At 69.3% G+C, this 57,671-nt stretch carries 51 protein-coding genes (2 of these 51 cut by a window edge); 35 read left to right on the plus strand and 16 right to left on the minus strand.

Features of this window, described 5'->3' with window-relative positions; all coding sequences use genetic code 11:
* From FV560_RS11480 to FV560_RS11510, 7 genes are all read right to left on the minus strand, one after another.
* Positions 1 to 264: the beginning of a hypothetical protein gene (locus tag FV560_RS11480; RefSeq protein ID WP_159621674.1), read on the minus strand. 447 nt of this gene lie to the left of the window's left edge; 264 of the gene's 711 nt are visible here — the first part of the coding sequence; it begins with the start codon at positions 262 to 264; the stop codon falls past the left edge of the window.
* Entirely contained in the window at positions 261 to 1,091 is an 831-nt protein-coding gene (locus tag FV560_RS11485; RefSeq protein WP_159621675.1) for a transglutaminase-like domain-containing protein, read from the minus strand. The genes FV560_RS11480 and FV560_RS11485 overlap by 4 nt, the downstream gene beginning before the upstream one ends.
* 40 nt (positions 1,092 to 1,131) lie before the next feature.
* Positions 1,132 to 2,472 carry a D-arabinono-1,4-lactone oxidase gene (locus FV560_RS11490; RefSeq protein WP_159621676.1) on the minus strand — a complete coding sequence of 447 codons (1,341 nt, stop codon included), beginning with the start codon at positions 2,470 to 2,472 and terminating at the stop codon, positions 1,132 to 1,134.
* A gap of 86 nt (positions 2,473 to 2,558) precedes the next feature.
* Complete coding sequence (locus FV560_RS11495; protein ID WP_159621677.1) at positions 2,559 to 3,905, minus strand: sulfate adenylyltransferase subunit 1; 1,347 nt, start codon at positions 3,903 to 3,905, stop codon at positions 2,559 to 2,561.
* Positions 3,905 to 4,879, minus strand: a complete 975-nt coding sequence (cysD, locus tag FV560_RS11500) for a sulfate adenylyltransferase subunit CysD (protein WP_159621678.1) — start codon at positions 4,877 to 4,879, stop codon at positions 3,905 to 3,907. Before cysD ends, FV560_RS11495 begins: the two co-directional genes overlap by 1 nt.
* Positions 4,876 to 5,646 carry a phosphoadenylyl-sulfate reductase gene (locus tag FV560_RS11505; RefSeq protein WP_159621754.1) on the minus strand — a complete coding sequence of 257 codons (771 nt, stop codon included), beginning with the start codon at positions 5,644 to 5,646 and terminating at the stop codon, positions 4,876 to 4,878. Before FV560_RS11505 ends, cysD begins: the two co-directional genes overlap by 4 nt.
* Positions 5,647 to 5,794: 148 nt before the next feature.
* Positions 5,795 to 7,642 (minus strand): nitrite/sulfite reductase, encoded by a 1,848-nt coding sequence (locus FV560_RS11510; RefSeq protein ID WP_159621679.1) that lies wholly within the window; start codon positions 7,640 to 7,642, stop codon positions 5,795 to 5,797.
* Between the two features lie 307 nt (positions 7,643 to 7,949).
* Between FV560_RS11510 and FV560_RS11515 the strand changes: the two genes are divergently transcribed.
* The 9 genes from FV560_RS11515 to pstB all read left to right on the plus strand — a co-directional run bounded on the left by FV560_RS11515 (position 7,950) and on the right by pstB (position 18,446).
* The gene (locus FV560_RS11515) at positions 7,950 to 9,176 is read left to right on the plus strand and encodes an alanine racemase (protein ID WP_420853368.1); all 1,227 of its coding nucleotides are present in this window, start codon (positions 7,950 to 7,952) and stop codon (positions 9,174 to 9,176) included.
* Between the two features lie 37 nt (positions 9,177 to 9,213).
* Positions 9,214 to 9,867, plus strand: a complete 654-nt coding sequence (locus tag FV560_RS11520; protein WP_338049702.1) for a hypothetical protein — start codon at positions 9,214 to 9,216, stop codon at positions 9,865 to 9,867.
* A 4-nt stretch (positions 9,868 to 9,871) separates the two neighbouring features.
* On the plus strand, positions 9,872 to 10,765 hold the full coding sequence (gene mshD / locus FV560_RS11525) for a mycothiol synthase (protein ID WP_235020074.1): 894 nt from the start codon (positions 9,872 to 9,874) through the stop codon (positions 10,763 to 10,765).
* A 163-nt stretch (positions 10,766 to 10,928) separates the two neighbouring features.
* On the plus strand, positions 10,929 to 13,181 hold the full coding sequence (locus FV560_RS11530; protein ID WP_159621757.1) for an RNA degradosome polyphosphate kinase: 2,253 nt from the start codon (positions 10,929 to 10,931) through the stop codon (positions 13,179 to 13,181).
* A gap of 3 nt (positions 13,182 to 13,184) precedes the next feature.
* Positions 13,185 to 14,162 carry an NUDIX hydrolase gene (locus FV560_RS11535; RefSeq protein WP_200837632.1) on the plus strand — a complete coding sequence of 326 codons (978 nt, stop codon included), beginning with the start codon at positions 13,185 to 13,187 and terminating at the stop codon, positions 14,160 to 14,162.
* Positions 14,163 to 14,326: 164 nt separating this feature from the next.
* Positions 14,327 to 15,475, plus strand: a complete 1,149-nt coding sequence (locus tag FV560_RS11540; RefSeq protein ID WP_235020075.1) for a phosphate ABC transporter substrate-binding protein PstS — start codon at positions 14,327 to 14,329, stop codon at positions 15,473 to 15,475.
* Positions 15,476 to 15,570: 95 nt separating this feature from the next.
* The gene (gene pstC, locus FV560_RS11545; RefSeq protein WP_420853366.1) at positions 15,571 to 16,542 is read left to right on the plus strand and encodes a phosphate ABC transporter permease subunit PstC; all 972 of its coding nucleotides are present in this window, start codon (positions 15,571 to 15,573) and stop codon (positions 16,540 to 16,542) included.
* A complete protein-coding gene (pstA, locus tag FV560_RS11550; RefSeq protein ID WP_159621681.1) occupies positions 16,542 to 17,591 on the plus strand; it encodes a phosphate ABC transporter permease PstA in 1,050 nt (349 codons plus the stop codon). The genes pstC and pstA overlap by 1 nt, the downstream gene beginning before the upstream one ends.
* A gap of 75 nt (positions 17,592 to 17,666) precedes the next feature.
* Positions 17,667 to 18,446 carry a phosphate ABC transporter ATP-binding protein PstB gene (gene pstB, locus FV560_RS11555; RefSeq protein ID WP_159621682.1) on the plus strand — a complete coding sequence of 260 codons (780 nt, stop codon included), beginning with the start codon at positions 17,667 to 17,669 and terminating at the stop codon, positions 18,444 to 18,446.
* A gap of 151 nt (positions 18,447 to 18,597) precedes the next feature.
* Here pstB and FV560_RS11560 read toward each other — a convergent pair whose 3' ends face one another.
* The 4 genes from FV560_RS11560 to FV560_RS11575 form a co-directional block, all read right to left on the minus strand.
* Complete coding sequence (locus tag FV560_RS11560) at positions 18,598 to 19,053, minus strand: septum formation family protein (protein WP_159621683.1); 456 nt, start codon at positions 19,051 to 19,053, stop codon at positions 18,598 to 18,600.
* A gap of 125 nt (positions 19,054 to 19,178) precedes the next feature.
* Complete coding sequence (locus tag FV560_RS11565) at positions 19,179 to 20,171, minus strand: inorganic phosphate transporter (protein ID WP_159621684.1); 993 nt, start codon at positions 20,169 to 20,171, stop codon at positions 19,179 to 19,181.
* A complete protein-coding gene (locus tag FV560_RS11570) occupies positions 20,172 to 20,816 on the minus strand; it encodes a DUF47 domain-containing protein (protein ID WP_476748640.1) in 645 nt (214 codons plus the stop codon). It abuts the gene before it with no gap.
* Positions 20,817 to 21,111: 295 nt separating this feature from the next.
* A complete protein-coding gene (locus FV560_RS11575) occupies positions 21,112 to 21,825 on the minus strand; it encodes a winged helix-turn-helix transcriptional regulator (RefSeq protein ID WP_159621685.1) in 714 nt (237 codons plus the stop codon).
* A gap of 130 nt (positions 21,826 to 21,955) precedes the next feature.
* On the opposite strand from FV560_RS11575, the gene FV560_RS11580 reads away from it, so the two are divergent.
* The 9 genes from FV560_RS11580 to FV560_RS11620 all read left to right on the plus strand — a co-directional run bounded on the left by FV560_RS11580 (position 21,956) and on the right by FV560_RS11620 (position 29,758).
* The gene (locus FV560_RS11580; protein WP_159621686.1) at positions 21,956 to 22,684 is read left to right on the plus strand and encodes a hypothetical protein; all 729 of its coding nucleotides are present in this window, start codon (positions 21,956 to 21,958) and stop codon (positions 22,682 to 22,684) included.
* Between the two features lie 43 nt (positions 22,685 to 22,727).
* Positions 22,728 to 23,294, plus strand: a complete 567-nt coding sequence (locus FV560_RS11585) for a heme-binding beta-barrel domain-containing protein (RefSeq protein WP_159621687.1) — start codon at positions 22,728 to 22,730, stop codon at positions 23,292 to 23,294.
* A 115-nt stretch (positions 23,295 to 23,409) separates the two neighbouring features.
* Positions 23,410 to 24,519, plus strand: a complete 1,110-nt coding sequence (ygfZ, locus tag FV560_RS11590) for a CAF17-like 4Fe-4S cluster assembly/insertion protein YgfZ (RefSeq protein ID WP_159621688.1) — start codon at positions 23,410 to 23,412, stop codon at positions 24,517 to 24,519.
* 127 nt (positions 24,520 to 24,646) lie between these two features.
* Complete coding sequence (locus tag FV560_RS11595; RefSeq protein WP_159621689.1) at positions 24,647 to 25,711, plus strand: FUSC family protein; 1,065 nt, start codon at positions 24,647 to 24,649, stop codon at positions 25,709 to 25,711.
* The gene (locus FV560_RS11600) at positions 25,708 to 26,745 is read left to right on the plus strand and encodes a threonine aldolase family protein (RefSeq protein ID WP_159621690.1); all 1,038 of its coding nucleotides are present in this window, start codon (positions 25,708 to 25,710) and stop codon (positions 26,743 to 26,745) included. Before FV560_RS11595 ends, FV560_RS11600 begins: the two co-directional genes overlap by 4 nt.
* Positions 26,746 to 26,755: 10 nt before the next feature.
* Positions 26,756 to 27,064, plus strand: coding sequence for a DUF2516 family protein (locus FV560_RS11605; protein ID WP_235020076.1), 309 nt, complete (start codon positions 26,756 to 26,758; stop codon positions 27,062 to 27,064).
* A complete protein-coding gene (locus tag FV560_RS11610; RefSeq protein WP_235020077.1) occupies positions 27,061 to 28,047 on the plus strand; it encodes an asparaginase in 987 nt (328 codons plus the stop codon). Before FV560_RS11605 ends, FV560_RS11610 begins: the two co-directional genes overlap by 4 nt.
* The gene (dtd, locus tag FV560_RS11615; protein WP_159621692.1) at positions 28,044 to 28,466 is read left to right on the plus strand and encodes a D-aminoacyl-tRNA deacylase; all 423 of its coding nucleotides are present in this window, start codon (positions 28,044 to 28,046) and stop codon (positions 28,464 to 28,466) included. The genes FV560_RS11610 and dtd overlap by 4 nt, the downstream gene beginning before the upstream one ends.
* Positions 28,467 to 28,606: 140 nt before the next feature.
* A complete protein-coding gene (locus FV560_RS11620) occupies positions 28,607 to 29,758 on the plus strand; it encodes an ATP-binding protein (RefSeq protein ID WP_159621693.1) in 1,152 nt (383 codons plus the stop codon).
* A 137-nt stretch (positions 29,759 to 29,895) separates the two neighbouring features.
* Here FV560_RS11620 and FV560_RS11625 read toward each other — a convergent pair whose 3' ends face one another.
* Both FV560_RS11625 and FV560_RS11630 read right to left on the minus strand, forming a co-directional pair.
* Positions 29,896 to 31,203, minus strand: a complete 1,308-nt coding sequence (locus FV560_RS11625) for an MFS transporter (protein WP_159621694.1) — start codon at positions 31,201 to 31,203, stop codon at positions 29,896 to 29,898.
* A 100-nt stretch (positions 31,204 to 31,303) separates the two neighbouring features.
* The gene (locus tag FV560_RS11630) at positions 31,304 to 31,966 is read right to left on the minus strand and encodes an IMPACT family protein (RefSeq protein ID WP_159621695.1); all 663 of its coding nucleotides are present in this window, start codon (positions 31,964 to 31,966) and stop codon (positions 31,304 to 31,306) included.
* 160 nt (positions 31,967 to 32,126) lie between these two features.
* Between FV560_RS11630 and FV560_RS11635 the strand changes: the two genes are divergently transcribed.
* Complete coding sequence (locus FV560_RS11635; RefSeq protein WP_159621696.1) at positions 32,127 to 34,652, plus strand: ATP-dependent Clp protease ATP-binding subunit; 2,526 nt, start codon at positions 32,127 to 32,129, stop codon at positions 34,650 to 34,652.
* A gap of 235 nt (positions 34,653 to 34,887) precedes the next feature.
* Here the strand turns inward: FV560_RS11635 and pbp4b are convergent, their stop codons facing one another.
* From pbp4b to FV560_RS11650, 3 genes are all read right to left on the minus strand, one after another.
* Entirely contained in the window at positions 34,888 to 37,548 is a 2,661-nt protein-coding gene (gene pbp4b / locus FV560_RS11640) for a penicillin binding protein PBP4B (RefSeq protein WP_159621763.1), read from the minus strand.
* A gap of 152 nt (positions 37,549 to 37,700) precedes the next feature.
* The gene (locus FV560_RS11645) at positions 37,701 to 38,576 is read right to left on the minus strand and encodes a MurR/RpiR family transcriptional regulator (RefSeq protein WP_159621697.1); all 876 of its coding nucleotides are present in this window, start codon (positions 38,574 to 38,576) and stop codon (positions 37,701 to 37,703) included.
* Between the two features lie 126 nt (positions 38,577 to 38,702).
* Entirely contained in the window at positions 38,703 to 39,290 is a 588-nt protein-coding gene (locus tag FV560_RS11650) for an SGNH/GDSL hydrolase family protein (RefSeq protein WP_235020078.1), read from the minus strand.
* A gap of 132 nt (positions 39,291 to 39,422) precedes the next feature.
* Between FV560_RS11650 and FV560_RS11655 the strand changes: the two genes are divergently transcribed.
* From FV560_RS11655 to FV560_RS11730, 16 genes are all read left to right on the plus strand, one after another.
* Entirely contained in the window at positions 39,423 to 39,959 is a 537-nt protein-coding gene (locus FV560_RS11655) for a MarR family winged helix-turn-helix transcriptional regulator (protein WP_159621699.1), read from the plus strand.
* Between the two features lie 102 nt (positions 39,960 to 40,061).
* On the plus strand, positions 40,062 to 41,615 hold the full coding sequence (locus FV560_RS11660) for an MFS transporter (RefSeq protein WP_235020079.1): 1,554 nt from the start codon (positions 40,062 to 40,064) through the stop codon (positions 41,613 to 41,615).
* A gap of 307 nt (positions 41,616 to 41,922) precedes the next feature.
* Positions 41,923 to 43,500 carry a DEAD/DEAH box helicase gene (locus tag FV560_RS11665; RefSeq protein WP_159621700.1) on the plus strand — a complete coding sequence of 526 codons (1,578 nt, stop codon included), beginning with the start codon at positions 41,923 to 41,925 and terminating at the stop codon, positions 43,498 to 43,500.
* A gap of 242 nt (positions 43,501 to 43,742) precedes the next feature.
* Positions 43,743 to 44,123 (plus strand): ArsR/SmtB family transcription factor, encoded by a 381-nt coding sequence (locus tag FV560_RS11670; protein ID WP_159621701.1) that lies wholly within the window; start codon positions 43,743 to 43,745, stop codon positions 44,121 to 44,123.
* 2 nt (positions 44,124 to 44,125) lie between these two features.
* A complete protein-coding gene (locus FV560_RS11675; protein WP_159621702.1) occupies positions 44,126 to 44,614 on the plus strand; it encodes an SRPBCC family protein in 489 nt (162 codons plus the stop codon).
* Between the two features lie 153 nt (positions 44,615 to 44,767).
* A complete protein-coding gene (locus FV560_RS11680) occupies positions 44,768 to 45,205 on the plus strand; it encodes a glutaredoxin domain-containing protein (RefSeq protein WP_235020080.1) in 438 nt (145 codons plus the stop codon).
* A 125-nt stretch (positions 45,206 to 45,330) separates the two neighbouring features.
* On the plus strand, positions 45,331 to 46,368 hold the full coding sequence (locus FV560_RS11685; protein WP_235020081.1) for a LacI family DNA-binding transcriptional regulator: 1,038 nt from the start codon (positions 45,331 to 45,333) through the stop codon (positions 46,366 to 46,368).
* A gap of 142 nt (positions 46,369 to 46,510) precedes the next feature.
* The gene (gene araB, locus FV560_RS11690; protein WP_159621704.1) at positions 46,511 to 48,238 is read left to right on the plus strand and encodes a ribulokinase; all 1,728 of its coding nucleotides are present in this window, start codon (positions 46,511 to 46,513) and stop codon (positions 48,236 to 48,238) included.
* Positions 48,235 to 48,987, plus strand: a complete 753-nt coding sequence (locus tag FV560_RS11695; RefSeq protein ID WP_159621705.1) for an L-ribulose-5-phosphate 4-epimerase — start codon at positions 48,235 to 48,237, stop codon at positions 48,985 to 48,987. The genes araB and FV560_RS11695 overlap by 4 nt, the downstream gene beginning before the upstream one ends.
* Positions 48,988 to 48,991: 4 nt before the next feature.
* Entirely contained in the window at positions 48,992 to 50,500 is a 1,509-nt protein-coding gene (gene araA / locus FV560_RS11700; RefSeq protein WP_159621706.1) for an L-arabinose isomerase, read from the plus strand.
* A gap of 152 nt (positions 50,501 to 50,652) precedes the next feature.
* Positions 50,653 to 51,714: a LacI family DNA-binding transcriptional regulator gene (locus FV560_RS11705; protein WP_159621707.1), complete on the plus strand. Its 1,062-nt coding sequence runs from the start codon at positions 50,653 to 50,655 to the stop codon at positions 51,712 to 51,714.
* A 100-nt stretch (positions 51,715 to 51,814) separates the two neighbouring features.
* Positions 51,815 to 53,425 (plus strand): arylsulfatase, encoded by a 1,611-nt coding sequence (locus FV560_RS11710; RefSeq protein WP_159621708.1) that lies wholly within the window; start codon positions 51,815 to 51,817, stop codon positions 53,423 to 53,425.
* Between the two features lie 70 nt (positions 53,426 to 53,495).
* On the plus strand, positions 53,496 to 54,809 hold the full coding sequence (locus tag FV560_RS11715) for an ABC transporter substrate-binding protein (RefSeq protein WP_159621709.1): 1,314 nt from the start codon (positions 53,496 to 53,498) through the stop codon (positions 54,807 to 54,809).
* Positions 54,810 to 54,873: 64 nt separating this feature from the next.
* On the plus strand, positions 54,874 to 55,833 hold the full coding sequence (locus FV560_RS11720; protein ID WP_159621710.1) for a carbohydrate ABC transporter permease: 960 nt from the start codon (positions 54,874 to 54,876) through the stop codon (positions 55,831 to 55,833).
* A 5-nt stretch (positions 55,834 to 55,838) separates the two neighbouring features.
* Complete coding sequence (locus FV560_RS11725) at positions 55,839 to 56,735, plus strand: carbohydrate ABC transporter permease (RefSeq protein ID WP_159621711.1); 897 nt, start codon at positions 55,839 to 55,841, stop codon at positions 56,733 to 56,735.
* 147 nt (positions 56,736 to 56,882) lie between these two features.
* A protein-coding gene (locus FV560_RS11730; protein WP_159621712.1) for a family 1 glycosylhydrolase crosses the window boundary here: on the plus strand, positions 56,883 to 57,671 show its 5' portion. 480 nt of this gene lie beyond the right edge of the window; only the first 789 of its 1,269 coding nucleotides appear in the window; the start codon lies at positions 56,883 to 56,885; the stop codon falls past the right edge of the window.

Raw genomic sequence — 57,671 nt, forward strand, 5'->3', positions numbered from 1 at the left:
GATGAGCACGGTGAGCAGCACCAGCCACCACTGCCGTCGCAGCCAGGCGCGCTTGTCCGCCGAGACGGCGAACAACACCAGCGTCTCGGCGGTGAGCACGCCCCCCGAGAGCACGTTCACCACCAGCCCGGCCGTCAGCCATGGGTCCGGAAGTAACGTCAGGAACAGCGCAGGCACGGCGGCCAGTGCCGCGACCAGCACGGGCACAGTGAAGCGGCGGGCCCACTTCTCCTGCGACGTCTCCGGGAGAGCCGGGTCGGTCACGGCATCTGCACCGCCGCGTCGGCACTCTCCGCCGGGAGATTGCCGTCGACCGTCGCAGTCACCGTCTGCGGCCCCATCTGGATCCCGGCACCATAGGCAGAAAGGAATGCGGTATCGGCAGCATCACGGCCGGTGCTGATCCGCGCCATGGTGCCGCGCGGCGCCATTCGGGTGGCGTCGACCGCATACCACTGACCCTGCACCCACGCCTCGGCGACGGCGTGGAAATCCATCGGCCGCAGCCCTGGCGCGTAGACCGCGGCCAGCCGCGCCGGCACGTCGAGCGCACGCAGCAGTGCCACCACCAGGTGCGCATAGTCGCGGCACACGCCCTGCCCCTGCAGCAGCGTCGCCACCGCTCCATCAGTCACGCGACTCGACCCGGGAACGTATCGCACCCGAGCGGCCACCCAGTCCCCGACCGCGTGCACCAGCGCCAACCCATGCCGCCCGCCGAGCTCACGCCGCGCTGTCACGAACAGCTCATCCGACTGGGCGTAGCGGCTGGGGCGCCGGTAGGCCATCAGGTCCGCTGTGGTGGTCGGTACCTCCGCGACGGTGCCGGTCGCCTCATCCTCCACACTCGCGTCGTAGCGCACGCTCACCTCGCCTGGCTGCTCGGCGGCCCGGTCGAGGGTGACCAGGTGCATCCGGCCGCCGTGCCCGGTGGGTTCCTCGACCGGCTCGAGGAGCCGCCCGTCCTGACGGATCTCCAGCGACTCGCTCACCCGCAGCCCAGGCGCGCGGGCCAGCGCCACCTGCAGGGCGATCTCGGTGGTGCCGATCCCGGCAGTGACGTGCAGTTCCGCGGACACGGTGCGTCGCATCCGGGCTCCCATCGACGTGGTGTCGTCCGACGCCGCGATGTTACCTGGCCGTGGTCGGCTCGGTGCGGGCGCCCAGCACCTGGTCGACGTAGGAGTTCGCGAACACACCGCTCGGGTCGACCCTGTCCCGCACTGCGGCAGCATCGGCGAATCGTGGGTAGGCAGGCGCCAGGTCAGCAGCCCGACGGCGGTGCAACTTTCCCCAGTGCGGTCGCCCGTCGTAGCCGCGCATGATGGCCTCCACTGCACGGAAGTACCGGGCGTAGGGCAGACGGTGATACTGGTGCACGGCCACGTACGCGGTGGGCCGGCCATACGCCGTCGAGAGCCACACCTCGTCGCCTGCAGCGAAGCGCACCTCGACCGGGAACGGGACGTTCTCGCGGCTGCAGCGCAACCAGGCGTCGACCTCGCCGAGCGCGTCCACGAGTGCCTCGGCAGGCAGGGCGTACTCCATCTCGGCGAAACGCACCCGGCGCGGGGAGGTGAACACGTCGTGGGAGGCGGCGGTGTAGGTGCGGGCGCCGAGGGCGCGGGCGGCGAGGCGGTTCAGGCGCGGGGTCAGGGCGGGCACGGCGGTGGCGAGCCGGTTGGTCACCTCGAAGACACCGTTGGCCAGGGCCTCGTCTTCGAGTAGCCGGCGAGCGGCGGCCAGTGGGGGAGCGGCGCCGTCGCGGGTGTTCGTTTTCGTCAGCGCCACATCGGTGCCCGGGAACCAGTAGAACTCGAAGTGGTCGGCGGCAGCCAGATCGACGATCGATTCCAGGACGTGACGTAGGGGCAAGGGCGCCTCGGTGGCGGTGAGCATGAACGCGGGCACGCAGCGCAGGGTGATCGCGGTCAGGATCCCAGCGGTGCCCAGACCGAGGCGGGCCAGCTCGAACAGGTGGGCTCCGCCGTCGGGGGAATCTGGTCCGACGTCATGGACGCGGGCGTCGGCGGTGACCACCCGCACCCCGTGCACCTGGGTGGCCAGCCCGCCCAGCCGCGCGCCGGTGCCGTGGGTGCCGGTGGAGATGGCGCCGGCGAGGGACTGGCGGTCGATATCGCCCATGTTCTCCAGCGCCAGGCCGTGGGCGGCGAGTACCCGGCAGAGGGCGTGCAGCCGGATTCCGGCGCCGACGGTCACCAGGTGGGAGCAGTCCGGGGCGGCTGGGCCGATGTGCTCGAGGCGGTCGAGGGCGTCCAGCTGAACCAGAGTGCCCTCGGTCGCCGCAGCCGGGGTGAAGGAGTGCCCAGCGCCGACCGCCCGGATCGTGTCGCCGGTCTCGACGGAGGCCCGCACCAGGTCCACCACCTCGCCCTCGTCGTGAGGCCGGGCGATGCGGCTGGGGTGGGCGGAGGCCGTACCGGACCAGTTCCGCCAGGTGTGCGCCGTCATCGGCTTATTCTGCCGCGAACACCCGACGGCCCTCAGCCGATCCGTGCCACATCTGGCACAGGTGGGCTGAGGGCCGTCATTGGTGTTCAGGGAGTGCCGGTCATCCCCGCCGCGAGGGTGTTGCCGTCGTGGGCGTCGATCAGCAGGAAGGCGCCGGTGCGGCGGGATGTGGCGTAGTCCTCGGCCACGATCGGTTCGGCCAGGCGCACCCGGACCGTGCCGATGTCGTTGAGCTCGAGCACATCGGCCGGGCTGGGCTGCCCGCTGTCCAGATCGAGCCGGCCGGTCACCTCGGCCACGATCGCCCGCACCGTGCGGGTGGTGTGCTTGAGCAGCACCCGGGCGCCGGGGCGCAGCGGCTGGTCGCTGAGCCAGCTGACCGTGCCGGTGAGTTCCTTCACCGGCTCCGGGGCGTCGGTGGCCGCGGCGATCAGGTCCCCGCGCGCCACGTCGATGTCGTCACTGAGGCGGACGACCACCGACTGCGGGGCGAACGCCTCCACCAACTCCCCATCGGGGGTGTCGATGCCCTCGACGGTGGTGCGCAGGCCGCTGGGGAGGATGACCACCGGGTCACCGACGCGCACCACCCCGGCCGCGACCTGCCCGGCGTAGCCGCGGTACTCGGCATACTCAGGCGACACTGCCGCGCCCTGCGGGCGCAGCACCGACTGCACCGGCATCCGGAACGCCTCACCGGCCGGATCGTCGGCCACCGGCAGGGCCTCCAGCAGCTCCAGCAGGCTCGGCCCTTCGTACCAGGGCATCGTTTGCTCGGCCCGGGTGACGACGTTGTCGCCCACCAGGGCCGAGACCGGGATCGGGTGCACATGCGGCACCCCGAGCGAGACGGCCGCGGCACGGATCTCCTCGGCAAGCTCGGTGAAGCGGTCGCGCGAGTAGTCCACCAGGTCGATCTTGTTCACCGCGACCACGACGTGCGGCACGCGCAGCAGGCCCACGACGGCGAGGTGCCGCCTGGTCTGCTCCAGTAACCCCTTGCGGGCGTCCACCAGCAGCACCACCGCGTCCGCGGTGGAGGCACCGGTGACGGTGTTGCGGGTGTACTGCACGTGCCCGGGGCAGTCGGCCAGGATGAACGAGCGGGTCTGGGTCGCGAAGTAGCGGTAGGCCACATCGATGGTGATGCCCTGCTCCCGCTCGGCGCGCAGGCCGTCGGTGAGCAGCGCCAGGTCCGCTGACTCCTGGCCGCGACCGGCGGAGACGCGCTCGATCGCGTCCCACTGGTCGGCCAGCACCGACTTGGAGTCGTACAGCAGACGGCCCACGAGTGTGGACTTGCCGTCGTCGACGGAGCCGGCCGTGGCCAGGCGCAGCAGCGTGCCGGGTGCCGTCGGGTCGACGGCGGTCGGGTCGGCGATCGTCGGATCGACTGCCGTGGGATCGACCGTGGCATCAGTGAGCGTGCCCATCAGAAGTAGCCCTCCTTCTTGCGGTCCTCCATGGCGGCCTCGGAGAGCCTGTCGTCGGCGCGGGTGGCGCCCCGTTCGGTGATGCGGGTGGCGGCCACTTCGTCCACGACGGCGGCCGGATCGCTCGCGTCGGAGAGCACCGCCCCGGTGCAGCTCATGTCGCCGATGGTGCGATAGCGCACCTGCTCGGTCCGCACGCTCGCCAGCTCGGCGTCGGTGCGGGGGCGAGCGTGCTCGCCCACCGCCAGCAGCATCCCGTCCCGGTCGAAGACCTCCCGCTCGTGCGCGTAGTACAGGTGCGGCAGTTCGATGCCCTCGGCCGCGATGTAGCTCCACACGTCCAGCTCGGTCCAATTGGACAGCGGGAAGGCACGCACGTGCTCACCGGGGCGGTGCCGTCCGTTGTACAGGTTCCACAGCTCGGGCCGCTGGTTGCGGGGGTCCCACTGCCCGAACTCGTCGCGCAGGGAGATCACCCGTTCCTTGGCGCGGGCCTTCTCCTCGTCCCGGCGTCCGCCGCCGAAGACCGCGTCGAACTTGTTCCCGGTGATGGCGTCCAGCAGCGGGAGGGTCTGCAGCGGGTTGCGGGTGCCGTCCGGGCGTTCGCGCAGGCGGCCGTCGTCGATGTAGTCCTGCACGCTCGCCACGTGCAGGTGCGCGCCCAGGCGCTCCACGGTGCGGTCGCGATAGGCCAGCACTTCCGGAAAGTTGTGCCCGGTGTCCACGTGCAGCACGCCGAACGGCACCTTCGCGGGCCAGAACGCCTTCGCTGCCAGGTGCAGCATCACCACCGAGTCCTTACCGCCGGAGAACAGCAGCACCGGGCGCTCGAACTCGGCTACCACCTCCCGGATCAGGTGGATGCTCTCGCTCTCCAGCGCCTCGGCGCGGGTGAGGCGGTAGTGGTGCGGGGCGTCGGTGAGGCCGGCCGGGGCCGTATCGGTGGTCGGGGGAGTCGTCACGTCAATGCTCATGTGTGCAGTCCGCATTCGGTCTTGTCCAGCCCGGCCCAACGGCCGGATCGGGGGTCGGCTCCGGGGGCGACGCGTGCCGTGCACGGGGCGCACCCGATCGAGGGATACCCGTCATTCAGCAGGGGATTGACGATCACGCCGTGCTCCTCGGCGTAGCCCGTGAGGTCGGCGTCGGTCCAGGCGGCCACCGGATTGATCTTCACCAGGCCGTTCTTCTCGTCCCAGGTCACCAACGGGGTGTTCGCGCGGGTCGGTGCCTCCTCGCGGCGCACCCCGGTCACCCACGCCTCGTAGGTGCCGAGCGTGCGGTGCAGCGGCTCGACTTTGCGCATCGCGCAGCATGCGGCGGCGTCGCGGGCGAACAGGTCCTTGCCGTGGGCCGCATCCTGCTCGGCCACAGTCAGCTCGGGCCGGACGTCCACCACGGTCACGTCCATCTCCAGCTCCACCCGGTTCCGGGTGCCGAGCGTCTCGGCGAAGTGGTACCCGGTATCGAGGAAGAGCACATCCACCCAGGGGGCGTGCTGGGAGATCAGATGTGGCAGCGCCGCGTCGGCCATCGAGCATGCCACCGCCAGGTGCACGCCGAACTCCTGCGCAGCCCAGGCTGCCACCTGCGCTGGGCTCGCCTCGTCGGCGGCACCGATCCCGCTACCACCCAGTAGTGCCTGACCACGGGCAGCCACCTCCTGCAACTCGGCCGCCGACCGCTTCGGCCGGGCGGCAGCTCGTCGTTCCTGATGGGCGGCACGCGCGGTGGCGCGCACCTGCTGACGCTCCTGGGCGGCACGCCGCAGCGTGGCCAGGGGGCTCGCTTCGCCGATACTCACTTCAGTTCGCCTCCCTCTGAATGCTGCGGTGCCTCGCTCCGGCGGCCTTCGTTCCTCACGCCACCTGCGCGGGGGCTCCTCGCACTCATCGCAATGCCTCCTCGTCCGCGCGATGGGCCCAGGAGGCGAAGGACTCGCGTGCGCCGACCGAACTCTCAGTGCCGTCAGTGCCGTCACTGCCGTCAGTGCCGTCACTGCCCTCGTCACTGGTCTCGCTCAGGTAGCGCCGCGTGAGGCGTTCCACGTACTCCGGCAGATCGTCGGCCGTGACCTTCAGCCCGCGGACTGTACGACCCAGCCCTGCCTCGTCCCGGGTCTCCGAGGCCAGCCCCCCGCCCAGGTGCACCTGGAAACCTGGCACCTGCTCGCCGTCGTCGTTCATCACCAGCTGCCCCTTGAGACCGATATCGGCGGTCTGGATCCGGGCGCAGGAGTTCGGGCACCCGTTCAGGTGCAACGTCAGTGGCCGCAGATCGGGCACGTCGGCCAGGCGCCGCTCCAGCTCGTCGATCGTGTCGGTGGCGGTCTGCTTGGTCTCGACGATCGCGAGCTTGCAGTACTCGATGCCGGTGCAGGCGATGGTGCTGCGCCGGAACGGGCTCGGGTCGGTCTCCAGGCCCAGCGCCCGCAACCCCTCGGTCACCTGCTCGACGGCGGCCTCGGGCACGTCCAGCACCAGCAGCTTCTGGTGCGGGGTCAGCCGGATCCGCTGCGAGCCCACCGACTCTGCGAGTTCCGCGACGGCGGTCAGCACCTGGCCGCTGACCCGGCCCACGTACGGGGCGGCCCCGATGTAGTACCTGCCGTCTTTCTGCGTGTGCACACCGACGTGGTCGCCGGGGACGCGTGGCTGCGGAGCGGGCGGGCCGTCGGGCAGCTCGTAGCCGAGGTATTCCTCCTGCAGCACCTGGCGGAACTTCTCCGGGCCCCAGTCGGCAAGCAGGAACTTCAGGCGCGCCTTGTTGCGCAGCCGCCGGTAGCCGTAGTCGCGGAAGATCTGCGCCACCCCGTGCCACACGTCCGGCACCTGCTCCTCGGTGGCGAAGGCACCGAGCCGCTCGCCCAGGCGCGGGTTGGCGGACAAGCCGCCGCCGACCCAGACGTCGAAGCCGGCACCCAACTCAGGGTGCTCCAGGCCGACGAAGGCGACGTCGTTGATCTCGTGCACCACGTCCTGACCGGGGTGACCAGTGACGGCCGTCTTGAACTTGCGGGGGAGGTTGGCCAGCTCGGGCACCCCGAGATAGCGCCGGTTGATCTCCTCGATCGCGGGACTCGGGTCGAGGATCTCGTCCGCCGCGATGCCAGCGACCGGGCTGCCGAGCACCACGCGCGGGACGTCCCCGCACGCCTCGGTCGTGCCCAGCCCCACGGCCTCCAGACGGCGCCAGATCTCCGGCACGTCCTCCACCTGCACCCAGTGCAGCTGGATGTTCTGCCGATCGGTGATGTCGGCGGAGTCGCGGGCCAGTTCCGTGGAGATCCCGGCGATCACGCGTAGCTGCTCAGTGGTGAGGGCGCCACCGTCGATGCGCACCCGCAGCATGAAGTACTCGTCCTCGAGCTCGTGGGGTTCGAGGGTGGCGGTGCGGCCTCCGTCGATCCCAGGTTTGCGCTGGGTGTACAGACCCCACCAGCGGAACCGGCCGTGCAGATCGTCACCGGAGATCGAGGCGAATCCTTCCTTGGAGTACACCTGCTCGATGCGCTCGCGGACGTTGAGGCCGTTGTCCTCCTGCTTGAACGCCTCGTTGTGGTTGAGCGGCTCGGTGCCGTCGACCTTCCACTGGCCGTTGGGTCGCTTCGGGCGGGCAGGACGGGCGGCGTTCGTGCTCGCGGCGGTACCCGTGCTGGCCGTGCTGGCCGTGCTGGTCTTGCTGGTCTTGCTGGTCGCGGGTTCGGCCGTGGCGGCTTCGGTGGTCTGGCCGGTCATGGGTGCTCCTCGGCGGGCCGGTGTGAATCGGGCCGGTCTGGTTCGGTCTGGGGCGGTGCAGCGCCGATAGGGCGGCAGGTGCGGGGCGTCAGTGGCACCGACACCGGCAGCCGGGCATTCGTGACCCGCTCACCACGACGGTGGAGTGCGGGGACGCCAGGTGCCGGAACATGGTTCGACGGTAGTTCGGCGTCCTCGCCGTCAGGAGAGCGGCCCTGGAACGTCCGCATCGTGGACCGGCAGCGGAATGAGCGACAATGGCCAGGTGAGAACGTCGCAGGGGGTGCCCGGGGCGGGGTACCAGAGGGTGTCACCGGTCGCGCAGGGGCGCGCCGGCAGGCGGGCGGCGCCGTGGGGACGCGCCGTGCGAGGGCTGGCCGGACCACTGGCCGTGGTTGATCTGGATGCGTTCGAGGCCAATGCCGCCGATCTGCTCGCACGGGCCGGTGGCCTGCCGCTGCGGTTGGCCTCGAAGTCGGTGCGCGTGCGTGCGCTCCTCGACCGCGCGCTCGCGGCGGGCTTCCGGTCAGTCATGGCCTACTCGCTGGCGGAGGCGTTGTGGCTCGCCGACCAGGGAGTCGAGGACGTCCTCGTCGGGTATCCCACGGTGGACAGGCCCGCTCTGGCCCGTCTGGCCGCCGACCCCGACGCGCGCCAGGCGATCACGGTGATGATCGACGACGTCTCGCACGTGGCGCTGCTCGAACGGGCCTTCATGCGCTCCGGTGTGGCCGGAGGCCCGCCGATCCAGGTGTGCATCGACGTCGACGCCTCCCTGCGCCTCGGAGTGGGGTCGCTCAGCGCGCACCTGGGTGTGCGGCGCTCTGGCCTTCGGCACCCGGAGGAGGTGGTGCGGCTCGCGCGCGCCACCGAACGCACCGGGCGGCTGCGGGTGCGGGGCGTGATGTTCTACGAGGCACAGGTCGCCGGGGTCCCCGACGCGGGCCCGCGCGGGGCGCGCAGCCCACTGGTGCAGGTGATGAAGGGCCTGTCGCTACGCGAGCTCTCCCGCCGCCGGCCAGCCGTGGTGGCCGCACTCGAGGAGCACCTCGGCCGGGATGTGCTGGTTAACGGCGGCGGCACGGGATCGCTGCAGCAGACCGCCACGGACCCCACGATCACCGAGCTGACCGCGGGGTCCGGGCTGCTGTGCCCGACGTTATTCGACCGCTACGAGGCCTTCACCTCCCGCCCGGCCGCCTTCTTCGGCCTGGATGTGGTGCGCCGCCCCACCCCGCGCCTGGCCACCGTCTTCGGTGGCGGATACATCGCCTCCGGTCCTCCCGGCACCGACCGTCTCCCGCGGCCGGTGGATGGTTCGCGCCTGCTCGGATCTGAAGGAGCGGGGGAGGTGCAGACCCCACTTCGCTACCCGCCGCGGCGTACCGGCCCGGCGGTCGGGTCCCGCGTGTGGATGCGCCACGCGAAGGCCGGCGAGCTGATGGAGCGGTTCGACCATGTCCACCTGGTGCGGGACGATCGTGTGATCGAGACTGTGCCGACGTATCGTGGTGAGGGTCAGAACTTCGGCTGACGAGAGGCGCCGAGAGCCGACCCCAGACCAAGGAGAGGTGTTGACCAGACCCACCTTCCGCCGTCCCGCGATGCTCTCGCCGGAGACGGCCGAGGCCATCCCCGGTGAACCGGACCCGGCCGAACGCAACGAACTGGCGCACACCACGGCCCTGGCCCTCGTGCATGGGGCCCGCACCACCGAGCCGGCCGCGAGCCCGGAAGCGGACGCGGCCATGGTGCGCAGGCTCGTGGAGTTGGTCGACACCGAGGGGCTGGACCTGCTGGTGCAGCTGTGGTCGCGCAGCCCGGCCGACACGCTCCCCGGGGCGTTGTGGCGGCTGTACCTGCTGCGGGAGTGGACCAGACGTGATCCGCGCACCATCGCCGACCGGTACCACCTGGGGCTGCACCAGGCAGAGGTCGCCGGCGTGGTCGCCGGGGTCGCCGGACCCACGGGGCCGGAGGAGATCCAGTCGGTCGCCGATGCGGTGCTGCACGGGGTATTCCGCGGTGACTTGGCCGTCGCACTCGACCGCGCCGGGGCGTTCCTGCGGGTGCTCGCCGCCGGATCGGCGATGGATGCGGACTGGGTCGAGCTCTCCGACGACGCACGCGCCACCGAGTTGACACGCCGCGCCGGCTCCCTGCTGGAGACCGCCGAAGATCTCGAGCAGGCTGCGTCGCTGTGGCGCGCCGGGAAGCTGGACTGACGCCGTGCCACATCAACCGATCCCACCGATCACGACGGCGTCCCTCACCCCCGCGCAGCAGCAGGCTGTCCGCGTGCTCGCCCAGGCGGCCGAGCAGGCCGACGGGATCGAGGCGCTCTCGGAGCAGACGCTGCTCAACCTCGACATGCCCGAGCAGCCCGGCGGCAGGGGAGTGACGCACCTGCTGGTGGAGTCGCCGTCGGGGGTGGATGCCTACGCCCAGGTGGACGGGGACTCGATCGAGCTGGTGGTCGCGCCGCAGCGCCGCCGGCGCGGTATCGGCGGGGCGCTGCTGGACGTAGCTCTCACTGAGGGCGCGCAGGTGTGGGCCCACGGTGACCTCCCGGCCGCGCAGGCGCTGGCCCGCTCGCGCGGCCTGCGCCGGGTGCGCGACCTGTGGGTGATGACTGCACAGCCGCCCACCGATCCGGACGAGCCCGCAGCGGGCGAGGGGCTGCGCGTGCGGACGTTCACGGTGGGCCGGGACGAGGATGCCTGGGTCGAGCTCAATGCCCTGGCGTTCGCTGACCACCCCGAGCAGGGCCGCCTCACCCGTGCCGATCTGGAGCAGCGCCAGGGGCAACCGTGGTTCGACCCGGAAGTCTTCTTCCTCGCCGAGGAGGAGTCCACCGGTCGACTGCTCGGCAGCCTGTGGGTGAAGATCGAGGGAAATCCTGGTGAACGTGTGGGGGAGATCTACGCCCTCGGAGTGCACCCGCAGGCGCAGGGCCGCGGTGTCGGGACCCTGCTGACCGCTCACGCGATGGCTGCCTTCGCGGCGCGGGATCTCGCGCGGATCGAGTTGTACGTCGAGGGTGAGAACACCCCCGCGATCCGGACCTATCGCCGCGCGGGATTCACCCGTGCCCGCGCCGACGTGCAGTACGCCCGGCCGTGACTGCGCCGGAGCGTGCACCGATGCCGGGAGTTTCCAGCGAGGCGTTCCAGGTGACACGATATGGCCCATGAGCGAGCATGCCGGATCGGTGGACGGAGCGAGTGGCACCCAGCCCGCGGGGCAGGCCTTCTTCAGGTCGGCCGAGGGTGTGAACGCTCACCGGATGTCCTCGCTCTCACCCTCGGTGATCGCGCGTGCGGTGGACGGCGCGACCGCGCCACAGCAGGAGGGACGCGCCGTGGTCCACGCACCGGCCAGTGAGCCCGCCGAGCAGCGCGAGGACGAACCCGTGGAGCTGCCGGCTGACCGCTTCGCCGACCGGGAGCTGAGCTGGCTGCAGTTCAACGAGCGAGTGCTCGAGCTCGCCGAGGACACGCGCCTCCCCCTGCTCGAGCGCGTGCGGTTCCTGGCGATCTTCGCCTCCAACCTGGACGAGTTCTTCATGGTGCGGGTGGCCGGCCTCAAGCGCCGTATCGCCACGGGCATGGCCGTCCAGGCCGCATCCGGGTTGCTGCCCCGGCAGGTGCTGGACCTGATCTCGGCGAAGACGCACGAGCTCACCGATCGGCACGCGGCGGTGTTCTCCGACAAGGTGCAACCGGCGCTCGCGGCCGAGGGCATCACGCTCGTGCACTTCGACCACCTGCACGAGAGCGAGCGGGACCGGCTGCACAAGTACTTCCGGAAGATGATCTTCCCGGTGCTCACCCCGCTGGCCGTGGACCCGGCGCACCCGTTCCCCTACATCTCCGGCCTCTCGCTCAACCTCGCCGTCGTGGTGCGCAATCCCACCACCGGTAAGGAGAACTTCGCCCGGGTGAAGGTGCCGCCGCTGCTGCCGCGGTTCATCGCCGTGGACGCCCGCGGCCGTCCCCACCGCCCCGAGGATGCTCCCGACGACGACGGGTACCGTTCGTTCGTCCCGATCGAGGACGTCATCTCCTCCTTCCTCTACTACCTGTTCCCGGGGATGGAAGTGGTCGAGCACCACGTGTTCCGGGTGACGCGCAACGAGGACCTGGAGGTCGAGGAGGACGACGCCGAGAACCTCCTGCAGGCACTGGAGAAGGAGCTGCTGCGGCGGCGGTTCGGTCCGCCCGTGCGGCTCGAGCTGGCGACCGGGTTCACCCCGCGGCTGCGCGAGATGCTGATCCGCGAGCTCGACATCTCCGAGCCGGACGTGTACGAGCTGCCGATGCCGCTGGATCTGACCGGGCTCAACCTCGTGGCCGACCTCGACCGCCCCGAGCTGCATTATCCCAAGCACGTGGCCATCACCCCACGCGGGCTGGCCGAGGTGGAGAGCGCCACACCCACCGACATCTTCCAGGCGATCCGCGGCCGGGACATCCTGCTCCATCACCCCTACGACTCGTTCTCCACGAGCGTGCAGCAGTTCGTCGCCCAGGCCGCGGCCGACCCGAAGGTGCTGGCGATCAAGCAGACCCTCTACCGCACCTCCGGCGACTCCCCGATCGTGGACTCCCTCATCGATGCCGCGGAGGCGGGCAAGCAGGTGCTCGCGATCGTGGAGATCAAGGCTCGCTTCGACGAGGAGGCGAACATCTCCTGGGCCCGCAAGCTTGAGCAGGCGGGTGTGCACGTGGTCTACGGGATCGTCGGGCTGAAGACGCACTGCAAGCTCTCCCTCGTGGTGCGCCAGGAGGCTGACGGTCTGCGTCGCTATTGCCACGTCGGCACGGGCAACTACCACCCCAAGACCGCGCGTCTGTACGAGGACCACGGGTTGCTCACCTGCAACCCGGAAGTGGGCCAGGACCTGACGCGGTTGTTCAACCAGCTCTCCGGCTACGCGCCGAAGAGCCGGTTCCACCGGCTGCTGGTGGCACCGCGGGGTATCCGGCGCGGACTGGTCGAGCGCGTGGAGAAGGAGATCGCGAACGCGCGGGCGGGTAAGCCTGCCTGGGTGAAGTTCAAGGTCAACTCGGTGGTCGACGAGCAGACCATCGACGCCCTGTACCGGGCCTCCCAGGCCGGAGTGCCGGTCGATGTGGTGGTGCGTGGGATCTGCGCGATCAAGGCGGGGGTGCCGGGTTTGAGCGAGAACATCCGGGTGCGTTCCATCCTCGGCCGGTTCCTCGAGCATTCCCGCGTGTACGCCTTCGCGAACGGCGGTGAGCCGGAGGTGTTCTTCGGATCGGCCGACCTGATGCACCGCAACCTCGATCGCCGGGTGGAGGTGCTCGTGCGGGTGACCGACCACGATCAGATCGCCGACCTGGTGGGGCTGATCGACACCTCGGTGGCCGATACGACCACGTCCTGGCACCTGAGCACGGCCGAGGACGGTGAACCGGTCTGGACCAGGCACCACCTCGGTGAGGACGGCCGCCCCCTGACGGATCTGCAGGAACACCTCATGTCCGTCCATCGCCGGCGCAGCGCGGACAGCTGACTCGTGGGTTCTGACCGCGTGCACGCGGCCGGGGCGCTGGTCTGGCGTGTGGTGGGCCGCCGTCTCGAAGTGCTGCTGATCCACCGCCCCCGCTACGACGACTGGTCCTGGCCGAAGGGCAAACTCGACTCCGCGATGGAGAGCCTTCCGATGTGCGCCGTGCGGGAGGTGCAGGAGGAGACCGGGATCCCGGTGGTGCTGGGTCTGCCCTTGCCGACGGTGAGCTACCGGCTCGCGAGCGGTCAGCAGAAGGTGTGCCACTACTGGGCTGCGACCCCGGCCGATGTCGACGGTGTGGACGTGGCGGCGCTCAATGCTCGCCAGAAGATCAAGCTCGCGCCCAAACATGAGGTGGACGAGGCTCGATGGGTGGAGGCGCGCAAGGCGCGCAAGATGCTCACCCGGGCCGACGACGTCGAACCGCTCGGTGCGCTGATCGACCTGTGGGACGACGGGCTGCTGCGCACGTGGACCCTGATCGTGGTGCGCCACGGACGTGCCAGGAAGCGTTCGGCCTGGCCGGGCGGCGAGGAGACCCGCCCACTGACGCCGGTGGGGCAAGGGCAGGCGAGGGCGCTCGTGCCCGTGCTCGCCGCCTACGGGGTGCACGAGGTGATCTCCTCACCGTGGCTGCGGTGCCGGGCCACCATGACCCCCTACTCCGACGCCTGCGACACGGCGATCATGTCCGCACCGCAACTGACCGAGGCGGCCGTCAAGGACCGGCCCGCCGGCGCGCGGTCCCTCGTCAGCGATCTGCTCGGCAGCCCGCGGGAGGCCACCGTGGTGTGCACCCACCGCCCGGTGCTGCCGTTCGTGCTGGAAGCCGTCCAGGCGCGCAGTCCGCACCGGGTGAGCAAGCGGCTGCCGCAGGCGAACCCATACCTGCGCACCGGCGAGATGCTGGTGGTGCACATGGCCCGCCGGGAGCAGCGCCGCGCCCGGGTCGTGGCCGTCGAGACGTACCGCCCGCCCAGCTGACCGGCCCGCACTGTGGCCGGGATTACGACACTGTCGGCGGTCGTTCACCTGATGTTCACCTGATCCCGAACGTGCCGTCACCCGGGGTCCCTAGCGTCAGGTCTGGTTGCGCCGGTCTGTGCACCGGCCGCATCCCTCAGACCTCGACAAGAACGGGATTCAACGTGAAGCTTGCAACTGGCCGCCGGATGGCCGGCATCACCGCGATCAGCGCACTCGCGCTTACGCTCGCTGCCTGCGGCAGCGACTCTTCCGCTGACGACACCACCGACAGCGGCGACACCGGCAGCAGCGAAGAGACCGGCGGCGAGGACATGGGTGCCGAGCTGTCCGGCACCGTCGCCGGCTCGGGTGCCAGCTCCCAGGAGAACGCGGTGCAGGGCTGGCTGGCCGGGTTCATGGAGGCCAACCCGGGTGCCACGGTCACCTACGACCCCACCGGTTCGGGTACCGGCCGGGAGCAGTTCATCAACGGCACCGTGCAGTTCGCCGGTTCCGACGCCGCCCTGGACGGTGAGGAGCTCGCCGCCGCGCAGGAGCGTTGCGGTGGCACCGTGATCGAGGCCCCGCTGTACATCAGCCCGATCGCCGTGGTGTACAACATCCCGGACCTGAACGACACGAACATCAACCTCGGCCCGGACACCATCGCCGGCATCTTCGCCGGCGAGATCACCAACTGGAACGACCCGGCGATCGTCGAGGCCAACCCAGACATCGAGCTGCCCGACCTGGAGATCGTGCCGGTCAACCGCTCGGACGACTCCGGCACCACCGAAAACTTCACCGAGTACCTCGCCGCCGCGGCGCCCGAGGTCTGGACCCACGAGCCGTCCGGCCTCTGGCCGGTCGAGGGCACCCAGTCCGGTGCGCAGACCTCCGGTGTGCTCGGTGTGGTCGAAGCAGCTGAGGGCACCATCGCCTACGTCGACGCCTCCCGCGTCGGTGAGCTGGGCAGTGTGGCCGTCGGTGTGGGCGATGAGTTCGTGCCGTTCTCCCCGGAGGCTGCCGCGAACGTCGTGGACGTCTCCCCGGCCGCGGCTGACGCTACGGACACGATCCTCACGATCGACCTGGCCCGCGACACCCAGGAGTCGGGCGCCTACCCGATCGTGCTGGTCTCCTACTCCCTCGCCTGCGGCACTTACGACAGCGAGGAGCACGCCTCCCTCGTCCAGGGCTACCTGACCTACGTGGCCAGCGAAGAGGGCCAGAACCGCGCCGCCCAGCCGGACGTCGCCGGTTCGGCCCCGATCTCCGACGGAATGCGTGAGCGCGTGAACGCGGCGCTCGAGACCATCTCCGCGGGCTGATCTAGCAGTACCCTGCATCGGGCGGGTCGGCGGTCCGGGATCGTGACCGCCGACCCGCCTGAGGCACGCTCCCCTACGTAGACGACGGAGGAACTGTGGCAACCACCACGCCCCCGCAGGATCAGAGCCGCCGTGGCACAGGTGAACGTGCGCCGGGGCGGCTCGGGAACGTCATCTTCAAGGGCATCTCCACCACCAGTGGTGTGATGATCCTGGTGACGCTGGCCGCCGTGGCGATCTTCCTGCTCTACCGTGCCTGGCCGGCGCTGGTGGCCAATGCCGAGGAGTTCGCCGACGTCAGCTTCATCGAGGGCAACCTGTGGGAATGGGTGGCTCCGCTCCTGTTCGGCACCGTGCTCGCCGCGGTCATCGCCCTCGTGGTGGCGATGCCGTTGAGCATCGGGATCGCGCTGTTCATCTCGCACTACGCCCCTCGCCGGCTCGCCCAGCTGCTCGGCTACATCATCGACCTGCTCGCCGCGATCCCCTCGGTGATCTTCGGTCTGTGGGGCTTCCAGTGGCTGCGGCCTCTGGTCGAACCGTTGTTCGCCTGGTTGAGCTCGAACCTCGGTTTCATCCCGCTGTTCGCCGACTACACCTCCCCGGCGCGTAACATCACCACCGGTGGCCTGGTGCTGGCGATCATGATCGTGCCGATCATCACCGCCACGATCCGTGAGGTCTTCCTGCAGACCCCGCGGCTGCACGAGGAGGCCTCGCTCGCGCTCGGTTCCACCCGCTGGGAGATGATTCGCCAGGCCGTCCTGCCGTTCGGCCGCTCCGGCATCATCTCGGCCGCCATGCTCGGACTCGGCCGCGCACTCGGGGAGACCATGGCGATCCTGATCGTGCTCTCGCCCGGTTACGCGATCAACTTCTTCCTGCTGCAGGCGGGTCAGCACAACACGATCGCGGCGAATATCGCCCTGCACTTCCCGGAGTCCAGCGGCATCGCCGTCGATGCCCTGATCGCCTCCGGGCTCATCCTGTTCGCGGTGACCTTCGGGGTGAACATGCTCGCCCGCTGGATCATCAACCGTCGCGCCGAGTTCTCGGGAGCCAACTGATGTCCGTCGCAGCTCCTCCCGTCCCCACCCGCACCTACCGGCGGCTGCCCGCCTGGGCCCCTTACGCCGTCCTGGTGGCATCGCTGGCGGTCACCGCCGGCGTGCTGACCGCCCTCAACGGGTTCACGATCGCCTCGATGTTCTTCGTGAGTGCGATCGTCTACGCCGTGGCCATCACGGCAACCTCGACCGCGGTCGAGGGGCGCCGCTGGGCCACCGACCGGCTCGCCACCACGTTGGTGACCTTCGCTTTTCTGCTCGCCGTCATCCCGCTCATCTCGCTGTTGTGGATCGTGATCGGTGACGGCGTCGAACGGTTCGGCCCGACATTCCTGACGACCGATATGGTGGGCATCTTCGGCTCCATGGTCGAAGGCGGTGTGGCCCACGCGATCGTCGGCACCGTCTACGTCACCGGGATTGCCGGCCTCATCTCCGTGCCGCTGGGGATCTTCACTGCGATCTACCTCGTGGAGTACGGCAGAGGTCCGATCAAACGAGGCATCACGCTGCTGGTCGACGTGATGACCGGTATCCCCTCGATCGTGGCGGGGCTGTTCGCCTACACGATGTTCCTGGTGATCTTCGGCCCGGCATACAAGGCAGCCCTCATCGGTGGTATCGCCCTGGCGGTGCTGATGACTCCCTACGTCATCCGCAGCGTGGAGGAGATGCTGAAGCTGGTGCCGAACGAGCTCCGCGAGGCCTCGTATGCCCTCGGGGTGCCGAAATGGCTGACCATCGTCAAGGTGGTGCTACGCACCGCCGTCGCCGGCATCACCTCCGGCATCATGATCGCCACCGCCCGTGTGATCGGTGAGACGGCGCCGCTGCTGGTCACGGTCGGCACTATCCAAGCGATGAACTGGAATCCCTTCGACGGGCGCATCGAGACCCTGCCGGTCTACGTGTTCCGTCAGTATGCCCAGGGTGGACCGGCCGCCGATCGTGCCTGGGCGGCCGCACTCACGCTGCTGCTGATCGTCATGCTGCTCAACCTCATCGGCCGCCTGGTGAGCAAGTTCTTCTCCCCGAAGGGTGGACGATGATCACGGACCAACCTGCCCCCTCGCCCTGCTGTTCCCGCCGCGTGACCACCGCGGCAACCCCCGGAAGGACTGCCCGTGTCTAAGCGAATCGACGTCAGCGACCTGAACGTCTACTACGGCGACTTCCTCGCCGTCGAGGGCGTCAACATGACCATCGAAGCCCGCTCCGTCACGGCGCTGATCGGCCCCTCGGGCTGCGGCAAGTCCACCTTCCTGCGGACCCTGAACCGGATGCACGAGGTCATCCCCGGGGCCTACGTCAAGGGCAAGGCCGTCATGGACGGCAAGGACCTTTACGCCCCGCACGTGGACCCGGTGGAGGTGCGTCGCCAGATCGGCATGGTGTTCCAGCGGCCGAACCCGTTCCCGACGATGTCCATCGCAGACAACGTGCTTGCCGGCGTCAAGCTCAACAACCGCCGCATCTCCCGCTCCGACGCCGCCGATATGGTGGAGCGATCCCTGACCGGAGCGAACCTGTGGAACGAGGTCAAGGACCGGCTCGACAAGCCCGGCTCCTCCCTCTCCGGCGGCCAGCAGCAACGCCTGTGCATCGCCCGCGCGATCGCCGTGCAGCCGGAGGTGCTGCTCATGGACGAGCCGTGCTCGGCGCTGGACCCGATCTCCACGCTGGCGATCGAGGACCTCATTCACGAGCTGAAGAACGACTACACGATCGTGATCGTCACCCACAACATGCAGCAGGCGGCGCGTGTCTCGGACCGTACTGGCTTCTTCAACATCGAGGGCACGGGTAAGCCGGGACACCTCATCGAGATGGATGACACCACCACGATGTTCTCCTCACCCTCGCAGAAGGCCACCGAGGACTACATCTCCGGCCGGTTCGGCTGATCTGCCCAGGCTGAGGCAGCGCCCCTGGGTGGACGCCTTCTCCCATCGCCGGATCCTGGAGGGGGCTTCGGCGGTGGGATGAGGAGTTCACCGGGGACGGGAATGACGAAGGGCCGCACGCGATCGCGTGCGGCCCTTCGTGGTGGGTGGCTCAGATGCCTGAGCCCTCCCAGGACTCGGTGGCCATGGAGCCGTCATTCAGGTAGAGCACGCAGAGGATCTCGCGGTCGTTGGCGTCGTTCCAGCTCTCCTCGCTCGGTCCGATGAAGTTCACGTACAGCGCGGACTCCTGGAAGTCGGTGCCGACAAACGGCTCGAACTCAGCGAGGCAGCCTTCCTCAGCAGCGGCCGAGATCCCGTCTCGCCCCGGGAAGTCGCCGTCGTCCATGTCGAACTTGTAGAAGAACTGCGCGTCGTGCTCCTCGGTGCAGTCAATCGGGTCGATCTCGGTAATCGACTGGCTGTTGAGGTCGTCGTACATGATGCACTCGCCTACCTCGGCCGTGGCCACTGACCCACCCAGCAGGCTGCAGGCGCTCATCGAGGCGGTCAGACCGGCCACGCCGAGGACGGCGAGCGCGGAGCGGGTCAGGGTACGGGTGTTCATAGACTCTCCCAAGTCGTGACAGATCGGGGTGTGGCCCCGTGGTCTCGGACTTACCTTATGGGATCCGGAAGGTCGCGCGCCGCCCTCGTGACGGGTCGAACTCCCCATGGGCGCGGGTCTGTGACTCAGGTGAACAGCGATAGCACCAGGTACATCCCCGCAGCCACCAGGCCCGCCCCGGGGATCGTCAGCACCCAGGCCATCACGATCCGGCGTGCGACGCCCCATCGCACCGCCGAGAGCCGCCGCGTCGCCCCTACGCCCGTAATCGCAGCCGTGATGGTGTGCGTGGTGGAGATCGGGGCGTGCAACACGAACGCCGTGGTGTAGAGCACACTCGCCGCGACCGATTCGGCGACGAACCCGCGGGCCGGGTCGAGCTCGATCACCCGGCGCCCCAGTGTCTTCATGATCCGCCACCCACCGGCATAGGTCCCGAGCGAGATGGCTGCCGCTGCGGCGAGCTTGACCCACAGGGGGATCTCCGAACCCGTCTGCAGCCCACCGGCCACGAGCGCGAGCACGATCACCCCCATCGTCTTCTGCGCGTCCTGCAACCCATGACCGAGTGCCATCGCTGCCGCCGAGATGGTCTGCAGCAGCCGGAACCGGCGCGTGGTGCGCCCCGGAGCCGCGTTGCGCACCACCCACAGGACCCCCACCACAACTAGATAGGCGAGCACGAAACCCACCAGCGGGGAGGCGAACATCGGCAGCACCACACGCTCCCAGATGACGTTCCAGTGCACGGTGGCAGCCGAGGCCACCCCGGCCCCGGTCAGGCCGCCGATCAGCGCGTGCGAGGACGAGGACGGCAGCCCCAGCCACCAGGTGAGCAGGTTCCACGCGATCGCGCCCACGAGAGCCGAGAGCACCACCACCAGCCCGTAGTTGCCCAGCGGGGTGTCGATGATCCCGCTGCCGATCGTCTCGGCCACCCCGGTGCCCAGGAGTGCCCCCACGAAGTTCATGACGGCGGCCAGCACCACCGCCACCCGCGGCGTCAGGGCACGGGTGGAGACGGAGGTGGCGATCGCATTGGCCGCGTCGTGGAACCCGTTGGTGTAGTCGAAGGTGAGGGCGATCGCCACCACGAGCAGGACGAGAGCGAGCTCCACTCAGGATTCCTTCAGGTACAGCGCCTCGACCAGATGGGCGACCCGTTCGAACGCGTCTGCGGCCTGCTCGAGGGTGTCGATCACGCCCTTGAGCTTGATGAGCTCGATCACCGCAGCCGGGCTCTCCTGGTAGCGCGGGCTCTGGAACAGCAACGCCAGCAGCTCCCGGTAGGCGCGGTCGGCCTCGTTCTCCAGCCGGTTGATCTCGATCCAGTACGAGCGCACATCTTCACCCATCGTGCGCAGCTTGGGCATGACGGCGGCCGTCAGCTCCGCGGCCCGGTGCAGCACCGTGACTTGGGTCGAGATCCCGGGGGGCAGTTCGTGCAGCTGGTAGAGCACCACCAGGTCACCGGCGGTCTCCATCGCGTCCATGCAGTCGTCCAGCGCGGAGGTCAGCTGGTAGATGTCGTCCCGGTCGAAGGGGGTGACGAAGGTCTGGTTCAGCCGGCGCAGCACCTCATGGGCGGCGTCGTCAGCCTCGTGCTCGGCCTCGCGCAGGCGCAGACCGAGACGCTCCCGGTCGGGGCCGTCGTCGCCGATGAGTTGAGCGAGCAGGTCTGCTCCGGGTGCGAGATGACCGGCCAGCACGGCCAGCAGGTCGAAGAACGCATCGTCGCGCGGGGTCAGGCGAAAGCGCACCACGGCTCCCAGGGTAGAACCACGTGTGAATCGGGACGGACAACGCGACACAGGCTAGAGCATGCGTACCAGTCACTAGATCGGGCGGCGCACCAGGTTCACCGGAAGGAATGGTGCTCCATGTGTGTGGAGGACGCCGGGCCGCCCAGCGCCTGACGGCGCGAAGGCCGCTCGTAGCGGCAGATGTTGGAGCCCGGGGCTAGTGCGACCCGGCGTCGCCATCCAGTTTCGCACATGCTCCGGACAGGATGCACACGCGATGCCTGCGCGGGATGCCTGCGCGAACGGGTGGTGGACGTCAGACCTCGTCAGCGGACCGTACGTCGGCACCGGGAGCATGGCGGGGCAGATCGAAGCGGTATCCCACGTTGCGCACGGTTCCGATCATCTGGTCGTGCTCGGGACCCAGCTTGGCGCGCAGGCGGCGCACGTGGACGTCCACGGTGCGGGTGCCGCCGTAGTAGTCATAGCCCCACACCTCCTGCAGCAGCTGAGCGCGGGTGAACACCCGGCCCGGGTGCTGGCTGAGGTACTTCAGCAGTTCGAACTCCTTGAACGTCAGGTCCAGGGCATCCCCGCGCAGTCGCGCGGTGTACCCGCTCGCGTCGATCGTCAGGTCGCCGGCCTCGATCTGTTCCGGGTCGTCATCGCCGGCAGCGAGCTGGCTACGGCCCACCACCAGTCGCAGACGAGCATCCACCTCGGCCGGACCAGCGGCGGCCAGCACGATGTCGTGCGCCCCCCAGTCGGGCCGGACCACCGACAATCCGCCCTCGCCGAGGACGAGGACCACCGGGACCTCCATCCCGGTCGAGCGCATCAGCTGGCAGGTCGCGCGGGCCCGGGCAAGATCGTGCCTGGCGTCGATGAGTACCACCTCGGACTCGGGTGCCTCCAGCAGAGCCGCCGGCTCGTTCGGCACCACCCGCACGCGGTGGCTCAGCAGCGTCAGTGCAGGCAGCACCCGCGCGGACCCTCCGGCTTCCTGGGTCAGCAGAAGAAGGTCGACCACTGCTCCTCCTCCCAGATCACTCCGACTCACTCTATTGCAGGTACGGCCCTGAGCTGTGCCGCGCTCCCCACGGCGGGCAACGACGCTCGGCAGGATGTGACACGATCACATCCGTGAGGTGGATCCAGGCATGATCAGCGGGACGTTCCGTGCGGTCGTCACGGCCACGGCGGCAGCGGGTATCGGCATCACCGCCTTCGGTGAGCGCGGCCTCCTCGTGGGCACCATCGCCGGGATCGTCGCGGTGTTCGCGATCGGCTGGCCCCGGCTGCTGGGCCTGCCGGCCCCGCGCGGCGCGACCGTGGTGCTGCTGCTCACCGCAGCAGCCGCCTTCAGCGCGCTCCTCATCTGGGAGGATCTGCTCTACGTCGCCGTCGCGACCGGGCTCGGTGTGGTCGGTGCGTTCCTGCACGAGCTAACCCGACGAGACGGGCGCCCCCGGCTCGTGGAATCCGTCTCGGGTGTGGTGACGGGCGCCGTCGTGGTCTCCTCGGCAGCCGGATGGCTGGCCGTGGGCACGGGAGAAGTGGCCACTGCGCTGCTGCTGGTGGGCGCGGTGACGATCACCGCGGGCTCGGCCTGCACGGCGCTGCCCATCCCCGGCTGGCTCGGATCCGCCGCCACGATCGTCATCGCCGCCGCCGCAGGGCTGCTCGTGGGCTCCCTGCTCTCCGACCTCGGGCTGCTGGTCGGCGGGTTGGTCGGTCTCTCCTCGGGTGTCCTGATCGCCGCCGTGCACGCCCTCTTCGGCCAGTTCCCGGCGTCGGGGCGTCCGACGGCCGCGCTCGCCGCCGCGATGCTGCCGGTGGCCGTGGCCGGGGTGCCGGTCTACGTGCTCGGGCGCGTGCTGCTGGGCTGAGCGGTGAGCCGGTGGGTCAGCCTGCGCGAGTAGCATCGCCTGCATGAGTTTCGCCATCCCCGAAGGCCTCGCCCCGGAGACCTACCCGATCGCCTGGCTGGTCGGCACCTGGCGCGGCCCCGGATTCCTCGGTTACCCGGGCATCGACGAGCAGCCGATCCTGGTGGAGGCCACGTTCTCCTCAGACGGCGGCCCCTACCTCGCGTACAGCGCCACCACCTGGCTGCTGGAGAACCCGCCCGCCTCCCTGGAGGGGGAGATCGACGTCGCAGCGATGCAGGCGGGACAGGTGTGGGCCACCGAGTCGGGCCACTGGCGCGTTCCCCCGCAGGAGAACTCCGCTACCGAAGCAGACCCGCCGCGCACCGACCTGGAGGTCCTGCTCACCGAGCCCACCGGTCACGCCAGCGTCTACCTCGGCGTCGCCCAGGGGCCGCGGGTCTCGCTGGCCACCGACCTGATCGCCCGGACCGCCTCCGCCGCCGAGATCACAGCCGCACGCCGGATGTACGGACTGGTCAACTCTGAGCTGATGTGGGCCACCGATCTCGCCGCATTCGGCCACGAGATGCAGTCCTACTCCTCCGGGCGGCTGCAGCGGCAGGAGTGAGGGGCGGACAGAACTGACGGTTCAGGGCGCGTGCGTGCCACATCTGGCACAGACTTTCCCACAGCCGTCAGGTGTGTCCGGGAATGCTGACTCCGCCACCTGCATTGAGGAGAACATGAGCCTGCTGAACCGACCTGGAGCGGTCGCCGCCGCCGGTCCCGACACCGGTGTGGCCGCGCACTACGGCAACCCCGTGACCGAGCAGCGCGCCCTCGAACGCGGGATCGGGGTGGTCGACCTCTCCCACCTGGGCGTGGTCACCGTGACCGGACCGGACCGGCTCACCTGGCTGAACACGCTCTCCTCGCAGGTGATCGACCTCACTCCCGGTGCCGGGACCGAACTGCTGCTGCTCGACCCGAACGGACGCATCCAGCACGCGGCCGCCGTCACCGACGACGGTCAGACGGCCTGGCTGATCACCGAGACCGAGCACACCCAGGCCCTGGCCGACTTCCTGGACTCGATGCGGTTCATGCTCCGGGTCGAGGTCGCGGTCCGGGGGGATGCCGCCGTACTCGGCACCACCACGGACGGACCCGACCTCAGCTCCCTCGCCGAGACGCCCCTGGCCCACGACGGGTCTGCGCTGACCTGGAGCGACCCGTGGCCGGCCACGGCCCCCGGCTCCACCCGGTACGGACCGGCCGAGGAGGAGCACCCCGGCAACCAGTGGCACCCCCGCCTGCACCTGGTCGGCCGCGACCAGGTCGAGCAGATCGTCGCCGCGGCCGAGGGCGCCGGTGCCCGGCTCGCCGGAGCCTGGGCATGGGAGGCGTTGCGCGTGGCCGCATGGCGCCCCCGCCTGGCACGCGAGGTCGACGAGCGCACGATCCCGCACGAGCTGGACTGGCTGCGCACCGCGGTCCACCTGGACAAGGGCTGCTACCGCGGGCAGGAGACGATCGCGCGCGTGTTCAACCTGGGGCGGCCGCCCCGGCGCCTGGTGATGCTGCACCTCGACGGCAGTGAGCACGTCCTGCCCGAGGTGGGCGACGCCGTCAGCCTGGGTGAGCGGGCCGTGGGAAGGGTGACCTCCGTGGTGCGCCACCACGAGCTCGGACCGGTCGCGCTCGCGGTGATCAAGCGCTCCGTCGACCCCACCGCCGAGCTCATCGCAGGATCGATCGCCGCCGCCCAGGAGGTCGTCGTCGGCCCTGAGGGTCAGGGCACCGGGAGGCCCGAACAGGCTCCCGCAACGGGCTTGCGCCGCCGGACCCTCTGAGCCGATGCCGGCCGGCCCGTCGAGCCCCGACAGCCTGAACGGCCCCAGGCCGCCGGTCCGGTCACGTGGGCGGATCAGGGCTGCACGTGCAGGGCTCTCGGGCAGGTTGCGGCGCGGGGGGCGACGGTTGCGCGGTGACGCCTGGCCGATCGTCACCGGGGCGCTCGCGGCCGGGGCCGCCTACGGCATCGCCCACTGGGTGGTCGGTCACGAGATCCCCATGTTCGCGGCCATCGCCGCCTGGGTCTCGCTCGGCTTCAGCGCCGACCGCCGTCCCCGCAAGGTGGCCGAACTCGCCCTCGGCGTCACTGTCGGTGTGGCCGCCGGGGAGGTCGTCGGGGCGGTCATCGGTTCCGGCCCGGTGCAGATCTTCGTGGTCCTCGCCGCCGCAGTGGCCGTCGCCCGGCTCATCGACGGCGCCGCGATGCTGGCCATGCAGGCCGGGGTGCAGTCCGTCGTGGTCATCGCGCTGCCACCCACCCTCGGAGGAGACGGCATCGGCCGCTGGCTGGACGCGCTCATCGGCGGCGCGCTCGCCCTGCTGGTCGCCTCGCTGCTGCCGATCGACGTCCGCCGCCGTGCCCGCAACCTCGCCTCCTCGGGACTCACCGAGGTCTCCCTCACTCTTGCCGACGTCGCCCGCGGTATCCGCACCGGCGACGAGGAGACCGTCGACGACGCCCTCACCCGGGCCCGCGGCTCCCAAGGCGTGATCGACGAGTGGAGCACCCTGGTACGCGATGCACTCGCCGCCACCCGGTTCACCCCCAGCCGGCTGCGGCACGATGCCGACCTGCTGCGGCTGCAGCGCGCCGCCACCCTGTGCGACCGGGCCATGCGCAACACCCGCGTCATCACCCGCCGCGCCTGGACCGCCGCGCAGGAGATGACCGAGCAGGAGCGGCTCGCACGTTTGCTCGCCACCCTCTCCCAGTCCGCCGCCGACCTGGCCTTCGCGCTCGGCTCCGGGTCCGAGCCCTCCGGGCTGCGGCACCAGCTGCTCGCCGTCGCGGCCGAGCTCGACCCGCCGACGTTCACCGGCTGGCGCGCCCAGACCCTGGTGGTGCTGATGCGCTCCCTCGTGGTGGACCTGCTGGAGATGACCGGGATGTCCGCCGAGCAGGCCCGCCGTGCACTCGCCGAGATCGGTCCGGACGTCGAGGACGATCTGCCTCCTAGGCTGACCGGATGATCCAGCTTGCTTCCGACAACTACGCGCCCCTGCACCCGGAGGTACTCGAGGCGCTCGCAGCCGTGGGCAGCGCGCCGGCCCCGGCGTACGGGGCTGACCCGCTGACGGCGTCCCTTGCCGACGTCGTCCGCCTCACCTTCTCCGAGCGCGCCCAGGTGTATCCGGTGCTCACTGGCACCGGCGCGAATGTCGTCGCCCTGACCTCGATGCTTCCCCGGTGGGGTGCGGTGATCGCCACCGAGCGTGCTCACCTGCACACCGATGAGAACGGTGCACCCGAACGGGTCGGTGGCATCAAGGTGCTCCCGGTCCCCGCGGCCGATGCCCGCCTCACGCCGGAGGCCATCGCTCGCTACGCCGCCGACCTGGGGGACGTGCACCGCGCCCAGCCGCTGGCCGTCTCCCTCACGCAAGCCACCGAACTGGGGACGGTCTACACCCCGGACGAGGTGCGGGCCGTGGCCGAGGCGGCCCACGCCGTCGGGATGGCGGTGCATATGGACGGATCCCGGCTGGCGAACGCGGCCGCCTCGCTCGGACTGGGCCTGCGGGAGATCACCGCCGACTGCGGCGTGGACGTGGTCTCCTTCGGCGGCACCAAGAACGGCGCCGCGCTCGCTGAGGCGGTCCTCGTACTGAATCCGGACGCGGTCTCCGGGGTGGAGATGGTGCGCAAGGCGAGTATGCAGCTGGCCTCGAAGCAGCGCTACGTGGCCGCCCAACTGCTCGCCCTACTGGGCGGACCCGACCCGCTGTGGCGACGTAACGCCACCCACGCCAACGCGATGGCGAGACGGCTGCGGGAGGCGAGCTCCGCCGTCGCTGGGGTGCGGGTGACGCAGCCGACGGAGGCGAACGTGGTGTTCGCGACCGTGCCGCGCACGCTGGCGGCCGCGCTCCGGGAGGAGTTCACCTTCTACGACTGGGGGCCGGGCGAGGAGCCGGATCGGGTGGAGGTGCGGTGGATGTGCTCTTGGGACACCCGCCGGGAGGACGTGGATGCGTTCACGCGGCGACTGGCCGCGCTCGCGTAGGCTCAGATCCGTGATCGCGCTCATCCAGTTCTACGTCTTCCTGCTCCTCGGCTTCTCGGCGATGGCGCTCGCCCTGTGGGCGCTCATCGACGCCGCGATCCGGCCGACTCAGGCGTTCGTCAGCGCGGACAAGCGGACGAAGGTGTTCTGGCTGGCGATGTCCGGGGGTGCGACGCTGCTCGCGTGGCTGGCGGTGGTCGGTGCGTTCTCCGGTCTGCTGTTCAGCCTGATCGCCGGTGTGATGGCCGGGGTGTACCTCGCCGATGTGCGCCCGGCGGTCCGCGACTACGGATCGCGTGGCGGTTCCAGCCCGTGGTGAGCCGTCCCGCACCCGGTGAGGTGCTGGTGTGGGTGGTGCGCGGGCAGATGGTCGAATCGGTGCACACCGGGCACCTGGTGGCTCTGGACGCGTCGGGGCGGGACGTGCTGCGCCTGGGGGAGCCGGAGCAGCAGATCTACCCCCGCTCGTGCCTGAAGCCGCTGCAGGCGGTGGGGATGCTCCGTGCCGGGGTGTCCCTCACCACTGATCAGCTGGCGCTGGCATGTGCCTCCCACAATGGTGAGGAGCGGCACCGGGAGGTCACACTCGGCATCCTGGAGTCGGTGGGGCTGGACGCTACGGCGCTGGCGAACACACCCGACCTGCCGCTCGAACCGGCCGCTGCGTTGGCGTGGCAGCGGGGTGGTCGCGGACCTGAGCCGATCGCGCAGAACTGTTCCGGCAAGCATGCGGCGATGGTGGCCACCTGCGTGGCGGCCGGCTGGCCGGTGGCCGGGTATCTCGACGCTGAGCACCCGCTGCAGCGGCATCTTCTCGCCGTGATCGCCGAACTGACCCAGGTGGCGCCGGCCCACGTGGCCGTGGACGGGTGCGGGGCGCCGCAGCCGGCGACGACGGTGCGCGGCCTGGCCGGCGCATTCGCCCGGATCGCTGCCGCCGAGGAGGGGACGGTCGAGCACCGGGTGGCGGAGGCGATGCGAGCCCACCCGTTCCTGGTGGCCGGTACCGGGCGGGAGGACACCGAGGCCATGCGCGCGGTGCCGGGGTTGATCCTCAAGGGCGGGGCCGACGGGGTGCACGCCGGGGCCCTACCGGACGGGCGGGCGCTCGCCTTCAAGGTCTCGGACGGCGCTGCGCGGCCCCGGCCGGTGGTGCTGGGGGCCGTGCTGCGGGAGCTGGGGGTCGAGCCCGCGGAGGACTGGGCCTGGGAGCGGGTGCCGGTGCTCGGTCACGGTGAACCGGTGGGGGCCGTGTACCCGGCTTTCGGAGCGGATGCCCTGGCGTTCGGTGGTGCGGCGTGAGGGCCGTGCTGCAACGCGTCACCCGCGCGTCGGTGACGGTGGACGGCGAGGTGGTCGGGCAGATCGGACCGGGTATCTGTGCGCTGGTGGGTGTGACGCACGAGGACACGGCCGCCCAGGCGCACACGGTGGCCCGGAAGATCGCCGAGCTGCGGATCCTGCGGAACGAGGAGTCGGTGGCCGACTCCGGCGCCGAGGTGCTCGTGGTCAGTCAGTTCACGCTGTACGGGTCCACGAAGAAGGGGCGTCGTCCGTCCTGGACAGCGGCCGCTCCCGGCCCGGTGGCCGAACCGCTGGTGGCGGCAGTGGTGGAGGCCCTGCGGGGGAGGGGCGTCACGGTGGCGACCGGGGTGTTCGGTGCCGATATGGCCGTGGAGATGGTCAATGACGGGCCGGTGACGGTCGTGGTGGAGGCGTAGCAGGAGCTCCGCGGACGTCTCGGCGTTGCATTTCCTCCGTCGATGTGATCGGACCGGCCGGAGTACTCCTGGTTCAGACAACGCAGCAAGACCATGTAATTCCTCCAGTCGGCGGTGGAATTGCATGGTATCTTCGATACATGCTGCGACGACATCAGGCGGAGCGCGAGTTGAGCGACGCGCTCAGGCGATCGCCCGTCGTTCTCCTGGTCGGCGCGCGTCAGGTCGGGAAGACGACGCTCGCGCGCAGGGTGGTACCCGCGGGAGATCCCAACTATTTCGATCTCGAGGATCCGATCGACCTGGCGAGGCTTGACGAGCCGATGCTGGCGTTGCGTGAACTTCGCGGAACTGTCGTGATCGACGAGGTGCAGCGGCGGCCAGATCTCTTCCCAGTGCTGAGGGTATTGGCAGACCGCGACGATCACCCGGCGCGATTTCTCGTCCTGGGGAGCGCCTCCCCGGGCGCGTTGCGGCAATCGTCGGAATCGCTCGCCGGCCGCGTCGAGGTGGTCGAGCTCAGGGGCCTTGGACCGGCCGATAGAGCGCACGAGATCGACCGTGTGTGGGTTCGCGGCGGCTATCCGCGATCGTTGCTCGCGGGTAGTGACACTGACTCGCTCCGGTGGCGAGAGTCTTATGTGCGCGCATTGGCTAGTCATGACCTTGCCGACTTCGGGCTCTCGCTGCCCGCAGCGACGATCGAGCGGTTTCTCGGCCTGGTCGCCCACCAGCAGGGCAATCTCTGGAACGCCGCGTCGATCGCGCGTGCACTCGATATGGGCGAGACCACCGCCCGCCGGTACCTGGACGGGCTCCAGGATGCGATGCTGATACGCGTGCTGTTGCCGTGGCATGCGAATCTGGGCAAGCGGCTGGTCCGGTCTCCGAAGGTGTACTTCCGGGATACCGGAATCCTTCATGCGCTCTGGGGCGGAGTTCCTGATCGGGCCGCCCTGCTGAGACACATCGGTGTCGGATCCTCCTGGGAGACGTTCGTGATCGAGGAGATCCTCCGGCGCGCTCCGGGTTATCGGCCGTACTTCTGGCGCACCAGCAATGGAGCGGAGCTTGATCTGCTGCTGGAGGGGCATGGGAAGAGGCTGGGCTTCGAGATCAAACGAGCCGACGCCCCCCGCGCGACGGTGTCGATGAGATCCGCTCTTGCCGACCTCGATCTCGATCGGCTCTCCGTGGTGTATCCAGGAGAGCGCCGCTACGCCATCGCCGAGGGACTCGCTGCCGTGCCGCTCACCGAGATCCTCGACGTGGAGGACGTCGGCGAGCTGTAGAGTCGCGCGCTGTCGATGTCATCCGGCTGGCCGGAGCGCTCCCGGCTTGAGACAGTGGTTCGATGCACATCGAGGCCATCGTCGGTGACATCACCACCCAGGCCACGGATGCCGTGGTCCTGTGACCAGCGCCGCGCTCAGATCAGGGCGCGCTCGGTGTCGCGCCGCTCCACCAGGACCGAGGCTCCCGCCACCACCAGCCCGGCGACCGCGAGGATCGCTCCAGCCCACGCCGGCGCCAGATACCCCAGACCCGCCGCGATCACGAGACCGCCGATCCAGGCACCGGTCGCGTTCCCGATGTTCAACGCGGAATGGTGCAGCGCCGCTGCCAGGGAGGGTGCGTCCGGGGAGGCGTCCAGCAGCCGGGTCTGCAGGGACGGCCCGAGGAACTGGGAGATCGTGGCGATCAGGAACAAGCCGGTCATCCCGAGGATCGGCAGGCCTGCGGTCAGCACCGGCCCGGTGACGGCGAACACCACCAGCAGGACCGCCATCCCGACCAGTCCGGCCACCACCGTGCCCATCACCGACCGGTCCGCCAGCCTTCCGGCCACCAGGTTCCCCACGGTCATCCCGATCCCGAACACCAGGAGTGCCAGCGGCACCGCCGCCGAGGTCAGCGAGAACACCTCCGGGACGATCTCGCCGATATAGCTGTAGACGGCGAACATGCCGCCGAAGCCGATCGCCCCGATGCCGAGCGCGAACCACACCTGCGGGTAACGGAACGCCCGCAGCTCGCTGCGCGCGGATGCCGGCGCTGCCGGGCGGGGGAGCGGTGGCACCAACCGCCAGACGGCCACGACAGTGGCCAGCGCGGTGAGGACGACCAGCCCGTAAGTCGAGCGCCAGCCCACCGCCTGGCCCAGCGCCGTGGCGAGCGGGACGCCGACCATCGTGGCGATGGTCAGTCCCAACATCACCATGGAGACGGCGCGGGCCCGGCGCGCAGGACCAGCCAGTGCGGCGGCGATCAGGGCCGCCACCCCGAAGTACGCCCCGTGCGGCACTCCGGCGAGGAACCGCGCCGCGAGCATCGTCGGATAGGTCGGTGCCACCGCCGAGAGCGCGTTCGTGACGGCGATGCTCGCAGCCAGCAGCACCAGCAGCCGCGTGCGTTCCATCCGGGCGGCGGCCATCACGATCAACGGTGCACCGATGACGACCCCGAGTGCATAGGCCGAGATCAGCCGGCCCGCTTCCGGCACTGTGACGCTCAGCCCGGTGGCGATCTGCGGCAGCAGGCCCATGCTCGCGAACTCGGTGGTCCCGATCGTGAACCCGCCCAGTGCCATCGCGGCCAGAGCGAGGGTCAGGCGGCGCCCGGTGAGCACAGGTGAGTTCGACGCAGTCCGGCCCGGAAGGCTACGAGAGGATTCCGGTGACGGCCGGGTGGGTGCGCCGTCAGTGGAACGTGCGGAAGCGGCACACGGGGTGGTCATCGTGGCTCCAGCGGAGAAGGGGGGAGTGCTACCGACATTGGGAGCCGCGGGCACTCTCAGTCTACGGCGTATCCGGCGCTTCACCCCTCTGTGCTGCCGCTCACCCGGCACCGAGTTCGGCGTCCACCCACTCCTGCCCGTGCAGGATCAACTCGGCGGTGCCGCCCGTGGCAGCGGCGAGACGGTGGCGCAGGTGACCTACGCCGTCGGGGGCGCATGCCAGCTGCAGCCGCGCCTGGGTGCCGTACTCGGTGCCCAGCACGAGGACCCCGTGGCCGCGCAGGTCGGCCTCGACCCGGCCGGCGTCGGCGTGGGGGAGATCCACCGATGCCAGCTCTCGACGAACCCGCTGCACGAGCCTGCCCTGGCTGCTCGCCTGGTCCACGGCCGCCGTGACGGCACCGGAATAGGCGCGCACCAGCCCGCCCGCTCCGAGGAGAACGCCCCCGAAGTACCGGGTGACGACGGCGACGCAATCCACCAGACCGTGCCCCGTGAGCACCTCGAGCATCGGGGCGCCGGCGGTCCCGGACGGCTCGCCGTCGTCGTGGGAGCGGCGGATCTGGCCCTGCCCGGCCCCCAGCACGAACGCCGAGCAGTGGTGGCGGGCATCGTGGTGCTCCTTGCGAGCATTCTCGACGGCGGCCCTCGCCTCCTCCTCCCGCGTCACCCGCACGAGACGGCACAGGAAGCGCGATCGCTTCTCCTCGATCTCGGCCTCCACCCGGGTGCCCGGGCCGCCGCGCAGGGTGAGAGGGGACATCGCTCCATTGTGACGCGAGCGGGGCGCAGGAGGTTCGTGACCCAACCGTGCTCTCTGCCGCTGGCGAACAGGGGCATAGGGGCATGCCTGCCCCGGTTAGCCTGGATGACACACCGCCACGACTGCCACCTGCGGTCCGAGGCCAGTGAGGAGCACCGAGATGTTCGAGAGATTTACCGACCGAGCCCGTCGGGTTGTCGTCCTTGCCCAAGAAGAGGCACGGATGCTCAACCACAACTACATCGGCACCGAGCACATCCTGCTCGGTCTCATTCACGAGGGCGAGGGGGTCGCTGCCAAGGCCCTCGAATCCCTGGACATCTCCCTGGAGGCTGTGCGCCAACAGGTGCAGGAGATCATCGGGGAAGGCCAGCAGGCGCCGAGCGGGCACATCCCGTTCACGCCGCGCGCCAAGAAGGTGCTCGAGCTCTCCCTGCGGGAGGCGCTCCAGCTCGGCCACAACTACATCGGCACCGAGCACATCCTGCTCGGCCTCATCCGCGAGGGTGAAGGCGTGGCCGCCCAGGTGCTCACCAAGCTCGGCGCCGACCTGAACCGGGTGCGCCAGCAGGTGATCCAGCTCCTCAACGGCTACCAGGGCAAGGAGACCGTGTCCGCCGGCGGTCCGGCCGAGGGCACGCCCTCCGGCTCTGCCGTGCTGGACCAGTTCGGCCGCAACCTCACCCAGGCGGCACGCGAGTCCAAGCTCGACCCGGTGATCGGGCGCAAGCTCGAGGTCGAGCGCGTGATGCAGGTGCTCTCCCGCCGCACCAAGAACAACCCGGTGCTGATCGGTGAGCCCGGCGTCGGAAAGACGGCCGTGGTGGAGGGGCTGGCTCAGGACATCGTGCGCGGCGACGTGCCCGAGACCCTCAAGGACAAGCAGCTCTACACCCTTGACCTCGGCGCCCTCGTGGCCGGTTCCCGCTACCGCGGTGACTTCGAGGAGCGGCTGAAGAAGGTGCTCAAGGAGATCCGCACCCGCGGTGACATCATCCTGTTCATCGACGAGATCCACACGCTCGTCGGTGCGGGTGCTGCCGAGGGCGCGATCGACGCTGCGAGCATCCTCAAGCCGATGCTGGCCCGTGGTGAGTTGCAGACCATCGGCGCCACCACCCTGGAGGAGTACCGCAAGCACATCGAGAAGGATGCGGCGCTCGAGCGTCGTTTCCAGCCGATCCAGGTGGCCGAGCCGACGCTCAGCCACGCGATCGAGATCCTCAAGGGTCTGCGTGACCGGTACGAGGCCCACCACCGGGTGACCATCACCGATGCCGCGCTTGTGGCCGCTGCGAACTTGGCCGACCGGTACGTCAACGACCGGTTCCTGCCGGACAAGGCGATCGACCTGATCGATGAGGCCGGTGCTCGCCTGCGCATCCGCCGCATGACCGCACCGCCGGAACTGCGTGAGCTCGACGAGCAGATCGCCGAGACGCGCCGCGCCAAGGAGTCCGCGATCGATGACCAGGACTTCGAGAAGGCAGCACGCCTGCGGGACGAGGAGAAGCACCTCTCCAGCACGCGACTGGACAAGGAGAAGGCCTGGAAGGCCGGCGATATGGACAACGTCGCCGAGGTGGACGAGGAGCTGATCGCGGAGGTGCTCGCCGCCTCCACTGGCATCCCGGTGTTCAAGCTCAGCGAGGAGGAGTCCTCGCGGCTGCTGCGCATGGAGGACGAGCTGCACAAGCGGATCGTCGGCCAGGATGCCGCCGTCAAGGCGCTCTCCCAGGCGATCCGCCGCACCCGCGCCGGTCTGAAGGACCCCAAGCGCCCGGGTGGGTCGTTCATCTTCGCCGGACCCACCGGCGTCGGGAAGACCGAGCTCGCCAAGGCACTCGCGGAGTTCCTGTTCGGTGATGAGGACGCCCTCATCCAGCTGGACATGAGTGAGTACTCCGAGAAGCACACCGTCTCCCGGATGTTCGGTTCGCCTCCCGGCTACGTCGGCTACGAAGAGGGTGGCCAGCTCACCGAGAAGGTGCGGCGCCGTCCGTTCTCCGTGGTGCTCTTCGACGAGGTGGAGAAGGCCCACGCGGACATCTTCAACTCGCTGCTGCAGATCCTCGAGGATGGTCGCCTGACCGATTCGCAGGGCCGTGTGGTCGACTTCAAGAACACCGTGATCATCATGACCACCAACCTCGGCACCCGGGACATCGCCAAGGGTCTGATCACCGGTTTCCAGGCCGGCGGCGACCTCTCGACGAGCTACGACCGGATGAAGACCAAGGTGAACGAGGAGCTCAAGCAGCACTTCCGCCCCGAGTTCCTCAACCGCGTGGACGACACCATCGTGTTCCCGCAGCTCTCCCAGGAGGAGATCTACCAGATCGTCGATCTCATGGTGGCCCAGCTTGCTGGTCGCCTGGCCGACAAGGACATGGACCTCGAGCTCACCATGGCCGCCAAGGACCTCCTCTCCGAGCGCGGCTACGACCCGGTGCTCGGTGCAAGGCCGCTGCGCCGCGCGATCCAGCGCGAGATCGAGGACCAGCTCTCCGAGCGGATCCTCTACGGCGAACTGCACGCCGGCCAGAAGGTCGTCGTGGACGCCACCGGCGAGGGCCTCCTCGGCGAGTTCACCTTCACCGGGGTGGACAAGGAGACCGAGAAGGAGCCGCTGGCCGTGGGAGCGGGCGCCTCACCCGAGCTCCCGGCGGCAGCCGGCGGAGAATAGTCACGGCGGAGCCCACCATACGAAGGCCGGTCACCCTGGGAGGGTGGCCGGCCTTCGGTGTGGGTGGGGTGCGCGGGTCGTGCACCCGCCTGACTTGCACCGACGCCCTGCTCGCGGTCCCACCGACGACAACCTCACCGGGGGTGAGGATGCCGTCGATCATGGGGTCGACACCGACGACAACCTCACCACCTCGCCTGACGACTGGTCACTGCGCGACGCCAGACCGTGCACGTCAGCGCTGGTGGCGCAGCCTCCGCAGGAGCAGTAGCGCCGCTCCGGCGAGCAGCGCTACGGCGGCCGCACCGATCAGCACGCCGGTGCCCGATGCGCCGGTCTGCGGCAGGTCACCGCCGGCGGACTGCCCGGGGTCGGTGGGCTCACCAGGATCGGTTGGATCGGTGTCACCCGTGGCCGGGTCACCCGGGTCACCCGGGTCACCCGGGTCGGTCGGGTTGGTGGGGGTGCCCGGGTCGGTCGGATCGGGATCGACCGGTTCCTCCGCGAGCACGGTCACGGTGCTCGCGAGTTCCAGTGCGATCGGTGCGTCGGCGTCCTGCAGCACTGTGGCCGGCAGCTCGACGATGCCGGAGGCAGCGACGGCGCCGGGAGTCTGCGGGCTGTACCCCTCGAGAGTCCACGTCACAGGCACCTCATGCGTGACGCCGTCGGAGTCCGTGAGGGTGGTCGACGGCGCAAGGCCCGCCAGCGCATCGGCCTCGGAAGCGCCGAACGGCACCTCGACCCCGGCCACCTCCTCGAGCGAGGTCGCGATCGTGTAGTCGTCGCCGATCCCTGTCAATGCGCGGTAGACGTAGGCCGAGACAGGGACGAGATTGGCCAGCGGCATGCTGCCGGTCTCGAACCCGTTGGGTGGGCTGACGACGGGTGCGTGGCGCATGTTCGTCAGGATCGTGATCGTCATCTGGTGCACGGGATCGATCACCGTCAGAGTGCCGGTCCAGCCTTGGTGACCGTAGGTGTACCGGCTCGGGCCCCAGTTGAAGTAGTAGTACCCCTGGCCACCGTTGGTGTGCAGCCGCCACCCCAGGCCGTAACTGCCGTTGCCGGGTGTCGGTGCGAGGAACTCCTCGACGACGTCGGCGTCGAAGTACTCCTGCCCGCCGTACAGGCCCTGGTTCAGCATCAGCTGGGTGAGAACGGCCATGTCCGAGGTGGTGGAGAACAAGCCCGCGTGGCCGGCCACACCGGCCATGGAGTACCAGGCCTTCTCGTCGTGGACCTCACCCTGGAGGGTGTACTCGCGCATCGGAACCGGGTCGCCGCCCTCGAACTCACCGAAGGAGACGTTCCCGTCCCGGGTGTTGCCGTTGAGCTCGGTGGCCGCCACCTGGGAGGGGTCGATCCCGTGGTCCAGCGGGTTGAACATCGTGTTCTCGAGGCCGAGCGGGCCGTAGAAGTTCTCCTCCAGGTAGACGTCGAGACGCTGACCGCTGACCTGCTCCACGAGCAGTCCGAGGATCATGTAGTCGACGTCCGAGTAGGCGAACGTGGTGCGAGGGGCATACATCAGCGGGGTGCGGCTGATGGCGTCGATGATCCCGGTGCGGTCGTCCGGATCGTCGGCCTGGTACCAGAGTTCCCCGGCGGAGGTGAGGTTCGGGTACTCGGGGTCGGGGATGAGGCCGGCGCGGTGGTTGAGCAGATCACGCACGCGGATGGTCTCCTTGCCGGTGTACACGGCGTCGATGCCGCCCTCGCCGCCGACGGTCCACTTGCCGGTGTACTCGGAGTTCGCGTCGGTGAAGTTCTCCCAGCCGGGGAAGCTCGTGATGGTGGCGTCGAGGTCCAGCAGTCCTTCGCTGACCAGCCGCTGGATCGCGTAGTTCGTGGCGTACATCTTCGTGTTCGATGCCAGGTCCCACAGAGTGTCAGTGGTGGCCGGGATCCGGCCTGCCTCGGGGAGAGGGGTCGCCTCGGTGATGGTCCCGTCGGAGTCGATTCCGGTCGAAGAGACCAGGGCGTCGCCCCACGCCTCTTCCAGGACGGTCTGGCCGTCCTTGGTCACCACGACTGCCAGGCCCGGCCAGCCTGAGTCGATCTGCTGCTGGGCGAACCGGTCGAGATCGGCGAGCCCGGCCGCGCTGAAGCCGAGCTGTTCGGGATCGGCCGTGCCGAGGTCGTCGTGCGCCACGGGCAGGGTGTCCAACAAGTATGTGCCGGAGGCGTCGATGTGAGTGCCGATCTGAAGGAGCCGCTCGACGGAGGCGAGGGAGAGAAAGTAGTCCTCGCCGTCGCGGATGCCGTCGATGTCCTGGAAGACCAGGTTCGTGTAGTTGCTGAGCATCCGGCCGGTGGCGTTCGAGGCGAACCGATCGATATCCACCGCGATCTCGTGGTAGTCGCGGCCGCGTGTGAGGGTGAGGATATCGAGGCTGCCGGTGGCGTATCCGTCGAACTGGTAGCCGTTGCGTCCGGTGCTGACGCCGACGCCCAGCAGGTCGGCGAGCACATCGACGTCGACATAGCCGCGCCGATCCTCGATGCGCAACTGGTCCTCGGGGACGCGTTGCGGTTCGGCGTAGGCCCGCGGGTCGCCGTCCATGACCCAGGTCTCGGCGTGATCGCCGTCGGCCCACACGTAGCGGACATCCTCGGCGAAGGTGGAGTCCCCGGCCACGCGGAAGCCGAGTGCACTGTCGTCGATCGCGCTCGGGAAAGTGAGCTGCGTCCACTGCCCGAACTCATCGGATCCGGTGTCGGTCACTGACGCATTTCCGTCGAGTGGCACACCCTCGATGGCCGGCTCACCGGGCCCGGCATAGTGCACGATCAGGGTCGCCGGCGGTCCGGCCGAAGCGACTCCCGCTCCGAGCGTGGCAAGTCCGAGCGCTCCCACCAGCGTGAGTGCGACGGATCGGATTCGGCGGGTCATTGGGCCTCCCGGGCTCGACAGATGACAGCGATGTCTGAGGTCGACCGAGTCGGAACCGGCACCCGGCCTGATTAGAAAGTACCAACCGAGCGAGGCAAACGGAAGATTTGTTTCTAAATCATCTGGAGGCGGGTCGCGGAGAAGTCATCGGCCTACTGGCGGAATTCTTCATCGAGGCGGAGCGCCTGGACGGCCTCGCGGGTGCGCTGCAGTGGCTCGGCCAGGTGCTCGACGTCGGCTTGGAGCATCCGGACCACCAGGTAGTCCACGACGGCAAGCTGTGCCATCCGGCTCGCGATCGCACCGGAGCGTCTCTCAGGCTCGCGGGCGTGGGTGGGCAGCAGGATCTGTGCTGCCTGGGCGACAGGAGAGGAAGGTGCGTTGGTGACTGCCACCGTGGTACCGCCGTGCTGACCGGCGGCGGTGAGGAACGCGACGGTTTCCTGCGTTCTGCCGCTGTGGGAGAAGGCCACGGCGACGCGTGCCTTGTTCGCCAGGCCTGCTGCTGTCAGTGCCAGGTGCGGATCGACGAAGCAACTCGACGCGATGTCGAGGCGGGTGAGCTTCTGGTGCAGGTCAGCGGCGGCGAGCCCGCTGGAGCCGCCGCCGTAGATGTCCACCCGCTCGGCAGCGCCGAGTGCGTGTGCGACATGGTCGAGTGCGGCCGCGTCGATGTGCTGGGCCGTCTCCTCGATCGCACGCATCTGCTGATAGGCGACCTTGGCGACCAGGGAGGGGACGTCGTCGTCGGCTGCGATCTCAGCGTCGGAGACGCGAAGGTAGCTGAGCGCCTCGGCCTCGCGGCTACGGGCGGACGCGACGGCCAGACGGAAGGACTTGTACCCATCGAATCCTGCAGCGCGGCAGAAGCGGACGACCGTGGCCTGCGACGTGGCGCAACGCTGCGCCAGTTCGGCGATGGTGGAGGCGACGACGATCTCGGGGTCGGCGAGAATGGCACGCGCGAGCTTCCGCTCGGCCGGGGCCAGCGAATCGAGTCGCTGCTCGAGTTGGACGAGGACGTCCATCACGGCGCCCGGCGACCGATGGCGTCGGTGGAGCGGTGCATCGCTGCACCGGCGACGCGATGACAGTGGCGAAGCATGGGCCCACTGTAGGAGATCGACGGCGGTGCGCTCGGGTGCGCCGGCTACTCAGCGGCGGTAGTTGTCCAACCAGAGGTCAGCGAGGAAGCGGTGTCCCGTCGGGGTGGGGTGCACGCCGTCGTGGGCGAGGAACTCCGGTGACGTGCGTGACGCCGTCTGGGTGAGCGGGCCGTCGGTGGCCAGATACTCGGCGTCGAACTCGGCAGCCAGACGGCGCACCGCCTGGATCTTCGGGTCGAGATCCTCCCGCCAGGCCCACTGGTCGGCGTTGACCGGCAGCAGGAACGGTTCGACCAGGATGATCCGCTTCACCCCGGCGGACCGGGAGCGGGTGAGCAGGTCGCGGTAGCCGGATTCGTAGGCCTCGGCCGAGGTGGGGTCGTCGGAGTCGTAGCGGCGCCAGGTGTCGTTGATGCCGATCATGATCGAGAGCACCTCGGGGGAGTGGGCGAGGACATCCTCCTCCCACCGGGCCTGGAGGTCGACCACGCGGTTGCCGCCGATGCCGGTATTGATCACCCGCTGCTCCGGAGTGTCCGCCGCCACCAGCGAGGCGTAGCCCTCGCCGAGGCTGGTCAGATCGGATCGGTCACGGCCGCAGTCGGTGATCGAGTCACCTGTCAGAAGAATGGTCACGAACTGTGAGCCTACCGATTGGAGTCGGGACATGAACTGTACGGTCAGCATGACTTCTGCTGTACATCTAGCATGACCACCGGCCCGGTGGCCGAACCGCATCGGTAGTGGAGCGGCGGATAGTGTGCCTGCATGTCCTCGCCCGACCGTGAACCCACAGCTGACCCGGGAACCCATGGCGCCGAGCTCGCTGCGGCTGAAGCGGAGATCACGGCCTTCTGGCGCCGTGCCCGCTACACCTCGCGCAGCCTCGCGACCCAGGTGCATCCCCAGCTCGAACCCTCGGGCTACACCGTGCTCGCTGCCATCGACGATCTCCAGATCCCGGGCGAGGGGACCGGGGCGGGGGTGCGTGCCCAGGAGGTCGCCGAGCGCCTGGACCTGCACAAGTCCACGCTGTCCCGGGTGATCGCCGATCTGGAGGGGCTAGGTCTGTTGGAGCGCACGGTCGACCCCGGCGACGCCCGGGCCAGGCTGCTGCAACTGACGCCCGACGGGGCGGACTCGCTGCGAGAGGCGAGGCGGCGCCGTCGGGCGGTGTTCTCGGCCCGGCTCGCCCGATGGTCGCCGGAAGACTTGAGTGACCTGGCGCGCCTCATGGGCCGCCTCAACCACGACCTGCGCCCGGACGGGGCAGCCGGTGAGGAGCCTCACACCCCTCCAGGATAGTTGTGTTACACAACTAGTTGCTACGCTGGCTCCGCAGGTCACGCGGAGATGGCTGCCCCTCTCCGCGTGCCCGCTGGCGTCGAATGAGAGGTGAGCCAGGTCGTGACCGACACCATTGCCGAGCAGATCGAGACCCGCGAGTACACCCACAGGGAGATCCTGAAGGTCTTGACCGGCCTGCTGGCGGGCCTGTTCACCGCGATGATCTCCACCACGATCGTCTCCACGGCCCTGCCGACGATCATGGCCGACCTGGGCGGCACGCAGCGGCAGTACACCTGGGTGATCACCGCGGCCCTGCTGGCGATGGCGATCTCCACGCCGATCTGGGGCAAGCTCGCGGACCTGTTCAACAAGAAGGTCCTCGTCCAGACCGCGATCGTGCTCTTCGTGATCGGTTCCATCGGGGCAGGGGCTGCACAGGCGATTCCGGCGATGATGGCTTTCCGGGCCGTGCAAGGGCTGGCGATGGGTGGCCTGACCGCGCTCGTGCAGGCGGTGCTCGGCACGATCATCCCGCCCCGGCAACGCGGCCGGTACTTCGGCTACATGGGGGCCGTGATGGCCGTCGCCACGGTCTCCGGCCCGCTGCTGGGTGGCGTGATCACCGACCACCTGCACTGGCGCTGGTGCTTCTTCGTGTGCGTACCGCTCGCCGTGATCGCCATCGCGGTGCTGCAGGCCACCCTCACTCTGCCCACGTCGCCGCGTGCTCGGGTGCGCCTCGACATCGCCGGAGCGGTGCTGGTCGCGATCGCCGCTGCCCTGCCGATGCTGTGGGTCACCTTCGCCGGGAACGACTTCGCCTGGCTCTCCTGGCAGACGGGAGCCTTCTTCGGTGGTGCGCTGCTCGCTGTGGTGATCCTGGTGCGGGTGGAGTTGCGTGCCTCGCAGCCGATCATTCCGCTGCGGGTGCTGCGCAACCGCACCACTGGCCTGATGATCGTCGCGAGTATCGCCGTCGGGGTCGCGATGTTCGGCACCGGGGTGTTCGCCACGCAGTACTTCCAGCTCGCAGGCGGTCACTCACCCACCACGGCCGGGTTGATGACCATCCCGCTGATCGTCTCGCAGATGGCCGCCGGCATCGCCAGTGGTCAGATCGTCACCCGCACCGGCCGGTGGCGGCCGGTGATGGTGGTGGCGGCCGTGCTGCTCGTCGTCGGGCTCGGCGGGCTGGGGCTTGTGCTCGACCACACCACGCCCTACTGGGTCGTGGCTGTGTTCATGGCCGTCTCCGGCGTGGGCGTCGGGGGACTGATCCAGAACATCGTGCTCGCCGTGCAGAACACTGTGGACGTCAAGGATGTCGGCGCGTCCTCGGCCACGATCGCGTTCTTCCGATCGGTCGGGGGAACGATCGGAGTCTCCGTCCTCGGGGCGGTGCTGGCCAACCAGGTCACCTCACGCATCACCGACGGCGTCCAGGCCCTGGGTATGGACGCCTCCCAGGTGGGGGCGAGCCAGGGCAGCCTGGACGTGGCGAGCCTGCCCGCGGCGCTGCAGGAGCTCTTCCACCAGGCCTATGGCGACTCCTTCGGGCTGCTGTTCGAGATTGCCGGCGCCGCCTCGATCGTCACCCTGCTGGCGATCGTGCTGGTGCGCGAGACCGCGCTGCGCACGACGGTGCACATGGCGACCGAGCGGGCAGACTGACCGATCTGCCCGGTGCGGACCCAGGTTCCGGGCGCTGACCGAGGTTCCCGCCTCGGTCGGCGCCGGGAACTGAGGTCGGTACCGGGAACGCGGGTCGGCAGGTGGCGGGGCGGACGGTCCGCTTCATCCCGGCCGATGTGACACTCGCCACGCAAGTCGTGGTTTCGGGGCCCGATAGGGGAGACTGAGGGCAGGGCGTTGTCGACTCGCGCCCGGCATCGCGGTTTCGTGTGCGCTCACCTGGACGCCGAGTAGCACCAGTGACGGTCTCTGCGGTGAATCCCTACCTCAGAGAGCTGTTCTCTTCATGTCTGATTCCCCCCTGTCCTTCCGCGCCCTCGGCGTACCCGCTTCGCTGGTGCGCTCCCTCGAAGGGCGTGGCATCACCGAGCCGTTCCCGATCCAGACGGCCACGCTGCGCGACACCCTCGCCGGCCGTGACGTGCTCGGCCGTGGTCGTACCGGTTCCGGTAAGACTCTCGCCTTCTCGCTGCCGCTGGTGGCGCGCCTGTCCGACTCCCGTCCGGGCAGGTCCGGCGCTCCGCGCGGACTCGTGCTGGCTCCCACGCGCGAGCTGGCCTCGCAGATCGCCGAGACCATTGCCCCGCTGGCCGCCGCCGCGGGTCTGACCCACACCGTGATCTTCGGTGGCGTCGGCCAGGGCAAGCAGGTGGAGGCGCTGCGCCGCGGCGTCGACATCCTCGTGGCCTGCCCCGGACGCCTCGAAGACCTCAAGGGCCAGGGCCACCTGCGCCTGGACGCCGTCGAGATCTCCGTACTCGACGAGGCGGACCACATGGCGGACCTGGGGTTCCTGCCGGCCGTCAAGCGCATCCTCGACGCGACGCCGCGCGGCGGGCAGCGGATGCTGTTCTCCGCCACCCTCGACAACGGTGTGGACATCCTCGTCAAGCGGTACCTCACCAACCCCCTCACCCACTCCGTGGACCCCTCCTCCTCGCCGGTGGCCGCGATGACCCACCACATCCTCGAGGTGGCTGACGTGGGCGCGAAGCGCGACCTGGTCGAGCAGCTCGCCTCGGGCCGCACCCGCCGGCTGTTCTTCACCCGGACCAAGCACCAGGCCCGCAAGCTGGCGCGCCAGCTCACGGCTAGCGGAATCCCCGCCGTCGACCTGCATGGCAACCTCTCCCAGAATGCTCGCGAGCGGAACCTCGACGCGTTCTCCACGGGCGCGGTGAAGGTGCTCGTGGCCACGGACATCGCGGCGCGCGGGATCCACGTCGACGACATCGACCTTGTCGCGCACGTCGACCCCCCGGCCGAGCACAAGGCCTACCTGCACCGCTCCGGCCGCACCGCGCGCGCCGGTTCGGGCGGAACGGTCGTCACGATCATGCTCCCGGAGCAGCGCAAGGACGTTCGCCAGTTGCTGCGGGCCGCCAAGATCGGCGCCCAGCCCACCGCACCGGAGGCGGCGATCGTCGCCGGCCTGGTCGGGGAGATGGCGCCGCGCGTGGCACCGAACGAGGCGCCGGAAGCTGCGGCCCGCAAGCCCGCCGCACAGCCCGCTCGCGGGCAGGGCGGATCCGGTCGCGCCGGTTCGGGTCAGGGCCGTTCCGGCCGGGGACGCCGCCCGCGCGGCGGTCAAGGAGCGTCGGGCTCGGCTCCAGATGGTGGGCAGCAAGGCCGGCGTCGCGACGACGGCGGCTCGCGCACGCGGAATGGCGCCCGTGGTTCCAGGCCCACTGCCGACGGCGGAGCTCGCCTTGCGCGGACGGCGGAAGGTGGCGGTCGCGCGGTCTACGTGTCCGAGAGTGGGGCGCGCCCTGCTCGCGATACCTCCGCGGGGCGTGACGGGGGAGGGCGGCCATCTCGCCGTCGTGCTCCCCGCCGGGCCACCAGCGGCGGCACGCCCCGCTGACAACTCGGTAGCGCGCTGCCCCCGGTTCCCCGGGTGGGCACTGTCCGGCGTGACACAGCTGCGCCGGGTGTGGGCGCTATGGTGCGCGGGCTGACGTATCGCGGTCGATTGCGTCGCTGAATCGCCCGCTATCAGGAATCCGTCGTCGATCTGGTCACTCACAGTGACCAGATCGACGACGGATTTCGTGTTTTCGGGTCTGAGCCTTGCAACCTACAACCAATCGGTTGTAGATTGTACTCATGACCGAGGGCACCAACGAGGACCGGGCAGATGCCCTGTTCCACGCGCTCGCCGACCGGACCCGGCGCGACATCATGCGCCGCGTCCTGGCCGGGGAGCACTCGGTCTCGGCGCTGGCTCAGCACTACGACATGAGCTTCGCCGCGGTGCAGAAGCACGTCGCCGTGCTCGAGAGAGCCGGTCTGATCACCAAGCGCCGCGTCGGTCGTGAGGCGCTCGCGACCGGCGATATCGACACCGTCCGCTCCGTCGGCTCCATGCTCACCGAGATCGAGCAGGTCTGGCGCGGACGCATCGCGAGGATGGACGACCTCCTCGCCTCCCCATCCGAGTCCGGCTCGTCTTCACCCAGCCCGATCGACACCACGAAGGAGCACTGATCATGCCTGTCACCGGAGTCCAGAAGGACATCGACACCCGCACTCTCACCATCACCGCCGAGTTCGCCGCGCCTGTGGAGCAGGTGTGGGGGATCTACGCCGACCCGCGCAAGCTCGAGCAGGTCTGGGGTCCGCCGACCTACCCGGCGACTTTCGTTGAGCACTCACTCACCCCGGGAGCTCGAGTCACGTACTACATGACGAGCCCCGAGGGTGAGAAGCACGGGGGGTGGTGGGAGATCGCCGAGGTCGACGCGCCGCACTCCCTCCGGTTCCGGGACGGCTTCGCCGACGCCGACCTCAGCCCAGTCGACACGGCGCCCGTCTCGGAGAACGTCTACCGGTTCGAGGCCATTGACGGCGGTACCCGAGCGGTCTACACCAGCACCTACGCCACGGCTGAGGCGCTCCAGCAGGTGCTCGACATGGGGATGGAGGAAGGTGCCACCCTCTCGATCAACCAGATCGACGGGTTCCTCGCCGCGGCCTGATCCTCGCATCGTCGCCGTAGGCGACAGTGCTGCGTCAGGTGGGCCACAGAGTGCTCCACCTGATGCAGCACTGTCGATCGCGTGATGAAGCCCGCGCGAGGATCCGTCGCGCGGGGGATGACGAACCGTGCCGCCGGCAGGAACGCTGGGGGGATGCGCTCACGATTGCTGTGGTTCGGCCTGCTCGTCCTCATCGCCGCGATGGCGGCTCTGATCGTCGCCGATATCTCGTGGTGGTTGATGATCCCCGTCGGCGTGCTGGTCGCGGTGTACGGCTGGTGGAGCTTTCCTGGCCGTGGTGGCGGTACCACCCACGCCGTGGCCACCCAGCTCGCCGAGGTGGACTCTCGCGGCCGGGTGATCATCTACTGGCGCCCCGGTTGCACCTACTGCTCGGCGTTGCGGCGCCGCCTCGGATCGGCCAGGGACGAGGCCCTGTGGGTCAACATCTGGACCGATCCGGAGGCCGCTGCCTATGTGCGCAGCGTCAATGACGGCAACGAGACGGTGCCCACGGTCGTGATCGAGGGACGTGCGCACACCAACCCGGACGCAGGGCTGGTCCGCCGGCACCTGGCCACCGCGGCCTGAGGGCGCAGCTAGCACTGCGGCACTGCGGCACTGCGTCGAGCCCGAGTGCTCCGACGTCGCACCGGAGGGCGGGCAGGTGCCGATGCGCCACTAGGCTCTCCCCACACGGCGAGCGAGGAGGACAGGTGGCGGGTAGCACGCGGACGCAGCGTCCGGGGATGAGCGATGTGGCCCGGGTGGCCGGTGTCTCGCACCAGACGGTGTCGCGGGTGCTGAACGATCATCCCCATGTGCGCCCGGAGACCCGGGAGAAGGTGCTCGACGCGATCTCCGAACTCGGCTACCGCCGCAACAGCGCCGCCCGCGCGCTCGTCACCCGGCGTTCGGCGATCGTCGGCATCGTGACGAGCGGTTCGTTGCACTTCGGGCCGGCCACCACCCTCGCGGTACTCGAACAGTCAGCCCGCTCGGCCGGCTACTTCGTCAGCGTCGCCACGGCGACCGACCCGACGCCAGAAGCCATGACCGACATCTTCGGCTCATTCATGGATCAGTCGGTGGAAGGCATCGTGGTGATCGCCCCGGACGAACGCGTGGCAGCGGCCGCCCGAGCCGCCTCGGCGCACGTGCCGGTGCTGCTGCTGGCCGCAATGACCAGTGCACCGGGAGACCCGCCGATCCTCTCGGTGGATCAGGCCGGCGGAGCCCGGTTGCTGGCCCGTCACCTGATCGGGCTCGGGCATCGCGATCTCGTTCACATCACCGGCCCTGCCGACTGGTTCGATGCCATCTCCCGTCGCGATGCCTGGCACGCCGAGCTCGCGGCCGCGTCCTTGGTGCCTCGCGCCGACGTCCCGGGCGACTGGACCGCTGCCACCGGATACCAGGCGGCTCAGGGATTGCTCGGGAACCTGCCCGACGCTGTCTTCGCTGCCAACGACCAGACCGCACTCGGGGTGCTCCATGCCTTTGCCGACGCCGGAGTGCGGGTACCCGAGGACGTCTCGGTGGTCGGATATGACGACGTCGAGGGTTCCGACCACTTCATCCCGCCGCTGACGACCGTGCGCCAGGACTTCGGCGCGCTCGGCCGGCAGGCGATGGAGGTACTGATCCGCGCGGTGCAGGGAGAGCCTGCCCGTCCGGAACCGGTACCGCCGGAGCTGCTCGTGCGTTCCAGCACCGGGCCCCCCGCGGAGAGTGCGCGGCCCACCCATCGATGAGGGTGGCGCCGCCATGTTGTGAACGCTAACATTACGACGTGGGAGGCTGGACCAGCGGTCACGCCAGTCTCAGCCGGACCGCCCGGACCAGCACGCCTGCCCAGAACGCGACCTGTGCAATGACGCCGACCCAAGGAATGCCATGACTGACCAGGACACCTACACCATCGGTGTGGATTTCGGGACCCTCTCCGGCCGGGCGGTCGTCGTCCGGACCCGTGACGGTGCCGAACTCGGAAGCGCCGAGCACCCCTATGCCCACGCCGTGATGGACCGGACCCTCACCGCCTCACCCGCCCGCACCGAGCTCCCCCCGGAGTGGGCGCTGCAGGTGCCGGCCGACTACGTCGAGGTACTTCGCACCGCCGTGCCACGCGCCGTGGAGGCAGCCGGCATCGACCCGGCCCAGGTGGTCGGCATTGCCACCGACTTCACCGCCTGCACCATGATCCCGGTGACCGCCGACGGGACGCCGCTGTGCGAGCTCGAGCAGTTCGCCGACCGCCCGCACGCCTACGTCAAGCTGTGGAAGCACCACGCCGCTCAGCCCCACGCCGACCGCATCAACGCGATCGCCCGCGAGCGTGGCGAGTCCTGGCTGCCCCGGTACGGCGGACTCATCTCCTCCGAGTGGCAGTTCGCCAAGGGGCTGCAGCTGCTGGAGGAGGACCGCGAGATCTACGATGCGATGGACCTGTGGGTGGAGGCGGCCGACTGGATCGTCTGGCAACTCGGAGGTTCGTACGCCCGCAACGCCTGCACCGTTGGCTACAAGGGCATCCACCAGGACGGTGCCCATCCGGGTGAGGACTTCCTGACGGCGCTCAACCCTGACTTCGGAGGTTTCGTCCAGGAGAAGCTGGAGGCTCCGATCGCCCAGCTGGGGGACGCCGTCGGACATCTCACGGCCGAGGCGGCCGCCTGGACCGGCCTGCCGGAAGGCATCGCCGTGGCTGCCGGAAATGTGGACGCGCACGTCACCCTGCCGGCCGCGAACGCCGTCGGGAACGGGCAGATGACCCTCATCATGGGCACCTCCACGTGCCACGTGGTCACCAGCGACGAACTGCACGAGGTCCCCGGCATGTGCGGCGTGGTCGATGGCGGGGTGATCGCCGGTACCTACGGCTACGAGGCCGGGCAGAGCGGCGTCGGGGACATCTTCGGGTGGTTCGTCTCCACCGGGGTGCCCGCCGAATACACGGCCGAGGCCGAGCGCCGGGGGATCTCCACGCATGCCTATCTCACCGAGCTCGCGCAGAAGCAGCCGATCGGCGGCCACGGACTGGTGGCCCTGGACTGGCACAACGGCAACCGGTCGGTGCTGGTGGACACCGAGCTCTCCGGGGTGATCATCGGTCAGACGCTGGCCACGCGGCCCGAGGACGTCTACCGGGCGCTGCTGGAGTCCACGGCCTTCGGCACTCGCACCATCATCGAGGCATTCACCTCCTCCGGGGTGCCGATCACCGAACTGGTGGTGGCCGGTGGCCTGCTGAAGAACGAGTTCCTGATGCAGATGTACGCCGATGTGACCGGATTGCCGCTCAGCACGATCACCTCGACCCAGGGCCCCGCGGTCGGGTCGGCGATCCATGCCGCTGTGGCCGCCGGCGTGTACCCGGACGTGCGTGCTGCCGCAGCAGCCATGGGGCACCGCGTCGTGGGCGCGTACCAGCCGAACGCTGACGCGACTGAGGCCTACGACCGGTTGTTCGCCGAGTACACGCGGCTGCACGACTACTTCGGGCGCGGTGAGAACGACGTGATGAAGCGGCTCAAGACCATCCGCCGCGAAGCCTGGGAGGCGAGCAACGCCGTCGAGGCCGACGCCGCTCCAGCCCTGACCGTTCCCGAGGAGCTCTCATGAGCGATACCAGCAGACCTGTCCTTGCCCAGATGCCCGCGGCCGTTCAGGCCGAGGTGGCCGCGACCCGGGAGCGGGTCGCGCGGCTGCACGCCGAGCTCGTCCGCTACGAACTGGTGATCTGGACCGCCGGGAATGTCTCCGAGCGGGTCCGGCTCGAGTCCGGCAGCGACGCCCCCGAGCTGTTCGTGATCAAGCCCTCCGGCGTCTCCTACGACGAATTGACGCCGGAGTCGATGGTGGTGTGCACCCTCGACGGCACCAAGATCGACGACGGCACCCCGGACCGGTTGACTCCGAGCTCGGACACGGCCGCGCACGCCTACGTCTACCGGCACATGGACGACGTCGGGGGAGTGGTGCACACCCACTCCACCTACGCCACGGCATGGGCCGCCCGGAACGAGCCGATCCCGTGTGTGATCACCATGATGGGCGACGAGTTCGGCGGCGAGATCCCGATCGGCCCGTTCGCGCTCATCGGTGACGACTCCATCGGCCAGGGCATCGTGGAGACCCTGCGGGGCAGCCGCTCCCGGGCGGTGCTGATGGCCAACCACGGCCCGTTCACCATCGGTTCCGACGCCAAGGACGCCGTCAAGGCCGCCGTGATGTGCGAGGACGTGGCCCGCACGGTGCACATCGCCCACCAACTCGGCGGCGTCGTCCCGATCGCTCCCGAGCACATCGACTCCCTCTTCGACCGCTACCAGAACGTCTACGGCCAACGCGCCCAGGACGGTAAGGACTGACGACATGGACAACCCCTTCGAAGGCCGCGAGATCTGGTTCCTCACCGGAAGCCAGGACCTCTACGGCGAAGAGACGCTGCAGCAGGTCGCCGAGCAGTCCCAGGAGGTGGCACGCCACGTGGAGCAATCCGCCGAGGTGTCGGTGCGCATCGTCTGGAAGCCCGTGCTCAAGGACACCGCCTCCATCCGCCGGGCGGCGCTGGAGGCCAACGCAGACGACAACTGCGTGGGCGTGATCACCTGGATGCACACCTTCTCCCCGGCGAAGATGTGGATCACCGGCCTCGACGCGCTGCGCACTCCGATGCTGCACCTGCACACGCAGGCCGGCATGGAGCTGCCGTGGTCGGACATCGACATGGACTTCATGAACCTCAACCAGGCCGCCCACGGCGACCGGGAGTTCGGGTACATCGCCACCCGCCTCGGGGTGGCGCGCAAGATCGTCGTCGGGCACGCCAGCACGCCCGATGTGCAGGCGCAGGTCGGCACCTGGGCGAGGGCCGCCGTCGGGTGGGCCAGTCTGAGCGGGATGAAGCTCGCCCGCTTCGGCGACAACATGCGCAACGTGGCCGTGACCGAGGGCGACAAGACCGAGGCGGAACTGCGGTTCGGCGTCTCGGTGAACACCTGGGGCGTGAACGACCTGGTCGCCGCCGTGGACGCGGTGGACGAGGCGACGATCGATGGCCTCGTGCAAGAGTATCTGGACGCCTATGAGGTGGTTCCCGAACTGCGGCCCGGGGGCCCGCGGCACGAGTCGCTGCGCTACGGTGCCCGGCAGGAGGCCGGGATGCGGTCCTTCCTCGACGCGGGCGGGTTCTCGGCGTTCACCACGAACTTCGAGGACCTCGGCGGGCTGCGTCAGCTCCCGGGCCTGGCTGTGCAGCGGCTGATGGCCGATGGCTACGGCTTCGGCGCCGAGGGCGACTGGAAGACGGCGATCCTGGTGCGTTTGGCGAAGGTGATGGGCTACGGACTGCCCGGCGGTGCCTCGCTGATGGAGGACTACACCTACGAGCTCACACCCGGCAAGGAGAAGATCCTCGGCGCGCACATGCTCGAGATCTGCCCGTCACTGACCACCTCCCGGCCGCGGCTGGAGATCCACCCGCTCGGTATCGGCGACCGGGAGGACCCGGTGCGGCTGGTGTTCGACACCGACCCGGGCGAGGGGCTCGTCGTGGCACTGTCCGACATGCGGGAGCGGTTCCGGCTGGTGGCGAACGAGGTCGACATCGTGGGCCCCGACGCCGAGCTGCCCAACTTGCCGGTGGCGCGGGCGGTCTGGGTGCCCCGCCCGGACTTCACGACTTCCGCCCGGGCCTGGCTGACCGCCGGGGGAGCCCACCACACGGTGCTGACCACGCAGGTGGGCACGGAGGTGTTCGAGGACTTCGCCGAGATCTCCCGCACCGAGCTGGCCCTGATCGATTCCTCGACGACGGTGCGCGCCTTCCAGCGTGAGCTGCGGTGGAACCAGATGTACTACCGCATGACTGCCGGGGCCTGAGACCGGCGGCTCGTTCGCCGGGGGTGAAGTTGACGTCGATTATCCGGCCATAACCGACGTCAACTTCACCCCCGGTGGTCGTGGTGGCGGTACGCGCGGTGGGTGGCCGACCTGAGAGGATCTACGATCGGCTCAGGCGCGAAGGGAGCACAATGCCCGCCACCATGCGTGACGTCGCGAAGCTGGCCGGGGTCTCGGTCAAGACGGTCTCGAACGTCGTCAACAACACCTACCCCTACATCCGCCCCGAGACCCGGGCGCAGGTCGAGGCTGCCATGGCCGAGCTGGGGTACCGGCTGAACGTGACGGCTCGCAAGCTCCGGACGAACCGGACCGGACTGATCGGCTTGGCACTTCCGGAACTGCGGCACCAGTATTTCGCCGAGCTCGCCGACGATGTGATCCGCGAGGCAGCGAAGGCCGGTTTGAAGGTGATCATCGAGCAGGTCGAACCTTCCGAGCACGTGGCGGTGGAGCGCCTGGTGGGGTCGCACACCCATCTCGTGGACGGTGCGATCGTGGCGCCGGTCGGACACGGAGACGTGGTCTCGGAGTCGGCACCACCCGGGTTTCCGGTGGTGGTGCTGGGTGACCACCGCATCACCGACGACGTCGATCAGGTGTACATGGCGAACGCGCGTGGGGCAGAGCTCGTGATGGAGCACCTCATCTCCCGGGGCGCCCGCCGCATCGTGGCGCTCGGCGCTGACCTCGGAGCCGTGGTGGGAGCGGAGGGGGAGCGCACCCGCGGCTACCTGGAATCGCTCGAGCGGCACGGCATCGAGGTTGACGACCAGCTCATCCTCACCACCGACGGCTGGAGCAAGGCGGTCGGTGTCGCGGCCATCCGCGACCTGACGACACGAGGGGTGTCGTTCGACGCCGTCTTCGGCTTCAACGACACACTCGCCCTCGGCGCTCTCACCGAGGTGCTCCGCAGTGGCAGGCGCGTTCCGGAGGACGTGCAGGTGATGGGATTCGACAACATCGACGATGCCCAGTACAGCGTGCCGGCGCTGAGCACGGTGGCCGTCGATCGCGCCCAGCTCGCCGAGCTGGCGGTCGACATGATCGTGCGGCGGTTGCGCAGCCTCTACGAGGCGGAGAACCGGTCCGAGCACGATGCTGAGGGTGCGGCGCCGGAGCGATGGGCGATCGAGGTGCCCGCCAGCCTGGTGCTGCGTGACTCCACGCGGCAGGAACCCCGACCGTGACCGATCGGTGACCTGACCAGGGTTGACTGGCTCGGAAAACGTCCGTAATCTTCCGTAGTACACCGTTGTACTACGGACCTGACGAAGGGTTGAACACGCAATGACGCGGCCAGATGTGCTCGTGATCCTCGCCGACGACATGGGCTTCTCCGACCTCGGCTGCTACGGCGGCGAGATCGAGACGCCCGTGCTCGACGGGCTCGCGCGCCGCGGTACGCGCTTCACCCAGTTCTACAACTCGCCTCGCTGTTCCCCCACCCGCGCCAGCCTGCTCACCGGACTGCAGCCGCACCAGGTGGGGATCGGGATCCTCACCGGTGATGAGCGCCCCCGCGGCTACCGCGGGGACCTGGCCGAGGAGTGTCACACGATCGCCGAACTTCTCCGCGACGCGGGATACGGCACCTACCTCTCCGGCAAGTGGCACCTCTCGGACGACATGGCCGCGCCCACGCCGTCGTGGCCGAATGCCCGAGGGTTCGAGCGCACCTTCGGCACCATCGAGGGTGCGGGGTCATTCTTCGACCCAGTGAGCCTGCACCGGGACGGATCTCCCGTGGACGAGGCGCAGGTTGAGGACTTCTACTACACCGACGCGATCGGGGCGGCGGGGGCGCAGTTCGTCGCCGAGCATGCCCGCGACCAGGCCGAGAACCCGATGTTCCTGTACCTGCCGTTCACTGCGCCCCACTGGCCGCTTCATGCGCGTGAGGAGGAGATCGAACGCTATCGCGGCCGCTTCGACGCGGGCTGGGACGAGCTGCGCGAGCAGCGCCGCCAGCGAATGATCTCCGAAGGCATCCTGGACGAGTCGTGGTCGCTCAGCGAGCGCGACCCCGACGTTCCCGCCTGGGAAGCCGCGGCGGACAAGGACTGGCAGGTCCGGCGGATGGAGGTCTACGCCGCCCAGGTGAGCGCCATGGACCGGGCGATTGGCGCCGTCGTGGATGCACTCGAGGCAGCAGGCCGGCTGGACAACACGCTCATCCTCTTCCTCTCCGACAACGGCGGCTGCGCCGAGGACCTCCCTCCCGGTGGTCATGACGGCTTCTGGGACCTGCGGATGATTCCGCAGGCCACCCGCGCCGGAGAGCCGATGCGCTACGGCAACAAGCCGCACATTCTCCCCGGCCCCGAGGACACCTACGCCAGCTACGGCCCCGAGTGGGCCAATGTCTCCAATACCCCGTTCCGCGAATACAAGCACTGGGTGCACGAGGGCGGCATCGCCACACCACTGATCGCGCACTGGCCCGCCGGTCTCGGTCAACCAGGAGACCTGTGCCACGCCCCGGGCCAGCTCGTCGACCTGGTGCCGACCATCCTCGAGGCCACTGGCGCCGCCTATCCTGCCGAGCGCAACGGTGCGGCCGTGCCGCCGATGGAGGGAGCGAGCCTGCTCGCGGCCCTGCAGGGTGGCGACCGCTCAGATCGCCCAGAGCGCCCCCTCTACTGGGAGCACGAGGGCAACGCCGCGGTCCGCCTCGGCCAGTGGAAGCTGGCACGCAAGTACCCCGGCCCGTGGGAGCTCTACGATCTGCTCGCCGATCGCACCGAGACCCACGACCTTGCGGCCGATCGTCCGGAGCTCGTCGCAACCCTCGCTGCGGCGTATGAGCAATGGTCTAGGCGCGTGGGCGTCATTCCCCGTGAGCGGATCACCGGTGAGGGTGCGGTGGACGCCGCCGGTATCCCGTACATCAACCCCTGATCTCAATAGCCCCCTTCCCCCGCATCGGTCACCCTCATACACCGATGTACTACCGATAAGGAGAACAAGGATGTCCCCTTCAACGCCAGCACTACGCCGACCGGCACGACGCCCACGCGGCGTGCTGCTCGCCGCAGGTACCGCGGCCGCTCTGACACTCGCTGCGTGCTCCTCTGGCACCGACGCCGGTGACTCCGGTGACGGCGACAGCGGTACCACCACCGTCAGCGTCTGGCACGGCTTCACCGAGGCCGATGGTGACGTGGTCAACCAGCTCGCTGATGAGTTCAATGCCTCCCAGGACGAGTACGAGATCTCCGTCGAGGTCAACCCGTGGAACGTCATCACCGACAAGCTCCTGCCCGCCGTCTCCGCCGGTAACGGACCTGACCTCGTGGTCCAGCCCGCCGACGCCGGTGAGGGCTACGTCAACCAGGGTGTCTTCGTCCCGATGGACTCCTTCTACGAGAATCCGGAGAACGAGACGGACAGCTACTACCCGCACGTGGTCGACTACGCCACCTTCGACGGCAGCCGCTACGCCGTCCCGATGGCGTACGGTCCGTTCTCGGTCTGGTACAACACCGAGATGTTCGCCGAGGCGGGCATCACCGAGGATGACGTCCCCACCACGTGGGAGGAATGGGTCGCCCTCGCCGACGAGCTCACCGTGGACGAGAACGGTGACGGTGAGCCGGAGATCTACGGCCTCGCGCTGCCCGATGCCGACGGCACGTTCCTTCCGAGCTTCATCCAGGCCGGCGGCGGCTCCGTGTACACCGACGGCGACGTCACGCTGGACACCCCGCAGAATGTCGAGACGCTGCAGTGGTGGCAAGACGCCTACGAGGGCGGCTGGGGCCCGACGAATGTGACACTGCCGGAGGCGGTCGATCTGTTCAAGGCAGGAAAGGCCGCGATGACCGTGATCGGCCCGTGGATCATCACCGGAGCCGAGAGCGTGGGTCTGGACATCGACGTCTTCGAGATGCCGGCCGGCCCGGAAGGCGTGGTCACCCAGGCCGCGGCCAACTACTGGTGGCTGACTTCCCAGGCCGATGAGCAGACCACGGCTGGCGCCGAGGCGTTCCTGCGCTACTACAACTCCCACGACTCGCAGGTGCTGTGGGCGCAGCAGTCCTACTACCCGCCGAACCGCACGGACATCACGGCCGATCAGATCGGCGACACGCCGTTCGTGGGCACCATGATCGACCACACCGAGAACTCCTACATCCGGATGTATGGCATCCCGGGCGGGCTGACCGACGTCAACGCCGAGCTGTCGACCCTGAACACCACGGTCACCCAGGGCGGCGATCTCGCTGCTGTGACCACCGAGACTGCCGGCTCCATCGCCGACATCCTCTCCCGGTTCGAGTGATCGACTCCCACATCGACGGTGGTGCCGGGGATTCCCCGGCACCACCGGAGCCCTTGGAGACCTCATGACCAGTGTGCAACCGGCCTACCGGGCCCCCAGGCGCCTCGGTGGCGGCATTCCGCCGGACCGGTCTCGCCAGATCGCCCGCCACGAACGTGGCAGGGCGTTGCGGGCGACGGCGTTCCTCGCCCCGGCGCTGGCGGTGATCATCGCGTTCGTGTTCCTCCCGGCGTTCTCGGCGCTACGGCTGTCCTTCACCGACGCCTCCGGCTTCGGCGAGGAATCCTGGATCGGCCTGGACAACTACGTCGCCGTCTTCACCGACCCGGCGACGTTGCGGGCGATCTGGAACACGGTGGGGTACGCCGTCATGTACGGACCCTTGGTGATCGCCGTCGGACTCGGGGCGGCGCTGCTGCTTAACCGCAAGGACGTGCCGCTGCGCAGCTTCTTCCGCACGATCATCTTCCTGCCGTTCGTCATCTCGATGGCGGTGGCCTCCCTGGCCTGGGCTTTCCTGCTCGACCCGAACCTCGGCCTGATCCCGTACTGGCTCGGCAAGGTCGGCATCCAGATGGGTGACATCTTCGCCTCCACCACCTGGGCACTGCCGGCGGTGACCGCCGTCGCGATCTGGAAGAACTTCGGCTACTTCATGGTCATCTTCCTCGCCGGCCTACAGGGGATCCCGCGCTATCTGTACGAGGCCGCGATCCTCGACGGTGCCGGCGCCTGGCGTCAGTTCCGGGCGGTCACCATGCCTGGGCTGCGCGCGACGATGACGTTCGTGATCGTGTTCGCGATCATCGGCGCGTTCCAGGCCTTCGACCAGATCTACATCATGACCCAGGGCGGACCGGACCGGGCCACCGAGACGATCGTCTACCGCATCTACACCGACGGGTTCCGCGACTTCCGGATGGGCTTCGCCTCGGCCCTGTCCTACGTATTGCTGGTGATCACCCTCGCCCTGGGGCTGATTCAGCTCCGGATCGGGGCCAAGCGTGAGAAGGACCTGGAGTGAGTGCCATGAATCAGACCACGACGGCGTCCCTCGCCCCCGCGCGTCCGCCCGCCCGCCGTCGGGGCAGCGCAAGCACCGCCCGGCTGCTCACGCAATCGGGTGTGGTGGCCGGCCTACTCGTGTTCGCGGCTCTCACCTCCTTCCCGGTGGTCGTGGTGGTGCTCTCCGCCTTCTCCCCGGAGTCGGAGGTGCTCTCCTGGCCACCGAACTTCATCCCGTCCCGGTTCACGCTCGAGAACTTCGACGGGCTCACTGCCCGCATCCCCGTGTTCGCGCAGTCGTGGAACTCCTTCGTGTTCGCGGCTGCCGTGACCGGGCTGTCCCTGGTGTTCAACTCGCTGGCTGCCTACGCGTTGGCCCGGATCGACTTCAAGGGCCGGTATGTGATCTTCACCGTGCTGATCGCGATCATGATGGTGCCCTTCCAGGCGCTGCTGGTGCCGCTGTACGAGCTGATCTCCGACATCGGCTGGGTCAACACCTACGCCGGGCTGGTCATCCCGCGCGCCGCGGATGTGGCCGGGATCTTCCTGCTGCGGCAGTTCTTCATCACCCTCCCGCGGGACCTGGACTCGGCGGCCCGAATCGACGGCGCCAGCGAGCTGCGGGTGTTCTGGTCGATCATCCTGCCGAATGCCAAACCGGCTCTGCTGACGATGGCGCTGTTCCACTTCGTCAACAACTGGAACGACCTGTTGTGGCCGCTCATCATGACCAGCGATTCGAGTGTGAGGCCATTGACGGCGGGGCTCGCCCTGCTGACCGGATCGGCCACGGGTGTGGCCCCGTACGGGGTGATGATGGCCGGCTCGCTCGTGGCGATCGTGCCGCTGGTGGTGCTCTACCTGCTCGTGCAGCGCCGCTTCATCGAAGGCGTGGCCATGACCGGCATGAAGGGGTGACGCCGCAGCCCTCCACTCACCCGCCCCAGACATTGCACGTCGATCTGGTGGCGGGTCCTCCCCCCATCAGAAATCGCACGTCGATCTGGCGGTGACGACCACCACCGCGCCCAGCGTGCGCGACCCAGCACACCTAGTGAGGACCTCATGACCTGGTACCAGGACGGCCGACTGCACTTCGGCATCGGCGTCGAGGACACCTTCGTCCCGCAGACCCGCCCGGGCGAACGCGCCTTGGACGAATACGAGCTCACCGAGCACTACGACCAGTGGCACACCGACCTGGGCCTCGCCTCCGAGGTAGGAGCGGAGTTCATGCGCTGGGGAATCCCGTGGTACCGGATCAACCCGGCGCCGGGGCAGTGGGACTGGTCCTGGCTGGACCCGGTGATGGCGCGGTTCGCCGAGCTGGGGATCAGGCCGATGGTGGACCTGTTGCACTACGGCACTCCGCAGTGGCTGGAGGGGGAGTTCGCCCACCCGGACTACCCGAAGCGCGTGGCCGAGTACGCGGTCGCGGTGGCCGAGCGGTATGCGGACACAGTCACCGATTACACCCCGGTGAACGAGCCCATGATCCACGCCCGGTTCTGCGGCGAGCTGGCCTACTGGCCGCCCTATCTCTCCGGTGAGGAAGGTCTCACCAGGATGGTCGCGGCGCTCGCGGACGGATTCGCGCGGACTCAGCACGGCATCGCCGAGGTGCTCGGTGAGCGCGCGACCTTCGTGCACGTGGATGCGACCTCCCGGTTCTCCGGTGATGTGGACGGTGAGCACGCGGACAAGGTGCGGTTCCTGCGGGAGCAGAGCTACGTCGTCGAGGATCTCGTGACGGGACGTGTCCGCGAGGGGCACCCGATGCTCGAGCACCTGCTCGCGCACGGGTTCTCGCCCGATCTGCTTGACCGGCTCGCCGGCGCTCCCGTGCTGCCGGAC

It is taken from the genome of Ruania rhizosphaerae (assembly GCF_009805705.1).
Classification (GTDB): Bacteria; Actinomycetota; Actinomycetes; order Actinomycetales; family Beutenbergiaceae; genus Ruania; species Ruania rhizosphaerae.

Excerpts from the sequence above, each read along its gene's own strand:
- FV560_RS11485 (WP_159621675.1), bottom strand. The coding sequence starts at position 1,091 with ATGCGACGCACCGTGTCCGCGGAACTGCACGTCACTGCCGGGATCGGC.
- FV560_RS11625 (WP_159621694.1), bottom strand. The coding sequence starts at position 31,203 with ATGACCACCCCGTGTGCCGCTTCCGCACGTTCCACTGACGGCGCACCC.
- FV560_RS11715 (WP_159621709.1), top strand. The coding sequence starts at position 53,496 with ATGTCCCCTTCAACGCCAGCACTACGCCGACCGGCACGACGCCCACGC.
- FV560_RS11495 (WP_159621677.1), bottom strand. The coding sequence starts at position 3,905 with ATGGGCACGCTCACTGATGCCACGGTCGATCCCACGGCAGTCGATCCG.
- araA (WP_159621706.1), top strand. The coding sequence starts at position 48,992 with ATGGACAACCCCTTCGAAGGCCGCGAGATCTGGTTCCTCACCGGAAGC.
- FV560_RS11655 (WP_159621699.1), top strand. The coding sequence starts at position 39,423 with ATGTCCTCGCCCGACCGTGAACCCACAGCTGACCCGGGAACCCATGGC.
- FV560_RS11510 (WP_159621679.1), bottom strand. The coding sequence starts at position 7,642 with ATGACCGGCCAGACCACCGAAGCCGCCACGGCCGAACCCGCGACCAGC.
- FV560_RS11635 (WP_159621696.1), top strand. The coding sequence starts at position 32,127 with ATGTTCGAGAGATTTACCGACCGAGCCCGTCGGGTTGTCGTCCTTGCC.
- araB (WP_159621704.1), top strand. The coding sequence starts at position 46,511 with ATGACTGACCAGGACACCTACACCATCGGTGTGGATTTCGGGACCCTC.
- pstA (WP_159621681.1), top strand. The coding sequence starts at position 16,542 with ATGTCCGTCGCAGCTCCTCCCGTCCCCACCCGCACCTACCGGCGGCTG.
- FV560_RS11490 (WP_159621676.1), bottom strand. The coding sequence starts at position 2,472 with ATGACGGCGCACACCTGGCGGAACTGGTCCGGTACGGCCTCCGCCCAC.
- FV560_RS11680 (WP_235020080.1), top strand. The coding sequence starts at position 44,768 with ATGCGCTCACGATTGCTGTGGTTCGGCCTGCTCGTCCTCATCGCCGCG.
- FV560_RS11695 (WP_159621705.1), top strand. The coding sequence starts at position 48,235 with ATGAGCGATACCAGCAGACCTGTCCTTGCCCAGATGCCCGCGGCCGTT.
- FV560_RS11600 (WP_159621690.1), top strand. The coding sequence starts at position 25,708 with ATGATCCAGCTTGCTTCCGACAACTACGCGCCCCTGCACCCGGAGGTA.
- FV560_RS11585 (WP_159621687.1), top strand. The coding sequence starts at position 22,728 with ATGAGTTTCGCCATCCCCGAAGGCCTCGCCCCGGAGACCTACCCGATC.
- FV560_RS11725 (WP_159621711.1), top strand. The coding sequence starts at position 55,839 with ATGAATCAGACCACGACGGCGTCCCTCGCCCCCGCGCGTCCGCCCGCC.
- FV560_RS11670 (WP_159621701.1), top strand. The coding sequence starts at position 43,743 with ATGACCGAGGGCACCAACGAGGACCGGGCAGATGCCCTGTTCCACGCG.
- cysD (WP_159621678.1), bottom strand. The coding sequence starts at position 4,879 with ATGAGCATTGACGTGACGACTCCCCCGACCACCGATACGGCCCCGGCC.
- FV560_RS11630 (WP_159621695.1), bottom strand. The coding sequence starts at position 31,966 with ATGTCCCCTCTCACCCTGCGCGGCGGCCCGGGCACCCGGGTGGAGGCC.
- FV560_RS11580 (WP_159621686.1), top strand. The coding sequence starts at position 21,956 with ATGATCAGCGGGACGTTCCGTGCGGTCGTCACGGCCACGGCGGCAGCG.
- ygfZ (WP_159621688.1), top strand. The coding sequence starts at position 23,410 with ATGAGCCTGCTGAACCGACCTGGAGCGGTCGCCGCCGCCGGTCCCGAC.
- FV560_RS11665 (WP_159621700.1), top strand. The coding sequence starts at position 41,923 with ATGTCTGATTCCCCCCTGTCCTTCCGCGCCCTCGGCGTACCCGCTTCG.
- FV560_RS11720 (WP_159621710.1), top strand. The coding sequence starts at position 54,874 with ATGACCAGTGTGCAACCGGCCTACCGGGCCCCCAGGCGCCTCGGTGGC.
- FV560_RS11645 (WP_159621697.1), bottom strand. The coding sequence starts at position 38,576 with ATGGACGTCCTCGTCCAACTCGAGCAGCGACTCGATTCGCTGGCCCCG.
- FV560_RS11705 (WP_159621707.1), top strand. The coding sequence starts at position 50,653 with ATGCCCGCCACCATGCGTGACGTCGCGAAGCTGGCCGGGGTCTCGGTC.
- FV560_RS11620 (WP_159621693.1), top strand. The coding sequence starts at position 28,607 with ATGCTGCGACGACATCAGGCGGAGCGCGAGTTGAGCGACGCGCTCAGG.
- pbp4b (WP_159621763.1), bottom strand. The coding sequence starts at position 37,548 with ATGACCCGCCGAATCCGATCCGTCGCACTCACGCTGGTGGGAGCGCTC.
- FV560_RS11675 (WP_159621702.1), top strand. The coding sequence starts at position 44,126 with ATGCCTGTCACCGGAGTCCAGAAGGACATCGACACCCGCACTCTCACC.
- FV560_RS11530 (WP_159621757.1), top strand. The coding sequence starts at position 10,929 with ATGTCCTCGCTCTCACCCTCGGTGATCGCGCGTGCGGTGGACGGCGCG.
- FV560_RS11710 (WP_159621708.1), top strand. The coding sequence starts at position 51,815 with ATGACGCGGCCAGATGTGCTCGTGATCCTCGCCGACGACATGGGCTTC.
- FV560_RS11560 (WP_159621683.1), bottom strand. The coding sequence starts at position 19,053 with ATGAACACCCGTACCCTGACCCGCTCCGCGCTCGCCGTCCTCGGCGTG.